The following is a 57,671-nucleotide window of genomic DNA, read 5'->3' on the forward strand; positions in this document are numbered from 1 at the left end:
TGGAGCAACAGGCGGAACTGGAGCAACCGGAGGTACAGGGGCTACTGGAGCAACTGGCAGTGGAGGATTAATTCCATTTTCAACGGGTATCATTCTTAGTGGTGCTACAGTAGTTTCAGCTGCTCCAATTTTAATGGGTTTTGGTAATCACACGGTTGAAGTTATTGACGGTGCTGGAGAATCAACTAGTCCACCTGAAGCAGGTGGTTTTGCTTTCCCCATTCCCTTTGCAGGTACCGTTCAAAATTTACAAATTAGTGTAGATCTATTGGTTGCTTCTGTGGTTTCAATAAATACTGTTGGTCTTCAATATGATTTTACAGTATTCCGCGCACCGTCAGTTCCTAATAGTGGGATTGATCATATTTCTTCTGCTTATGTGACAACGCCTCTAACTAGTTCGGTTAGATTCGGAGCTCCAAATACGGTCATTACAGCTGGTACTTTCCGTACCGCAACGAATAGTAATATTGCGATATCACTAACAGTTGCTGCCGGTGATCGTATAGGTATTCGTGTAAGGACGCAAGCATCGACTAATGCCTCAGCAGCTGATGTCACACAACTCTCGTTCAGCGCCAGTCTATCTTATACTCCTGCTTAATAAGCCTCCTTAGCTATATCAGCCAACATGCTTTAAGTGAGAAAATCCATCTTGATCTGAGCAACATTCAGACCGGTTTTAATATTCCATATTAATATTTGGATAGAGTATATCATCAGACACAAATGAATCTAAAGCTGGTTGTGAATTATGCAACCGGCTTTAGATTCTGCAATGTGTTTTCGTTTTTAAGTTTTTCGAGATTAATCCTTTACATAAAACACTTCAGTAGAGACGACCATAAGTTCTACAATCTGCTTCGCCATATATTCTGGTGAATCCCGGAAATCTTCTTAAATCCAAGGATAATCAAGCTGCGATTCCTTGGGTTCTATAAATGTATAGCCACTTTGAACTAAGCTCCGTTTTATTAATGAGCACATATTCGTACTCCGTAATAAATAATTGTTCAATAGCTTTAGCCATTCGATATCTAAAATCGACATGGATATGATTGCTTAATAACAATTTATATAGAGCTTCATGCTCCTTGAAATATAAGAACAACGTAATATCTTCCGTTTGCAACCACAAGAAATCGCTCAGGCAAGCCTCTGGCTGGCTTCGGTTGCGTCTTCTTATGTAACAGGAACGACCATCCATGCTGAAGCAGGTTATACTTCACGCTAATACTCAAATAAAAGATAGAACCGGAGAAGCGCTCTCCCGTCTTGTTGATTTACAATTTTCGATAAGATTCGACTTGCCATATGAGAAGCATTGTGTTATTTTATATGTGTAACCGGTTCCACATTAAGGAGAGAAGATGATATGGCAACCATTAAAGATGTGGCAAAGCATGCTGGTGTTTCGGTAGCGACTGTTTCACGGGTGCTCAATGAGATAGGGTATGTACATGAAGATACCCGCAAGAAGGTTGAAGCTGCTATCGGTGAGCTGCAATATACTCCCAATGAGGTCGCAAGATCTTTATACAAACGAAAATCAAGGCTTATCGGCTTGCTTCTTCCAGATATCACCAACCCATTCTTTCCCGAGCTTGCTCGTGGGGTGGAAGATGAAATGCATGAGAATGATTTTCGAATTATTATAGGCAATAGTGACGAGAATATAAAGAAGGAAAAAGAATATATCCAAACGTTTGTTCAGAACAACGTGGTTGGCGCTATCGCCTCGACCAATCATCCGGATACGGATACATACCGGAAGCTCAATATTCCGGTTGTGTTTCTAGACAGGACGGCGGATAACCGCCCATCTGTATACTCGGATGGACGAGAGGGCGGAAGAATAGCAGCTCATGAGATGGTTGCCCGTGGCAGCCGAGAGATAACGATTATACAAGGTCCTAAGCATGTCCGTCCTGCACAGGATCGTTATCAGGGCGCAGCTGACATATTGAGTGATCAGGGAATTTTATTTAACGTTGTCCAAACCTCGTCTTACTCATTTACAGAGGCAGGCACATGGGCTAAAGAACTGTTTGAGCAGTATCCTAATACAGACGGGGTTATCGCCAGTAATGATATTGTGGCGACAGCGGTTCTGCATGAAGCGCTCCGGTTAGGCAAAAAGGTTCCAGATGACGTGCAAATCATAGGTTTTGATGATATTCTGCTCAGCAGCCTGCTGACACCGTCACTTACGACGATACGTCAGCCTGCATACGATATGGGAAGAGCGGCGGCAAGCTTACTCATTCAATTAATCGAAAATCAAAATATAGATCATAAAACCATACAGATGCCCGTTACGTTCACGGAGCGGGATACGACTAGAAAGGTGGAGCAGCATGGCTAAAATTATTGTGGTAGGAAGCTCATCAATCGATCTTGTTGTGACATCATCGAAGCGTCCGGGAGCCGGTGAAACGGTTCTCGGCGAAAGCTTCAAAACGGTCCCAGGCGGTAAAGGTGCTAATCAGGCGGTTGCCGCAGCACGCCTAGGTGCTGATGTTACAATGATTGGGCGAGTGGGGGATGATCATTTCGGTGAAGAAATTTTAAATAATTTTAAACTCAACCGTGTTAATATCGACTATGTGGAACCGGTTACACATATGGAGAGTGGAACAGCGCATATCATACTAGCTGAAGGCGATAATAGTATTGTTGTCATTAAAGCTGCAAATAATGAGGTAACACCTAATTATATCGATCGGTCTATGGATGCTTTCAGAGGAGCGGATATGGCGATGATTCAACAGGAGATTCCGGTGGAAACCGTAAATCATGTTAGCAAGGTCTGCAAAAAACTTGGAATTCCATTGCTCTTGAATCCCGCACCTGCTCGTCCATTAGACAAAGAGGTCATCGGGAATGCTGCTTATATAACGCCAAATGAGCATGAAGCGAAAATTCTATTTGCAGACTTAACCGTTTCTGAAGCGTTGCGCCAATATCCGAACAAATTGTTTATTACCGAAGGCAGCAGAGGTGTACGCTACTTTGACGGTGAAAAGGAAGTTCTCGTTCCTTCTTATAAGGTTGAAACGGTAGATACCACAGGTGCGGGGGATACATTTAATGCCGCTTTTGCTGTTGCATTGGCCGAAGGAAAACCGATTTTCGATAGTGTACGTTTTGCCAACCGTGCTGCTTCCTTATCCGTGACGAAGTTCGGGGCGCAAGGCGGTATGCCGAATCGTCAAGAAGTGGAGGCGCAAATGTAAATGAAGAAGCTAGGAATTTTGAACAGTCACATATCCAAAGTTCTGGCCGACCTAGGCCATACCGATACGATTGTGGTAGCAGATATCGGCCTCCCTATACCGGAGGGAGTAATGAAAATTGATCTGGCGCTAACTCATGGCTCGCCCAGTTTTGAAGAAACTGTCAATGCGATTGCATTGGACATGGAAATTGAAAAGGTTGTTATTGCAGAAGAGATGAAACCGAACAATCAAGTAGCATTTGATTATATAGAACATAAATTCGATGGGGTGGCTATCAAGCTTTGTCCTCACGAAGAGTTCAAGCAGCTGACCCAAAAGGCTAAAGCCGTGATTCGTACAGGTGAAGCCCAACCGTTTGCAAACATCATTTTGCAAGCAGGCGTCTATTTTGGTAAATAAGGAGGAGCCTTTATGCAGATTCGAATGAATGGAATCCACAAAGCCTTTGGCAGCAACCAAGTATTGTCCGGTGTTGACTTTGACCTGCACGAAGGAGAGGTTCACGCCCTGATGGGCGAGAATGGTGCGGGCAAGTCCACATTAATGAACATTCTTACTGGGATGCATGCTAGGGATGAAGGGACGATCCTCATCGACGGTAAGGAAACATATTTTGCAAATCCTAAAGAAGCAGAGCGTCAAGGTATCGCTTTTATCCATCAGGAGCTCAATGTATGGCCTGATATGACGGTGCTGGAGAACTTGTTTATCGGTCGGGAGATTTCGTCCCCTTGGGGGCTTCTTAGAGGAAACGAAATGAAGGCGCTCGCAAAGGAACAGTTCAGAAAGCTCTCTGTCGACATTCCGTTGAATATAGAAGCAGGCCAATGCTCGGTAGGTCAGCAGCAGATGATTGAAATTGCTAAGGCGCTGCTAACGGATACCAAAGTAATTATCATGGACGAACCGACGTCAGCACTTACGGAGAGAGAGATCCAGAAGCTGTTCGAAGTCATAGAGTCCCTGAAAAAAGAGGGCGTATCCATCGTATATATTTCGCATCGGATGGAAGAAATATTCGCCATTTGCGATCGGATCACCGTCATGCGGGATGGGCGGACCGTGGATACGAAGGAAATTCCGAATACCAGTTTTGACGAGGTCGTCAGGAAAATGGTAGGTAGAGAGCTGACAGAACGCTATCCGGCGAGAAATCCGAACCCGGGTGAAGTCGTTCTTGAGGTAAAGAATGCATCGCGAAAGGGATTATTTCAAGATGTTAGCTTCCAGGTTCGTGAGGGTGAAATCGTTGGTTTTTCAGGACTTATGGGATCGGGACGCACGGAGATTATGAGAGCCTTATTCGGTTTGGATCATCTGGACAGCGGTGATGTTCACTTATTCGGCAAGAAAGCCGTAATCAGAAAACCGGTTGACGCGGTTAAACTGGGGATCGGCTTCATCACGGAGGACAGAAAAGATGAAGGACTGGTTCTGGACTTCTCCGTACGAGACAATATGGTACTACCTAGTCTTAGCAGTTTTACTTCCAATGGCTTGATCTCATCTCAAAAAGAAAAGACCTTTGTGGACGCTCTGATCAAACGTCTACAAATCAAAACCCATTCATCCGAAACGGCAGCAGGTAATCTGTCAGGTGGTAATCAGCAGAAGGTCGTTATTGCTAAGTGGATAGGTATTGGTCCCAAGCTTCTGATTTTGGATGAACCCACCCGTGGAGTCGACGTCGGTGCCAAGCGCGAAATATACCAGCTAATGAATGAACTCACAGGCCATGGCGTTGCCATTATCATGGTCTCCTCTGAACTGCCGGAAGTGCTTGGCATGAGTGACCGCATCGTTGTGGTTCATGAAGGCCATATAACAGGAGAACTGAGTAAAGAAGAAGCAACGCAGGAAAAAATAATGACGCTGGCTACAGGGGGACAGTAACATGACAACTATGAATGACTCAAAAACATCCAATGGCTTTCAGCTATCTCAAATTACACAAAAATTAGGTCCGTTGCTAGGCCTAGTTATTCTTATCATTATTGTATCGGTTCTGAATCCGAGCTTTTTGGAACCACTTAATATTCTGAATCTGCTGCGGCAGGTTTCCATTAATGCCTTGATTGCTTTTGGTATGACCTTTGTTATTTTAACAGGTGGCATCGACTTGTCCGTCGGTTCTATATTGGCCCTATCTAGTGCATTTGTCGCTAATATGATGGTAGCCGGCTTTGATCCAATTCTGGCCATCATTATTGGCTGCTTACTTGGTGGCGTAATGGGAATGGTTAACGGCTTCATGATTACCAAAGGGAAGATGGCGCCGTTTATTGCAACTTTGGCAACGATGACGATTTTTAGAGGCTTGACACTCGTTTACACCAACGGTAATCCGATTACTGGACTGGGAGACAGCTTAACGTTCCAGTTGTTCGGCCGCGGCTATTTACTCGGTATTCCGGTACCTGCGATTACGATGATCATTACCTTTGCTATTCTGTGGGTGATTTTGCACAAAGCTTCCTTTGGACGTAAAACTTATGCTATAGGCGGCAACGAAAAAGCATCCATCGTTTCCGGTATTAAAGTGTCCCGTGTGAAAATCATGATTTACTCTCTGGCAGGCATGCTGTCCGCATTGGCAGGTGCGATCCTGACATCTCGTCTGAATTCGGCACAGCCAACTGCTGGTACATCCTATGAACTAGACGCGATTGCAGCGGTTGTCCTTGGTGGTACAAGTCTTTCTGGTGGCCGTGGTCGTATCGTAGGTACATTGATCGGTGCTCTGATAATCGGTACCTTGAACAATGGACTCAACTTGCTCGGCGTATCTTCCTTCTACCAAATGGTTGTGAAAGGTATTGTCATTCTAATCGCCGTACTCATTGACCGGAAGAAATCCGCATAAGGGAGAAATAGATATGAAAAAGCTAACGATTGTAATGGCCGTACTGTTGCTCATCTTAACTACAGGTTGTTCCCTGGAACCGCCAAGCTGGGCTAAGCCTCAAACAGGCGGGGATTTAAAAAATATCAAAATTGGCTTGTCCATCTCAACCCTTAACAATCCATTTTTCGTTTCATTAAAAGATGGCGTGGTTGCAGAAGCTAAAAAGCATAACATCGAAACGATTGTTGTTGACGCACAAAACGATTCGGCGAAACAAAGCAACGACGTGGACGATTTAATGCAAAAAGGCGTAAACGCATTGCTCATTAATCCTACTGATTCAGCGGCGATCTCTACCGTTGTGCAATCGGCGAACAATCTGGGTATCCCAGTCATAACACTTGACCGTTCCTCGGATAAAGGAGATGTTAAAGCGCTGGTCGCTTCGGACAACGTAAAAGGCGGCAAAATGGCGGCAGAATATATCGAAAAACTGCTTGGAAAAGGTGCGAAGGTGATTGAGCTTGAGGGCGTTGCTGGTGCATCAGCTACTCGTGAACGGGGTAAAGGCTTCCATGAACTTGCAGACACTGACTTGAAAGTAATAGCTAAGCAAACCGCGGATTTTGACCGTACTAAAGGTCTGAACGTGATGGAAAACCTGCTTCAGGCGAACCCTGATGTACAAGCCGTGTTTGCCCACAATGACGAAATGGCGCTTGGTGCTATCGAAGCGATTCAAAGCTCAGGTAAATCCATTCCAGTCATTGGCTTCGATGGTAATGAAGATGCACTGAAGTCCATCACTGCAGGCAAACTCACTGCAACTGTAGCGCAGCAGCCGGAATTGATCGGACAAATGTCCGTTCAAGCAGCATTGGATGTCTTGCAGGGCAAGACCGTAGAAAAAACGATTCCTGCTCCACTGAAGCTGGTAACGAAGGAATAGAATAGATGGAGCAAGCTCCAACATAGAATATAAAAGTGTACCCCTTAGAAGCAATTGGAATAAACCTATGTTTGGTTTATCCGATGAAGTTTCTGGGGGGTGCTTTTGCATATTTAAGGTGATTGGTTTGAGGTATCCGTATGTATTTGCGAGAAAGATTAAAAACATAGAGAGAAGGGTATTTACTTGAGAACTTTAATTCTTTTAATGAATTGTCGATATGATAAATAGAGGAATGCCTTTTTCTGATGAGTATTTATTCTGTAGAACGCAAATGGAGGAATACAATGAGCATATCAAATGAAATAAGTAGATTTGAAGAAAGATTTTCAGATAATATTATTGAAGTAGCAGCAGTCACGGGGGCTTCAGGTATTGGAGCAGGAAGAGCAGGCGGAAACATTATGTGGAATGCATCAATCAATTTGATTGCATGGAATGATTTATCTACTAATGAGCCAGTCAAAAAAGAAGAGTTGCGACTTGAATGGTTAGTTGATGACGAAGAATGGCAAAAAACAAAGCATATCATGGAAAAGAATACCATTGTAAGATTGCAAGTGCGTAGATCAGAAAAATCCATGATGCTTGTTAAGATTATGCAAACAGGATATAGAGATAATGATCTGGAAATCATATTGCAGGAATCGATGAAACCCATATTTTTTCATGATGAGGTATTGGGTGAGTTTGAACTTGATAAGCGTGTCAAATCTTTTGAAAAGAAAATTTCGTGGGCTGGGGAAGAAGGGAATTTGTATTTTGACTGGGACGAAGATAAGCATATAATGATGTCTGCTTTAGAAACAGCCAATATACTTTTCAAAGACCAGGATAAGTGGAACATGAAAATTAGAGTTTATGCTGCAGGAGAATTGGTTGAGTTAGCAAATGAATGGCTACAAGATAATGAAGAGGCAGAAATAGATGAGATTACAAAAGAAATGTTTATTGACTTGATGAAATTAGACAGCATCAGTGTATATCCAGATGGCGAATTTGAGATATTCTTTTGGGATGGAGATATGTTTTGGGGACATTCTATCATTGTAAATGGAAATATTAATGGGGATTTAACATCGGCTGAGATTGCAGGATAATAATCAATTAGAGTTATTTTATGGAATTACAGAATGGTTTACAACTAGACTGGAAACGAAAGTGTTTGGGGGTTGCAAAGCCATTTAGGCTTTGTGGGCCTCCTTTTTCAATTACCAGCATTTACAATAAATTATATAATGGGTGGCGTGACGCACAAGTAAAACGATATTAACACAAAAGCACACCCTGTACGTGAGTGATTGGGGGGCGCTTTTGTGTCAAATTAATCTGCCATGGCATATGTGGGATTTTCCTACCAGTTGTTAGCAAAATAAGTGATATCCTCTTTATCGAGTTCATTTCCTAACAGCACTTCCATCAACTCTAGATTAGTACTAGCCTTGATTCCATGTTTAACACCAGCTGGAATTTGCAAAACATCACCAGCCAGAAGCATGTACAGCTTATCATCCATCAGAATCTCGGCATTTCCAGATAGAATAGTCACGACTTCTTGCCGATTAAAATGTAGATGATAGCTCGTATTGGTTCCTTTTGTCATTTGCACTTTCTTTATCATGGTTTCGTTCCCTTGTTCATCTTTCCAATAATCCAAGACCCGATATGACCCCCAGCTTTTCTCTCCGTACATCGGCATCCGAGGCACTTGGGCAAGGCTTTCCTTGATAAGATTGGCTTTTTCTTTTTTAGCGATTAATATGCCGTCAGTGCTTGCCGCTACAATGATATCGGGGACGCAAATAACTTCAATAGGGTAGGGAAGTTCGTTGACGAGATGGGTATTGACAGAATCGTCCGATATTCGACCTGATCCAATGACTTTATCCTCAAATTGATCGATTAGCGCCGGCCAACTACCCAGATCGTTCCATAAACCTTCATATCCTAAGACAACAACAGATTGCGTATGCTCGGCGACTTCGCGGTCGAAGCTAGTTTCTGCAAGTTGTTTATAGCTGGTTAGCCAAGCCTCAACCTGGGTAGGATGCCCCTTGTCCTTCAAATACTGCAGCATGAACTTCAGAGGGAAAGCAAATACACCGCAGTTCCAAAAAGCTTGTTGATCCATTAACCGACTTGCCATTTGTTTATCAGGTTTTTCAACAAACTGACGAACGAAAGCATAGTCCTCATTTTCCTGAGGCAGAATCGGAACAATATAGCCAAATTGATTTGAAGGATGATCAGGTTGGGTTCCTAGAAGAGCAAGATCTGCCTTAGAACGCAAGAGAACATCTGGAAAGCGGCATAGCATCTGGAAAAACAAGGGATCCGCATAAGTGTCAACCGGGAGGATAACAACGGTTTCGTTTGAGTCTACTTGTAGCTTTTCGTGAAGATAAGTGGCAGCTAGAGCAACTGCGGTGAAAGTCCCTCTTTTGAAGGGTTCTTCAATAATCGGAATGTGTTCACCAACATGGTTGCGTGTAATCTCCACTTGGCTGTGATGCGTGACAATACATGTATGGGGGAGGAGACCCACCTCATCCAATTGCCTGCATATTCGTTGTATCATCGATTCTCGGGTCCCATCACCGGATTGCAAAAGCTTTAGAAACACCTTAGAGCGAACCTCATTGGATAGAGGCCAAAGCCTTTTTCCTGATCCACCGCACAATAGAATAATACGCAAGTCTAATGCTCCTTCCTTGGGGAGCAACCCCCTTCATCTTTATTTGTTGGAATGTACAGCATGTTCAATGGCTTGCTTCATGAGTACACCTGACCGTTGCCACGAGAAATGAAGCATATCCTGTCGGCCTTGGCGTCCTTTACGTTTACACAGCTCAGGGTTCTCATACGCTTTCCTCATCATTTTTCTCAAGCTATACAGATTGGGCTCTGCCCATTGTTGTCCCTTTTGCGCAAACAGACTGCTGAACTTACGAGAGATAGAATGCTTACTATACATGCTAACCGACGGGTTCTGTAAACGGTAAGGGAGTAAAAACGAGTTATTGTGAGTCAGGAAATCCATTTGTCCGCCCCAACCTGTAGCGATGACCGGTACCCCGCTTGCTAAAGATTCTAAAAAAGGCAAGCCGACACCCTCGCCACGAGTAGGGAGGACGAAGGCATTTCCAAGCGTATATAAGCCTTTCAATTGGTTCTCATTGAGACGACGGCCGATGATGACAACTGGAGCTGTACTCTTGTTAATGCCCAGTCTTTTTTTGTACTGCGATATTTTGTTCTGAATCCATTTCTCATTCTCATAAGCCGCATATCCATTTGTTTTAATCACTAGAATGACGTTATCTTTAGAAGAAAATTCTTCCCAGTATGCTCTTAACAAGCCTTCTGGATTTTTGCGGTGTTGAAAACCAAATACAGACACAAAAGTAAACTTCCCTGCTGCACGTGGCAGAGACAACTTCTTATTATTCGGATGAAATGCTTTGGTATCTACCCCATGAGGTACAATGAAAATCGGGACTTTTACGCCGCTGTGCCTCAATGCTGTTTTATTATGCTGAGAGGGGACACAAATGGCATCAAATTTGTTCATAGAGGAGAGCCAGGCGGCTGGAGTCTTACTTGTTTCCCACACGGTATTTAAAATAATTGGATTGTATAAACTACGTTTTTTCTTCCACGGAAAGTGACTCGGTAAATAGTGATAAATGAGGACCTTCCTCGAAGCTGAGTTTGTACCAGGGATTGGAGTACGTACTCTGACGGGGACACCTTGCTTTACGAGTGCGCGCACATAAGCTCTGCTTGCACGTCCGAGCCCACTTGTTTTGTGAACAGGTCCCTCCCAGACAACATAATAGGGCTTCATTTGGGAACCACCTTGACCGATTTACGATAACCTTTGCGTTTATGGAGGGAAATGGATCTATATTTCTTCGCCAGTGAAGTCAACTTTGATTGGGAAATTTGATTAAGACTCCAGTTAAAGCTCCTGTTCATTGCAGGTTTCAAGATCAACTTATCAGGTGTAGTTGAATGAATGAAATTCCCATAGGTTTCGAATTCAGAAAAAGCAAATCGTTTAGATTTGTTCATGCTTCTCATAATAGCGGAGTACCAGCTTCTGTTATGCTTGGACTCAATCACTTGTTTCAGCTGTTTTACTTTGGACCTCTCGAACAGCATATAGTGAGTAACGAAGGACAAGCGGGACTTTCGGCTTTTTCCCATCAGTTTTTTATACGTTTTAAAATACTCATTCTGACTCCACTTGCGGCAATAAAACACGGTCTTGCCACCCACCTTAAAGACATGCGGACGAATGAGCATCGTATCGGCATCAATAACTAAATAGTGCTTAGAGGCAGACAAAGTATCACCGCTCAGCTTCAGCAGCTGCTGGTAAAGCCAGCCGGAGAGATCCCACGTTTTGGATTGATAATTGATGTTTTTCTTCGTTATGGGGAGGACCGTGTCTTCGTGAACGAACCTGCACCGCTTTTTCCTACATAGCTCAAGAATTCTTGGTTTCCTCGGAGCTACAATAATGATCTCATTTATAGGATGCTTAACATATTTTCTCACGGAATCAATAACAAGGGGGAGGGTCCCCAAATCCTTCTCAATCGCAGGAATTAGCACATCAATCGGGGTTGTGCTGTAAGACTTCGCTTTTATAGACATTCGCTCATCTCCGTTTATTCGTTGTATGAGATAGCATATGTTGGGAGAATGAAATGGAATGGGTTTAAGGGATTGGAATATAAACAAAACTAAGAGTTCAGTGAAGATGTTTTGCTGATTTGGGGATTTATCTAGCTATTATCCGATATCTTAATTTTAGATAACCGATCTTAAAAATGGATTACAGCGAATATTAACCTCGGTTTATCTTAATAAAACCTAATTATTTCCATTTTGCAAAAGCTCTGTAAAATAAAGGGATAGCGGAATCGACCAGCGTTCCTAATACTCAGCGTCCTTAACCTTCAAAAGAAAAAGATTTTTGCGTAGACTTCGCTGGTTGCTGGAATTGGCCATTTCGCTGTCGTGCAGTCCCATTTAAAGGAGGTAAAAGGGGTATGAACAATGTCAGGCGGAAAAGATGGTTAGCTGTAGGGACTACGGCAATGCTGTCCCTCTCCATCGCAGGGTGTAATTCAAATACGGGGGTACAACCGCAATCTCCAGATAAGCAGAAAGCTGGAGAACCTCCGAAATTGCAATCGCTTACTTATTGGGTGGGCTTGGCGAGCAATGTCGCAGCAACGTTAAAAAGCTTTGGGGATATGACGGTTTATCAGGAATTACAGAAACGAACCGGTGTGAACGTTGCATTTCAGCATCCTCCGGTAGGACAAGAAAAAGACCAATTCAATCTGATGATTACGGGCGGCAAATTGCCGGATGTCATTGAATATGGTTGGACGGGTTATCCCGGAGGTCCAGAGAAAGCGATCAAGGACGGAAAAATTATTAAGCTGAACGATATTATTGCCAATCATGCACCGAATTTGAAGAAAATATTGGATGCCAACCCGGATTGGAAAAAGCAAATCGTAACTGACGAAGGCAGTATTTACGGCTTTCCGTTCCTGCGCGGCGATGATTATTTGCTGGTCAGCAACGGGATTGCTCTTCGCAAAGACTGGCTGGATAAGCTTAACCTGAAAATGCCGGAAACTCTTAACGATTGGCATACCGTGCTGACAGCAGCCAAAAATAGCGACTTTAACGGAAATGGTAAACCGGATGAAATTCCGCTCCTTATTGCCAAAGGCGATATGGGAGGAGCGATTCCGTTTCTGGGCACGTTCGGTGTCAATTATGATTTTTACCAAATCAACGGAAAAGTAAGCTTCGGGCCAACCCAGCCGGAGTACAAGCAATTTCTGACTCTGATGAACCAATGGTACAAGGAAGGGTTGTTAGATCCGGATTTCGCCGTTACGGACAGCAAGTTAAAGGATGCTAAGGTGACGGGAAATCAGCTATTTGCTACAGTGATGAGCACAGGTTCGGGCATCGGCAATTATACGTCGCTAGTAAATAATAAAATTCCAGGCTTCAAACTTGTTGCCGCTCCGTTTCCAGTGATCAACAAGGGAGATAAAAAGCTATGGAGCGCGAAGTCATATAACTATTCAGGGGGGATAGCCGCAGCGATTTCTACATCGAATGCCAACCCTGAAGCAACGGCTAAATGGCTCGATTATGCCTACAGTGATGAAGGTAAGATGCTGTTTAATTTCGGGGTGGAGGGTGTGTCCTATAAGATGGAGAAAGGAAATCCAATCTATATGGACAACATTATGAATCCGAAGGATACGTCGATGGCGTATGCGATGGCCCGCCATGTTCGCGCCAACTTCAACGGTCCTTTCGTACAAGACAAGCGATATATGGAGCAATATGCTGCCCTGCCTGAGCAGAAAGAATCGATTATGATTTGGTCGGAGCCGACCAACGAAAGGAAGCTCCCTCAAGTTACACCGACTTCGAGTGAGAGCAGCAAGTTCGCTTCGATCATGAACGATGTTAACACGTACAAAGACGAGATGTTCAACAAATTTATTATGGGGGCAGAGCCTCTGGATAACTTCGATAAGTACGCCAAGACGATTGAAAGTATGGGAATCCAAGAAGCCATAAAAATTCAACAAGCCGCTTTGGAAAGATATAACAAAAGATAACAATTAATAAAGATAGTCAGGGGACTCCACATTTCAGGGAGATGATCCGTTCATCTCCCTGTTCACTTCAACTCGAAGGAGGGAACACCATTTGGATACGATCAAAACCACCGCAAGGAACAGGGTTAAACCGGCCCGTTCCACGCAGAGCCTATGGGTAACGATTGGCCGAGATTTAAGGCGCAACAAGCTTTTATATTTGATGGTTTTGCCGGTCATTGCTTACTATGTAATCTTCGATTATGGTCCGATGTATGGATTGCAAATTGCATTTAAAGATTACAGTCCCGGTACCGGCATCTGGGGCAGCCCATGGGTCGGATTGGATCATTTCGTCCAATTTTTCGATAGTTATTATTTTTGGAGAATCATTCGCAATACCTTGTTAATCAATGTTTACGAACTTATTTTCGGCTTCCCTGCACCGATCATCCTCGCTTTGTTATTGAATGAATTGCGTCGGCAGGCGTTCAAGAGGATTGTCCAAACGATCACCTATTTGCCTCATTTTATATCTATAGTCGTCGTTGTTGGGATGCTCGTCGATTTTTTGGCCAGAGACGGAGTCGTGAACCAATTGTTATTGTCATTGGGCATCAATTCCAAGTCTTATTTGTCCGAGCCAGAGTGGTTTCGTTTTATTTATGTTTCCTCCGGTATTTGGCAGCAAGTCGGATGGGGGTCCATTATCTATTTGGCTGCGCTGTCGGGTATCGATCCTACACTATATGAAGCTGCCAGAGTCGATGGGGCGGGCCGCTGGAAACAAATGCTCCACATTACCATTCCGGGGATTATGCCCACGGTCATTATTTTGCTTATATTGAAAATGGGATCGATGATGTCTGTCGGCAGCGAGAAAATTTTGCTTATGTATAATCCGCTGACCTACGATACGGCTGACGTCATATCTACCTTCGTATACCGCAAAGGGATTTTAGAGGCCAGCTACAGCTACACAACAGCCGTAGGTTTATTTAACGCCGTGATTGCGTTCTCCCTTCTAATTATTTCCAACAATATAAGCAAGCGGGTAAGCGAGACCAAATTATGGTGATAGGGGAGGAGAAGCTGTATGGACAAACCTACGTTTGGCGAAAAAACGTTTAACGTTTTGAACGTCTCTGTAATGATCGTTCTTTGTTTCGTAACGTTGTATCCATTTTTGTACGTAGCCTTATCATCCTTAAGCGATCCTGGCTTGCTTGCACAGCATCGCGGCTTGTTATGGAAGCCGTATGGTTTCAGTCTGAACGCTTACAAATCCGTTTTTGCCAATCCAAATATTTTAAGTGGTTACGGCAATACACTATTTTATGTGATCGTAGGAACCATCCTTAATCTGATTATGACTTCACTCGGGGCATACTTTCTTTCTCGGAGAAATGTATTTTTTAAGAATGCGGTCATGTTTATGATTGTCATCACGATGTTTTTTCAGGGAGGGCTTATCCCTACTTATCTTCTTGTCAGCAATCTGGGGCTAGTGGATACGGTATGGGCGATGATAATCCCTGGAGCCATTAATACATGGAATTTGATCATTATGCGGACTTCGTTTCAATCCGTGCCAATCAGTTTGGAAGAATCGGCGAAAATGGATGGAGCGAGCGAGTGGACTGTCATGTGGCGGATCATTATTCCTTTGTCTATCCCGGTCATGGCTGTTATGGTCCTGTTTTACGCCGTAGGTCATTGGAATGCATGGTTCAATGCCATGATCTATTTGCGTGATCGCAACTTGTACCCGCTGCAGCTCATCCTGCGGGAGATACTCATTACGAATAGCACGGACAGCATGACGACGAATGCCTCCGGTGTAGATAAAATGCCGATCGGTGAAACAATCAAATTTGCAACGATTATGGTCGCTACGCTTCCAATCCTTGTACTGTATCCTTTCCTGCAAAAATATTTTGTTAAGGGGGTCATGATCGGGGCGCTGAAAGAATAAAGAAGTAAAGCAGGAAAATGACAGAATTTTTAGAATATAAATAAGTAAGACAATTTGAAGAGGTGGTTCTGGTGCGAATCAATAGCATTCTTAGTGGTAGCGCTTTCATTACTCTCTTATTGTCTTACTTGGCCGTGTTCCTGCTTCCTCTCGCTCTAGGAACGATTCTGTACACGAAGACTAGTAATATTATGGTGGATAATGCGAATCGAGCGAACCTTGCGATGCTGGAACAGCTTCGTCAAGTAATGGACATCAAGCTCAAGGATGTAGAGCAGATGTCTCAGCAAATCGCTTTAAATTCCCGCCTGCAGTGGTTGATAAATAACGCGGACACCGCTGAAATATCGGATGCGTACAAATATGTAGAGTTTGTGTCGGAACACATGTCGCGCTATCAAAATACAAGCAATTTCATTTATGACTACTACGTCTATCTTGGGGCGAACGATACGGTTTTGTTGCCTACAGCCAAGACAACGGCAGATACGTTATACCATCGTTTGTATCGTCCGCTCGACTTAAGCTTCAACACATGGCGCAGCGGGCTATTAGACAGTCCTCACTATCAGGATTATATTCCGTATACATATGAGACGCCAAATGGCAAGCTGGATACCATTACCTTCGTTCAGACGCTGCCGATGGGCGAACTAAGCGCGATTCGCGGAGCGTTAGTCATTATGCTTGATATGAATAAAGTTCGCAGTATGCTGACCCAAATCGAATCCGCCTACCAAAGCTCCGTCTTCATTCTTGATCGTCAGGACCGCCTTATTGTCGGGAAAGAGGACCAGTCGCTTCTCTGGAACCAGATCCGGGGTGAAGTGAAGAACGGAGCGCCATACGAATATAAGGATCAAGATGGCGATAAAATGCTTTTGCATACCGTATCTGAGCGAAACGGGTGGAACTACATTCTGATCATGCCCAAGGAAGTCTATCTTGAAAAGGTCCATACGCTGAAAAATTGGATGGTGACCCTTCTACTGATCTGCTTGGCAGGAGGGGCAGCGGCAATCGGCTTCTGGCTGCACCGAAATTATACCCCTCTACGGGATGTTGTGCGCGTCCTGCAGAAGGAGAGACCGGGACGAACGGCACAGTTGGCCAACGAATACGAATTTATCCGGGAAACGATCCGGATGACAATACATGAAGAGCGGGAGCTCCGGCATATTTTGTCACGCCAGACTCCAGTCATTCAGGCAAGCTTTCTCTCACGCTTCATACGAGGGCATGTGGACGTTTCCCGAATGACCGATGAGTCGCTACGGTTTATGGATATTCGATTGATCTCCGAATATTTTGCAGTTATCTTGATTGATATTGCTGATTTCAGCCGTTTCAGCACCGATCAATCGGAACGGCAATGGGCGCTCATTCGATTTATAATTTCCAATATCAGCAATGATTTGATTCGTGAACGAGCATGGGGGTATTCGGTAGAGCTGGATCAGAACCGGCTCGCGCTGTTGGTGAACTTTTACAAGGAAGGGATGGCCGACGTATCTGAGGAGCTGGACGTTATCGCGGATCATCTCATGCAGGTTATCGAGAAGAAGTTCAAGACGTATATTACGATCGCAATCGGAGACATGCACGAAGGTATGGAAGGGGTCGGCGAATCCTACTTCGAAGCCCTAAGCGCTCTAGATTATAAAATGTATAGAGGCCATAGTGCGATCATTCGTTACAGGGAAATTGCAGCAGCAGACCGGCATTACTATTACCCGATAGAAACAGAGATCCAATTGATCAATTTCACCAAAAGCGGAGATGCGGAAAATGTTGACAAGTTAATCAATAACCTGTTTCATGCACATTTCAGCTCACGGCGGATAACACCTGAATTAGGACGAAGCCTGTTCAATAACATGGTTAGTACACTATGGAAAATGATTAACCCTATGGACCCATACTACTGTGAAGTATACGGCGAAGGGTTCGAGCCTCTAAAAGAGCTATCCGCCTGTTCGACGGTCGAGGAGATGAAGGTCAAAATTCGAGAGTGGTTCCTCGCCCTATGCCACTATTTGAACGTTAGCCGCAGCCGCAATAGCCGGCAGCTTTCAGAAAAGATTGCTCAATACATAGAACAGCACTACGGCGATGAAATGCTCAGCCTGACAATGATTGCCGAGCATTTTCAATTAACACCGCAGTATTTGTCAGCGCTCTTTAAGAAACAGACGGGAACGAACCTGAATGATTACTTAACGAGAGTCCGTATTGATGAAGCTAAGAAGCTGATGAAGGATAAGAAGATGACCTTCACACAAATTGCGAACAAAGTTGGTTACGCGAGTGATATCGGGTTTATTCGTGTGTTTAAAAAGTACGAAGGAACGACTCCGGGTAAATACCGCGAATCGTTATAATCCACAGGTCAGAGTGTTACCGTTAAGTTGATTATATATATTTATTGGAATGAAGAAGTCTGAGAAATCAGGCTTTTATTTTTTTATGTTGGAACATTAATATCAAGGATGCAAATGGCTTTTGTGTAAAAAATGGGATATCAAATAACTGGAAAATGTTATAAAATCGAATTAGATAATCATCTAATTATATTATGTCATTTTTTATCATATCAGTATCATTTAAAATAAAGGAGTTGGTGCAATGAGCACAGATTTTTACCTTGTTAGACATGCTAAAAAGGAAAAAGGGATAGGGGATGTCGCCCTATCTCTTGAGGGCATGTTGGAGGCAAAGATGACTGCAAGCCACTTTCGTAAAATGCCGATAAAGAAAATCATCAGTAGTCCACTTAGAAGGGCCCAACAAACAGCTCAGGTTATTGCAGAAACAACAATGAATACAATTTTTGAGGATATACGGTTACGGGAACGTGCTAATTGGGGAGACTTGCCTGAGCAAACATTTGAGGAGTTTGTTGAGATGTGGGAACGGTGCACGAAGGAAAGAGACTTTTCCCCACCGATAGGAGACTCAGCAAGGAAGGCAGGTGATCGGTTGTCTACGTGCTTATTAGAACTATCAGTTGAACATCCAGAGGATAGTATGATTATTGTTACCCACGGTGGTCTGATAACAGATTTCCTGGTAAATGTATTTTCCGAGGAGGAATTGAGTCTGAGACACCCTAATTTTATTACAGAACAAAGCAATCTGGTCGCGGAGTGCTCAATAACCAAGGTAAGTTGTAAGAATGGGATTTATAGATTAGTTGACTTTGCTAATGGCGCTCATTTACTATAATGAGCATGCCTGAGCAGATAGGAAACACTGGAAGTACAAATATCACGATATGGAGAGAATAACGAATGAGCAAGAAGCGCTTTCGCGATTACGGCTTCGCTGTTGGGAAACTTCCAACTGGTAAGTATAATAGTATAACTGATGTCCGAGGGGTAGCGGTTGGCCACGTCACGCTGAATATGAACCTCTCAGGCACAAGCGTTCGGACAGGGGTTACAGCGATTTTGCCGCATCCTGGGAATCCTTTTCGGGAAAAAGTAGTAGCAGCGGCGCATATCATCAATGGTTTCGGCAAAACGACCGGGCTTGTACAGTTGAACGAGCTTGGAACACTAGAGTCACCGATTATGCTGACCAATACGTTCAGCGTTCCCGCAGTGACGGAAGGCACACTTCAGTACATGATGGCGATGGATGAAGGGATCGGCGACCAGGATGGCTCATTGAATGTCGTTACCGGGGAATGCAACGACAAGCTGTTGAATGATATGAGAGGACTTCATGTACGACCGGAGCATGCCGTCGAAGCGATCCGACAAGCACGGTCTAATCAGCCTGTCGCGGAAGGTGCTGTAGGAGCAGGTACCGGTATGGTGTGCTTCGGTTATAAAGGGGGAATCGGCACTTCCTCCAGACGGGTGACGGTGGAGGGTAACGACTACCATATTGGGGTACTGGTGCTTACGAATTACGGGAAAGATGAAGACCTGACTATCCTTGGGCGGCCAGTAGGGACTTACCTTCGTCAGAAATCGCTGGAGCGGGGGAATAACGACGGCTCAATCATTATAGTCATTAGTACGGACCTACCGCTCGATGCCCGTCAACTGCAAAGAATTGCAAAAAGAGCCGGCTTCGGCCTCGCGAGAACGGGCTCCATCGCTCATCACGGAAGCGGGGATATAGTGATCGCATTCAGCAACGGCAACCGTATTCCGCACACACCAGAAACCGGGTTCTTGACATTGAAATGCATTCGTGAGGATGGACCGCTTATGTCTGAATGTTTTCGCGCGGCCGCTGACGCAACCGAGGAAGCTATCTATAACTCCTTATTTATGGCTGAGACGACATTGGGGCGAGGCGGAAGTGAGGTTCACTCCTTCCCTGTAGAGGAAGTACTGTCTATTCTCCGTTCACCGTGAATGGGGGAGCAGCTTGGTGATGCTGAAGCAGCGGCAGCTGTGCTGACAGGGAATGGACATGAGAATACAATCTATGAGTTAGTTCAAGAGGAAATATTTGAGTAGAGAATAACCTGAACCAAAACAAGATGAAGGAAGCACCTTCTTTCAGTTAATGGGCAGTTTAAATTTATATTAACACTATCGGAATTATATGATATTATTATGTTAAATTAATACATACTAGAGGAGTGAGTATCATAGCTATTACAACATTCAAAGCGACTGCACATTTGCAAGAGGGCGTAGTCGTCAAAGTTCGTTCAAGAAATTTCGAGTTTACGATTGATGAGCCCAAAAGCTTAGGAGGCACAGATACTGGAATGAATCCAGTAGAAGCCTTACTTGGTTCATTGGGTGCTTGCCAATCCATTGTAGCCAGAGTATATGCTAAAAAATTTAATATTCGTCTAGATGATTTTTGGGTTGAAGTAGAGGGGGATCTCGACTTAGATGGATTCTTTAAAAAGTCGGATGTTCGTCCTGGATATTCTGATATCCGATATACTTTCCATATCAAAACAGATGCAGCCAGAGAACAAGTCGAGGAATTTGTCAAGTTTTTGGAAGAAACATGCCCGGTCGGAGATACAGTAGCTAATTTAGTAAATCTTAAATTAAGCGGTATTATCATCGAAAATTAATCATTCACTAACAGGAAACAATAGCTCAATAACCATCAATTTAAGGCTGCCGCGAAAATGTACGGCAGCCTTGTTCTGCTATCGGGCTTCATTCCTATTATGAAGAAATACGAGGTTTGAGAATGTCATCTCATAACTAGTCAAAGACGGGAGGGGCCAAAATCAGAGAAACGTGAGGATCTGAGAATAAAGCGATTTTCAAAAGAGGGGGAATAGTTACAAATAAAGTAAAGGAAATATCTCCTTAGGGACGAATATTATGTATGACTAGCAGTTCATATATAAAGAGCAATAGTGTAATTAAATTAAAAAAGGAGTCGAATTCGATGATTCGTGAAGCTGAAAAGACCGATAAAGGTCAATTATTCGAACTCTATAGAATGTTAGTACCGACCGACGCCAACCATTTTTTACTTGCGTCAGAGACCGCATGAGTTCTTTGAAAGGGAAGGATATAACGGATCAATAAGTAAAGGTTTCAAAAAATATCTATAAACTAAAAAGTAGGTGAAACGTGATGAAAATCAAATCGCTGGAATTGTTTAAAGTTCCGCCACGCTGGCTTTTTCTAAAAATAACTACGGATGACGGTTTGGTCGGGTGGGGAGAGCCAGTCGTAGAAGGGCGAGCGGATACCGTAAAAACAGCAGTAGAGGAACTAAGCACGTATCTCATTGGTCAAAATCCGCTGCGGATTGAAGATCTTTGGCAAGTAATGTACCGTGGAGGGTTCTATCGCGGAGGTCCCATTTTAACGAGTGCGATGTCCGGAATCGAGCAAGCTCTTTGGGATATTAAAGGCAAATATTATAATGCTCCTGTATATGAGTTGTTGGGAGGAGCTTGTCGCGATCGTATACGTGTCTATAACTGGATCGGTGGCGACCGTCCGAACGATGTGAAAGAAGCTGCTCGTAAACAGATCGAGGCCGGGTTTACGGCTGTAAAGATGAATGCTACAGAAGAGCTGCACTATATTGATTCTTTCGACAAAGTCCAAGAGGTGCTAGATCGGTTCGCTGCAGTTCGTGAAGTGGGAGGAGCCCAATTCGGCATCGGCATTGATTTCCACGGGCGGGTACACAAGGCAATGGCTAAAATATTGGTCAAGGAACTCGATCCTTTTCGGCCGATGTTTATTGAAGAACCAGTCCTTCCAGAGAATAATGAGGCGCTAAAAGAAATTGCAAAATACACTTCTGCACCTATAGCTACCGGTGAGCGGATGTATACGCGCTGGGGCTTCAAGGAATTACTGCAGCAGGGGATCGTCGATATAATACAACCGGATGTTTCGCATGCCGGAGGGATCCTAGAAACACGTAAAATTGCAGCCATGGCTGAAGCTTACGATATTGCTTTGGCACCACACTGTCCGCTCGGCCCGATTGCTTTGGCAGCGTGCCTTCAAGTTGATGCATGCTCACCTAATGCTTTTATCCAAGAACAGAGCCTCGGAATCCATTACAATCAAGGCAGCGATTTGCTCGACTATCTCATAGACCCCAAGACATTCGATTACAAAGAAGGATTCGTCACCATTCCCCAAGGCCCGGGTCTTGGTATTGAAGTGAATGAAGAGAAAGTTCGTGAAATGACTCAAATCGGGCACGATTGGAAAAATCCAGTCTGGCGTCATGCGGATGGCACGGTTGCTGAATGGTAGAACGCTTAAGAACTGCACATTTCGTAAGCGATTACAAAGGAATGATCAATGCACCTTAATCAATAAGGAGTTGAGTATTGGATGAAGCAGTATGAGATCGCAGTTATTCCTGGTGATGGTATAGGAAAAGAAGTAGTGCCCTCAGCAACGGAAGTGCTGGACGCAGTTGCAGAAGTACACGGAGGAATTTCATTCAAGTACACAAACTTTTCATGGAGCTGTGATTATTTTGAGCAGCATGGAAAAATGATGCCGGATGATGGGATGCAGATATTACAAAATTTTGAAGCCATATTTCTTGGTGCTGTAGGCGATCCTCAGCGTGTACCGGATCATGTTTCGTTATGGGGGCTGTTAATCAAAATTCGGCGTGAATTTGAACAGGTCATTAACATTCGTCCAGCGAAATATTTCCGCGGGCTCGCTTCTCCACTCTCAACTCCGAAAGATTTTGACCTCTTGGTTGTCAGAGAGAATAGCGAGGGAGAGTACAGCGAAATCGGTGGGCGCATACATAAGGGTGATGATGAAATCGCGATTCAAAATGCGGTGTTCACGCGAAAAGGAACGGAACGAGCCATCCGGTATGCGTTTGAATTAGCCCAAAAACGGAGAGGGCACGTCACCAGTGCTACCAAGTCCAATGGAATTGTGTACTCTATGCCGTTTTGGGACCAAGTGTTTAAGGATGTGAGTCGAGCGTATCCTGAAGTGCAGACGACATCCGTTCACATTGATGCGCTGTCTGCCTTCTTTGTCACTAAGCCTCACGTGTTTGACGTAGTTGTCGCAAGCAATTTGTTCGGAGATATTTTAACCGATATTGGAGCCGCTATCATGGGCAGTATCGGAATTGCTCCGGCTGCCAATATCAACATAAATGGCAAATATCCATCTATGTTTGAGCCAGTTCATGGCTCAGCACCAGACATAGCCGGACAAGGCATTGCCAATCCGATTGGGCAAATATGGACGGCGAAGATGATGTTGGACCACCTGGGGCATCAGGAGATGGGACAGCATCTTTTGAAGGTAGTGGAGGACGTGACCCAATCTGGAGTGAAGACGAAAGATATAGGCGGCATGTTAACAACGAAACAAGTGACCGAAGAGATCATATCGAGATTGAAACGGTGACGATGAGCTTATGATCACAAGCCCAAGTGGATATATCGAACTAGGACGCAAACAAAGGAAAATAGTTGGAATTCAATAAAAGCAAAAGTGCATTAAATAAGTCTTAAAAAATATTGGAATCACCTCAGGTGGTTCCTTTTTGCTTTGAATATATCTAAGCATAGTTGAGAGTCCATAAGTTTATTTTCTAGATCTTTAATGATTAGTAAACTATGAGAAACAAAGTTGAAAGCGAATTTCCAGCTTGATATAATATGTTTACTAAATATCGGTATAAAAGGAGTAACCATGTGGTAACTATAAAGCAAATATCTGAGATTGCAAAGGTTTCTCAAGCCACTGTTTCCAGAGTATTGAATGATGATCGTACGCTGATCGTGACGGAAGAAACGAGAAGAAACATTATAAATATTGCTAGAGAATATAATTATGTGAAGAAAGAAAGAAAACGCTCGAAACAAAACAAGAAGATAATGGCTACAGACAAGGTAGCAGTACTTATATGTCATATAGAGGATGAAGGGAATAATCTGTATTTTACTTCGATTAAACAGGGGATTGAGAAGGAGTGCAAGGAGCAAGGCTTAATGCCTGTTATCTATAGCATTAACACGCTAAATCAGCAAGAAATAGATGAGCAGTTCCAAGGGATCATAGTAGTAGGGAAAGTCCATCCCAAAGCAGTCGAAAATGTTAACAAAGGATCTAAAAATATTGTATATGTCGGTTATTCGCCAAATGAACAAGCCTATGACTCGGTAATAGTGGATTTAGAAAAAGCTATGGAATCGGTGTTGGATCATTTAATTAACCATAGCTATAAGAAAATTGGCTTCATTGGCGGATATTCAAGGGAATACCTGAACATAAACGACACCATTGAAACGGATGACAAGCGGTTTATATCTTATAAGCGAAAGATGAATGATTTGGAACGGTTCCAGGAAGAGCATGTGTATTTGGGTGAATATACGATGTCTGAAGGATATCGATTAATGAAAAGCGCGATTGATTCCGGAAATATGCCCGAAGCCTTTATAGTCGCTTGCGATCCTATGGCAGTAGGTGCGCTCAAAGCTCTCCAGGATCAAGGGATTAGTGTGCCAAATCAGGTAGCCTTAGTATCTTTTGATGATACAGAGATGGCTCAATATGCAAGCTGTCCGCTGAGCTCGGTGAAAATTTATTCGGAGGAAATGGGTCGGGCTGGAGTGCAGCTGTTAATGAGCAGAGACAAGGGGAGGGAAATCCCCTACAAAATAATGATTCCTACTGAATTGACCATACGAAATAGCTGTGGAACGAAAAAAGAAAGATGATTTCCTGATCATAAAAATGCATGCAGTTCTATACGATGACTCGCAAGATGGACGTTTTAAGGAAGCGGCCCCTAGCGGGTCATTTGTGTTTTCATTAGTAAATTTACCGAAATTTAATAAATATTTTACACATTATTTATTGATTATTTTACTAAATAGTAGTTAAATTATGATGAGTAAAGAAACCAATATTAGGAGGCTGATCAATGAACAGAAACGATATTACTAAAAAATTGTACGAGAGAAAATTAGCTAAGGAAGTATTAATTGCAGTCCACCGGGGATGCGGAGGGGGGAACATCATTGAGAATACAATCCCCGCTTTCGAAATCGCCTTGAAGTATGGTGGGGATATCATTGAGGTGGATGTTGCAAAATCAACGGATGGCAAACTGTATACCATCCATGAAGGCCAAGAGGAGCGTTTGTTTTTTAGTAAAGATAATGTTCAAACACTGTCATCTCAAGAGATCGAGAATTTAAGTTATAGAAACGGGAACTCATTCAAGGTCAAACAAAAGGTGGAAGAGCTAGAAGAGGTACTGAAGCACTTTCGAGGGGATACTTTGATCAATTTGGATCGAGCGTGGGAATTTTGGGATGACGTCTTCGAATTAGTAAAAAAATGGTCGATGTTTGATCAAATCATAGTGAAAAGTCCGGTGACAGAAAAGTATTTGGACTTTATGGAGCAATATGAGATACCAGTCATGTACATTCCGATTGTAAAAAACGAACGGGAATTAGCCCAAGTGCTGGAAAGAAACATTAACACCGTTGGGGTTGAAGTAATAATAAGCTCGGAAAAAAGCGATTTTTATAACTTGGAAATCATTAAGGAGCTAAAGAAGAGGAACTTGCTCGTATGGCTGAACGCCATTCGCTTGAATGACTCTACTATTCTCACACTAGGCAGTGATGACGATAAAGCGTTACTACTCAGCGAAGATGATGGATGGGGGAGAATTCTGGATATTGGCGCCGACATCATCCAGACCGACTGGCCACTACACTTAGCTTGTTATTTACAAAAGAGAAGAATGTTTACTAACCTTAATTCATAAATTCTGTACATATCGGTCTATAATTTAGTAAAATTATATGTGGAGAAGGAGACACTGATATGCGAAAATTAGGGATCATTCTGCTTTCTAACATTATAACATTATCTATGATTGCTGGATGCAGCCAAGGGGAGCAAGCTGCTCAGAGCAAAAACGATACCGGTACAGTAGAATCAGGTAAGAAAGAAACAGCGAAGGTTAATGAAGAGCCCGTGACTCTAAATCTATTTGCAGGTCAAGACCTTTCCGACGATCTATGGAACCTGCTGCTGCACGAGCCATTGAAGAAAAAGTATCCATATATTACGGTTAATATAGTAAAAAAAGGAAAAGGGATTCAAGATTTGGTCGCTGGCGGTGCTAACTTTGATCTTTACACCGAGTTTCAAGGCTATCTCGGAAACCTGATACAAGTAGGCTTACTTGAAGACATTACACCATACGCGAAGAAAAATAATATAGATCTGAATCGTTTCGATCCGATCTATATAAATGCATTAAAAGAATATTCCGATAAGGGAGAAGTTTATGGATTGCCCTATTACAGGCAAGCGAATGCTTTATATTACAATAAGGATATTTTCGATAAATTCGGTGTACCTTACCCCACAGACGGAATGACATGGGAAGATACGATTGAATTGGCAAGGAAAGTAACCAGGCAGGATGGCGGGATACAATACTACGGTCTGGATCCGGAGCATGCCACTCGCTTAGCGTTTCCATTATCACTCGTCATATTAAACGGTAAGACGAATAAAGCGGAAATCAATAATGATCAATGGCGCAAAGTATTTCAAGTCGCGCAAAGCATGTATTCGATACCAGGAAATATCCCTAAAAAAACAACGGATCTGAATGGCGGCGGCATCGTCCGTTTCATGACTGATCGGAACATTGCTATGCTGGCAACGATTAACATTATTGACCGGTTGAAGGATGCTTCGACTAACGGACTCAATTGGGACATGGTGCAGTACCCTAGCTACAGCGGAATGCCGAATGTTTATGGTATGGTCGATTTCGCAGTTATCGGTGCGACCAAAACAAGTAAAAATAAAGATGCTGCAATGAAAGTCATAGAGGTGTTTACCTCCGATGAGGTTCAACTGCTTGCTTCCCGAAAAAGACCTGTCCCAAGTCCCCTCGTGAATCCGGAAATGAAGACGCAGTTCGCTGCAGATATACCCTATGCCCAAGGGAAAAATATTCCGGCATTTTTCAAAAGTACGCCTGCTCCCGCCCCACGATTCAGCGATTACTACACCAACGGGCGAGATATTCTGAACAAGTATTATGATGACTTCGTACTTGGTAAGAAGGACATGAACACAGCGCTTAGGGAAGCGGAAGAAGAACTCAACCAGAAAATAGGGGAGCTTTCTAAAAAATAAGACAAAGCTATCCATGATACTGCAGGAACAAGACTTCAAGAAGCGGGAATTTTCCGGTAACGATGAAAGCGGTTTGTTGTGCTTAGTAGGATATTTTGGGTTAAAGGAGAAGGTCTGCATGTTAGATAATGATCAAACGAAGAAAAATCTGATCAGCCGAAGAAAGTTGCTCTCCTCTATCGGTGCGTTTGGGGCGATCGGCGTTGCCATGACCCTAGGCGGAAAATCTATCTATTCAAGCTCACCTGACGTATCAGCCTCAGTTACACAATCCGTTTATGGAAGTGGTAATGGAGGTGTCACGGATAACGATAATTTTTATAACGTGGCTTATTATGGGGCGACAGGAGATGGCATCCATGATGATACGACTGCATTCGAGACTGTACTTCAGGAAATAAGGGTCAAAGGCTTCGGCACATGCTTTGTTCCAGCAGGTTCGTATATTATTACCCGCCCCCTTCAACTCTACAAGAATACCACCATACTAATGGACGACAACGCCGTACTTAAGAAAATGGGCATTCCGAATAGTAACTTGAAGCTGTTCTCCAATGGGCAACTGGGCAATTCCAATTATGCTTCAGGTTATAATGGAGAGGGCAACATCACCGTTATCGGCGGAACGATTGATTTGTGCGCTAACGTGAATTTGCCATCCGACCCAAGCAGAGGATTCATGGCATTTGCCATCGGCCATGCTGATGGGATTCACATCGAACGGGTCCGTTTTGTTAACGGACACAATGGTCATATCATAGAGTTTAACTCCAGTAAAAATGTTAAATTGATTCATTGCAAGTTCGAAAATCAAATCATTACAACATCTGGCATGTTTGAAATGGTCCAGATCGATTTCGCTTCCAAGGAATCTTTCCCGAGTTTCGGAGCCTATGATGATACTCCTTGCCAAAATGTTTTGATTGAAGGATGCACTTTTGCTAACGGACACCGCGGTGTTGGTGCGCACGGCTCTAAATATAACAGTGAAGGAAAGCAAGTTTTTCATGAAAATATCCGAATCGTCAATAATCACTTTGTCGATCTCGCGGATGTGGCCATTAGACCTGAAAGTTTTTTCAACTCTGTCATATCGGGTAATACGATTTCAAATGTTGGGGGACACGGAATACCCATCTATTCATGCAGGAACACGATCATTTCTAACAATGTATTGCGCGGAACAGGATTTCATGGAATCGTTGTTACGAAAGCAGGCGATATTAATGATCCGTCCGTTTACATCACCGTAACCAATAATGTGATTTCGGATGTTATGAACACTGCTCTCCGCGTCATCAATGGACAGGATATCCTGCTTACGGATAATACTGTATATAATGTGAAGAGGGAAGGTATTTATGCTAGTGCAGCAACCCGCTTGATCGCCAAAAATAATCATTTACGCGGAATCTCCCAGGAAAAGAGTGGGCTTTACAGCGGTATTCATCTGGATGGATGTACAGGTTCGAATATTTCAGCCAACATTATCAATAATGATGATTTTAACAGCAAATATAGCTATATTGTACTAATCGCATCTAATAATCATCATACGGTTGTTAACGGAAATTTCGGTCTATCCGGACTAAGCGGTCTCATTAAGGATGATGCGTCCGGAACGCTGGTAACTACCAATCCTACAGAACAGTTTTTAACAGGAGTCATCAACATAAGCAGTGGAACCATTGATCTGAACGATGATATACGAAATTACAAATCGATCCTAGTTGCCACTGGCGCTGTTGCGAACGGGAATTTAAGGCATGAATCGGCACGCGGTTGGTCCACATCCGGATTTCGGCCTGGAACAGATTTTATTAATGTCTCCACGGCAAACGGGACCTTAGTAGCATCCATACTAACTGAAACAAAGCTACAACTAATAAGCTCAAGCGATCCCGTAAGGTATATCATAGGCATCAAGGGGTAGATAAGAAGGTACTATCCCGAACGTACTATCCCCTTCAAGTAGACACTCTAAAAAAAACCATGGGCTTATCATGGAGAAGAAGAGTGAACTTGAAGGGGATTTTTCTATGTCGGTGTGTTCATAGCGATATTGCCCTATAAAAGAGGACAAATCCCCCCATAAATGTATTGCGACCTGAATTTAAGATTTATTAGTGAATGCCATGATGAAAAATTATCAATGGACAATTGATTGAAGCACCATAGGATTGTGTTTGGAAGCGTTTACTGAATGGTGTTTCGTGATCAAATGCTCTCTGAAATCAGGCTTTCATTAAATCGTCTATGTGTGGGGGTGCTATTGTGTGTAAGAGGTTGCTACGAGCTACAACAATGTTCACAATCTGGATGGTTCTTCTAGCAGTAGTTGTGGGTAGCTTGCCCATTGAGAAACGGATTCAAGCGGCTGAAAACCAAGCTGACTGGAATGTCCTGATCGACGATTCGTTCGAGGGTTACAGTATGGGAACGAAGGCGGATACGGTCGGTTACAGTGTGTATAGGCCGATGATCGAACCAGGCAACGCGGGTGTTCTTAAAGGGGATGCCACGGTGGTGGAGCTGCCAGGGAAATCGGAAAAGGGCTTATATGTCTATGATAACTATAATTCAGTTAATGAAGCAGTTTATAGGAATTATACGAGTGTTGTAAGGACTTTTGATAAGCAGGAAGGGATAGTGAAAGCAGAAATCTCTTTTATGCAGCCGGGACCAAAACGGGAACGAACGAAGGTGCTTAATCTGTTAAGCAGCGATGGCGATTATATAGCCAGAATTACGGCGGACCCGGGGCAGGAGCAATTTGTGTTCGATTCGAAGACAGGACCGGACAATATGTATCCGTATGAGCTGAATCGCTGGTACGATATTACGCTCATTGTCGATATTGTGAATGATCAGGTGCTTGTCTATGTGGATGGCAACCTGTGCTTCTCCAAAGCCCCGACGGTTGAAGTGCGGAGTGACGGTACAACGACCAGCGAGAAAATCAGGCAAAATATCGCCATGCTCGAAATGGTAACAGCTGGAGGTTCACCCAATCCGGTCAATGCATTTTACGTAGACCATATCAAAGTATCCTCTAAGCCTCCTGCGGTTAAAGCACTGGCTCCAACTGATGTGAGGGCATACCCGAGGGATAAGGAGATTTATGTTGAGTGGCCTCCACTTGCCAGCGCCCGGAGCAATAACGTATATGTCGCCACGAAGCCTGATGCGAAGGATGAAGAATATGTGAAAGCCGTTAGCAAATATAACAAACGGAATATGCCTAATGACTATGTATCCATTAACAAAATCGGATCCGATTCGATACAAAATGGGAAGACGTATTACGTCAAAGTGACTCAAAACACAAGGTTGCTAGCCAACAATAGTGACACAGAAGTAGAAAGCGCACTGCGTGAGTCCAAGGCGGTTGCCGTCACTCCTGTTGCAAGAATTGGGCTGAATTCTCCAGCATCTAGTGTCATTGACACCGTCTATGTTAACGACACCAAAAATATAGCAAGCTGGTCCATACAAAGCAATTTGATTCAAGGAAGTCATCCTTTCGGCGATACTTCGAACGTTATAACCAAATTGCCTGAAGGGTATGTCGGGTTAGATTGGGTACAGACGGCAAGCGCCTCCAATGCCTATTCATCGACGGAAGAGTTAGCCTCATTCGTCTTGGTGGATGACGCCGACGTCTTCGTGGCCGTAAATCGTAAGACATTGGCTGCGAGTCTTGCTTGGTTTTCCGCCTGGAAATTAACGGGGGATGTAATTGAATTGGATGGCGGAGCAGAGGTACTTGATATATACCAGCAAACCTACGCGGCCCAATCAGAGGTTAGTTTGGGGAAAATCGGGCAGAAGAACGGCACCGGTTATTTCATCCTTGTGAAGGGGCGCTCCATCCGGCTGGATATCCTAGAAGAAGTGGTGGATTCAGCAAGTTACACCGTATCGGGAACCATCTTCAGCAACATCAATCTGAGTATCCGATTGAATGGCAAGGTGGTCATGGAATCAGCGCCATATCAGGCCCATTCTACCTTCGCGCAGGACATGGAGCTGCAGCCCGGCCTCAATGAGATCGAATTAAAGGGCAAGCTGGACTCCGGATCTATCTGGACAAGAAAGCTGCAGGTCCAATATGAAGTCATCTCCGGCAGAATAAGCTTTACGGATTCGAAGGGAAACGAGCTTTCCGGTTTGGTTCCTGGTTCGACTAACATGGTCAAAACGGAATTAGTCAATCAGTCGTCCAGCAATCAATCTTTTATCGTCATCTTTGCTCTTTACAACGACAAAAGCAGTATGATGAGTTACTCTACGGTGTCGGTCCAGTTGGCGGCAGGAGAAGCCAAAACCGTATCCACCGGATTACAAGTTCCGTCTGTTGGGTCCGGGTACAAAGTAAAAGCTTACGTATGGGACAGCATACGAGGCATGAAAACACTTGGCAGCAGCAGCTTGCTGAAATAACTAGGCGTAAGCTTGTATAACGATTTTTTGGAGGCTCGCGATGAAAATAATAATATCGATGATTCTGTGCCTGTTTATTGCTGCTGGTGCAGTTCCAATGACTTACGGTGCGCCGGAACCTCTCACGGCCTTTCCCGGTGCGGAAGGGGCCGCCATGTATATAACCGGGGGACGGGGCGGTCAAGTCTACGAAGTGACCAGCCTGGAAGATTACAAGTCCAACGAAACCCCGATTCCAGGGACGCTTCGTTACGGTTTGTACAAAGTGGCCAATATCAATAGCGATTTGAAGGCAACAACTATCGTGTTCCGTGTCTCGGGAACGATTCATTTGAAAGAGAAAATAAAAACGAACGTATACAATTTAACAATTGCTGGCCAATCTGCACCGGGAGATGGTATCACGATTGGAGATTATTCCGTTTCCTTGGGCGGCTCTAACATCATTATTCGATATCTCCGTTTCCGCGGGGGCTTTGCAGAGCTGGATGATACGTTTTCTCCGAACGCTCCCAAAATGATGATTGATCATTGTTCGTTTAGCTGGAGTACGGATGAAGTATTGTCAACCAAGGATAAAAGCAGTATCACAGTGCAGTGGTCTATAATCAGCAATGCGTTGAATATGTCCATACATGATAAAGGTGCTCATGGCTACGGCGGTATATGGGGCGGAACGAATATGACCTTCCACCATAATTTAATTGCCAGCAACAACAGCAGAAATCCGCGGTTGGACCGGGATTTTCGATTGGAGAAAGATGCTCCGCTGTTATTTGATCTTCGTAATAACGTCTTCTATAACTGGGGAGCCAACAGCGGTTATGGCGGTGAGAATGCGACCGGCGTCAATATCGTCAACAACTACTATAAACCTGGGCCTGCGACGTTCAATAACGTGAAGAACCGAATTTTCAACCCTTCATCCGAGCAGCCGGGAAATTATTATGTGGATGGGAACTATATGGACGGTTATCCGGAAATAAGCGCGGATAATTGGGCGGGAGGCATTCAGCCTGATTATGGAATCAGTTCTGTGCAGCGGCTGACCAATCCGGTTCCTATAACTTATAAACTGAAGGACAATACGGTTGTGGATACATCAGTTCATACGGATTCCACTGCAGACGTGTATGAGAAAGTGCTGAATGGGGCTGGGACCGTGCTGCCCAAACGGGATTCTCTTGACGCCCGGATTGTCAATGATGTAAGAAACGGAACTGGCAAATTTGCCAATACCCCGGATGGAGACGGCGGATTTCCAACACTGAAGGAGATGGTTTTTCCAGGCGATTATGATCAGGATCATGACGGCATTCCAAGCGAGTGGGAGAGGGAGAACGGTCTCAATCCTCTTGATGCTGCTGACGGCAATGCAGTTAGCGGGAACGGCTATACGAACTTGGAAAATTATTTAAACAGTATCCAAAGCAATGGTTCGAACAACCCTACAGTGGCTATTACAAGTCCTATTCATAATGCGATGCTTCAATCAGGTCAAGATATCGTCATTGAAGCTGCTGCATCAGATAGCGATGGAACTATCGACAAAATGGAATGGTTCTACTACGATACGCAAGCTATGAAGCTTAATTCGCTTGGTACATCGACATCCGCACCCTATTCCTTCACCTGGAAGAATGCTCGGGAGGGCACCTATTATTTGTATGCCAAAGCAACGGACGATAGTGGCACGCAGACCCTATCCAGCATGACTATTATTCATGTTAATGGAACAGGTGATATAGCTCCTTGGCAAGCTACGGATATCGGAGTCGTCCAGATCCCGGGAACAGCAAGTGCTTCCGGCTCTACGATTACTGTTAAAGGATCGGGAGAAATCGGGGCAAGCGAGGACGGCATTCATTCGTCCGATGCCTTTACTTTTGTTCATGAAGAGCTGAAAGGAGACGCAGAATTCATTTCTTCGTTAAACTTTCAGAATCCTTCCGAATATGACAACGATGTAAAGGCCGGACTCATGCTAAGGCAAGATCTGAACACAGATTCGCCCTTCGTGATGATCGCCATCATGAAAGAAGAATATTATGGGACGCGAGTTCACTTCATGACGCGGTCTGCAAAAGGCGAGCTGATGACTTCGACCGTCAAGCCTGACATTCAACTTCCGGCGTTGTTGAAATTGACAAAGTACGGGGACGAAATCAAAGGCTTCATCTCTACGGACGGGGGTTCCTATTGGGAGAATGTCGGTACGACCACTCTGAAGCTGCCTGAGACGGCATCTATAGGGCTAGCCTTGGACGCAACCAAAAGTACGAATAATTTTGACTACTACAATACGACAGCATTTGAGAATACTAGCCTGCTTAAAGTCCCGAAGCTCTCTCTCAATAACCCATCGTCCGAGACCGTGAACACACCGGAATATACCCTTTCCGGGCATATAAGTGCGGCTACAAGCTTGATTATTAAACGAAACGGAGAATTGCTGACTCAGCCTCCTCTTAAATATGATGCGGAATCGGATTTCCAGCATTCCATAACCCTTATTGAAGGGGCTAATGAGCTGGAGATAGTCGTGAGCAACACTAGCGGACTTACCCGCACCATTCCCATCCGCGTCTTTTACGACAAGTCAGGGGAAGGCAACGTGTTTAATATAAGCGATGTGCAATTGAAAGGATGGGAGGGGCAGCCTGTTGATACGTGGAGCCCGCTGCAAGATGTTCAGGTTAGCGCGAACCTGACAAGTATTTCGGATACGGCCAAGGATGCCGTGTTTGTCATAATGCTTCAGGATGCCTCCAATCAAACCATCAGCTTCTCATACACTCTGGAATCGATACAGGCCAGAAAAACTCAAGAAGTGACGGCCACATTCAAGCTGCCGCAAGCCATAGCAGATTATAAGCTATCAATTGTAGCTTGGGACGATCTTCAAAACGCAATGCCTATCTCTAACATGGTTACACTACCTTCATTCTAGGAAGGAGGGGAGGGGCGACAAGTTCTACGGGATCTGACGCTTCCGTTTCCCCTTAAGATAACAGGAGGAAAGTTCTTGAAGAAAATAATCGTCTTCATACTCATGTTCATGTTTTTGGCCGTATCTCATCTGCAAGAAGCATTCGCTGACGCAGCTCAGCCTGAAATTATCGTCAACAAGCAGACGGGGGAAGTAACCATAGCCGGTATTGCGTCTGCAAAAGGGCAAACCATTAATTTGCTTGTAGAGAACCCTTCCCATTCGGTGGAGTATATTTCCGATATGAAGTCGGACGAAGGCGGAAATTATCGGTTTACCTTTACATTACTAAAGAGTATACCCGGGATCTACAAGGTCGAGCTGGGCGGCGCCTTGTCCGTAACGACGCAATTTACATTTGCAAAGGAAAAGGCTTCTCCCAACTGGTCTGCGGGAAGCACCATATCGGCCAGCGGGATCGGATTGGACCGTGTGACTTTGACATGGACGCCTGCGACAGATGATAAAAGCATTCGTAATTACACCATCTATAGCGGAGGCTCGGAAATTGCGACGATACCCGGTAATGTAACCTCATACCAGGTTACGGACCTCTATCCTTATACGAGCTATATTTTTAAAGTGGAAGCGGCGGATGACGAAGATAGCCGCACAAACGATGGTCCTAGCGTTCAGGTGAGGACATTGGGCCGGGGGAGCGGTGGTTCAGGTGGAGGAGGCAGCTCTAATACCGGTTCAGGGTCGGGATCAGGCAGTATAGAGCCTGGCAGCTCTAATGGTGACACTCTATCCGTCAAAACGGAATTTAATGATGCCGACAACTCGGCAGTAGTCAAGGTCGGAGCCGAAGCCATTGCTCAATTTCTGGCGAGCACGAAACCGGACGCAAATGGTGTTCGAATCGTAACTATTCCTGTTTCTTCCAAACAAGGATTAGTCAGGGCTGGAGTAGAGCTGCCCGCAAGTGTACTTAAGGAGTCACGGAACACGCGGTTCATAGTGCAGACTTTATTTGGCGATGCCGAAATTCGGGGGGATATGATGTTGAATCGCAGCGATGTCCCCGCGGATGCCTCCATCGGAATTTACCTTTCGAATGCAGATAAAGCTCAAGGTTCAGGGATCGTTCAATCCAGGCTCGTTATTGAGCTTATCGTCACCGTGAACGGTTCTGCTATTAGCTGGAGCAATAAGGAAGCGCCGATCAAGCTGAGGCTTCGATATACACCTAATGAAGAAGAAGCAAAACAGTCTGAGCATATTACCGTGCTGGATGTCGGAAAAGTCTCCGGTGAGCCGCTCTCCGTTCCAAGCGCGCGCTTTGCAGCTTCTTCCAAGTCCGGTGAAGCCGGGACTATCAGCTTTAACGCGACGAGCAGCAGCCGATTTGCAGTGACGCTGGTATTCAAAACATTCACAGATTTAACCTCCTATCCATGGGCTGTAAAGCCAATCGAAATCTTGACGGCCAAGGGGATCATTCAAGGTACATCGGAACACACATTCGAACCAGGAGTTCGCATAAAAAGAGCCGATTTCGTCGTGTTGCTGGTGAGAGCACTTGGACTATCCGCACAGCCTAAGACGGCATTCACCGATGTGAATAAGTCGGACTACTATTACGAATCGGTAGGTATTGCCAGGGAGCTTGGGATTACCGATGGAACCGGAGACAACCGGTTTGATCCCAACGCTTATATTACGAGACAAGATATGATGACTCTGACAGCCAGAGCCATGAGTGAACAGCAAATATCCGCCACGGCTGTAGGCCGATCGGATTTAAGCCACTTCATGGATGAGGATAAGGTCGCCTCCTATGCTGTAGATGCTATTGCAGCAATGGTCAAGGAAGGGGTCATTGAGGGGGATGGTCAGCAGCTTTATCCGCTTCAATTTGCATCTAGAGCTGAGACGGCTGTAATGATGTACCGCATTTATAATATGCAGCCATAAAATTAATAAAAGCCGAAATAAATCCCTACCAGCATATGCTGGTAGGGATTTTTCACTTTTAACTTGTTTAGGACTGAACTGCGTCCTTCTCCGACTTTCTTAGTCCTTTAAAAACAAGCTCGTATGAATGATCTATCATACTACATAATTCCGTCTCTGGAATTGAACCGTCGAGGATAATGGTATTCCAATGACTTTTATTTAAATGGTAACCGGGAGTCACGGATGCGTGCTGTTGTCTTAGATTTTCTGCTATGAACGGATCACATTTTAAGCTAATGTTCGGCTGATTATTTCTCTCTGAAATGAAAGCAAATATTTTGGAGGATACTTTGATTACTAACACATCGTCGCCGAAAGGATATTCCTTCTTGCTTCCTTTTTTGGATAAGCAGTACTGGGTTAATGATTGGATATTCATTCTTATTCCTCCACATTATACCGCTGATGCCTATAAGGCATCGGCTATTTTTCTTTATGGGTAATACAACCTATGATAAGGACATTATGACGGAATTTCAATTGAATCTTATCAGTTACGATGCGAGTGACTCTCGCTAAAGTCTCTGAGGTCTGCAACCAAAATGTAAACGCATCCATAATATGAATAGAATTATGATATTTTTGTATAGCAATGTGTTATCTGCGCTCCATTAAGATAAGAATGTGCGATAAAAGATAAGGAGTGTGGTAAGGTCCAGTTGCATGTTTAGTGCACAAAATTGTCCGTAAGCGAAAGACAGATGATACCAGATAAAGTTATGGGGGGCCTATACAATGACAAAAAGAAAACGCTTAATAATTTCCTCGATCCTAGCAGCATCTTTGTTGACAGTAACGGCATGTGGCAGTGGCGGAGGGTCCAAGGAGTCTACACCGGCTAAAGTTCAAGACAACGCCAAACGAGACCCTGTCGAAATTACTTTTTATCGTCCTAATAATGGGACAACAGAAGAGCAGTTTATGGATTTGATGGGTACTGCAATAAAAGAGAAATTCCCATTTGTTACACCGAAGTTTATCCCTTGGGGAACAGGCACCAAGATGGAAGAGGTTATCTCTGCTGGGGTAGATATGGACATTGTACTCCTTTCCATCGGTTACTACCCACAATTCCAGAACTTGAATTTGTCAACCGATTTGACAGAGCTCATCAAGAAGACCAATTACGATACGAATCGTCTGGAATCGACGACATTTGATTTTATTAAACAGTTTGGCAACGGCAAGATTGATTCACTCCCGATCTTTACTACCGCCGAAGTACTGATGTATAACAAGGATATTTTTGATAAATTTGGCGTTTCGTATCCCAAGGAAGGAATGACCTGGGATGACTTGTACGAGCTGTCGAAGCAGGTTTCCCGATCTGACGGAGGTGTTCAATACTACGGTTTCTTGACCTCGATCAGCCATATGCTTAATACAAACCAGCTATCGCTACCATTTGTCGATGGGAAGACGAATCAACCGACGATTAATACGGAGAAGTACAGGCAAATGGCCGAAAATTACGCGCGTTTTTACAATATTCCAGGTGCTGAATTACCGAAAGAAAAGTACGGCAAAGAAGCGGAAATGTTTACAAAAGATAAAAACCTCGCGATGTACGCTTATTTCAATAGCACCATGGTCAACGCTGCAAAGGATATGAATATGGATGCAGTACCACTCCCGTCATTTAAGGAAGCCCCAGGGGTCGGTTCACAAATGTATTCGACTTTTGCAAGTGTATACAGTAATAGTAAGCATAAAGATGTTGCATTCGAAATATTGGCGTACTTGACTTCAGATGAAATGCAGGTGAAGTTTGCTAAGGATGGCACGGGTATGCCTATCGTTAAAAATACAAAGCTGCTCGAATCTTTCGGTCAAGACTTACCACAGTTAAAAGGCAAAAATATCAAGGCGTTCTACCCGGCTAAACCGGCACCGGTGTCACCAAGAACGATTTACGATGACCTGTCGTCAAAATATGCTGTGACGGCAGTAAGGGAAGTGGCTCAGAAGGTCAGCGATGCGAATACCGCATTCCGGAAGGCCGAAGAGCAAGCTGCGAAGGATATCCAAGCGGCCATGAAAAAGTGACGAACTCCTATTAATTGAGGATTCGTTAGCATATAGCATAATAGGAATAACCAGCTGCCATAGCAGCTGGTTTTCCTTATTTTTCTGGGTTTTCCTTATTTATATTCTTTTTTTGCTAAATTCAAATGATGTTCCAAAAGTCTTCACATGATGTTAACTGTAATAGCCCATTTGGGTGATAGAAATCAGAGAGATAACTAGTAAAATAAAACAAGAATCTATCGAGAGGGTGGAATGAATGAAAATAAGCAAAACCAAACTGGCCTTAATGTCAGCCGGATTAAGCATACTTTGCCTATGTGCAATCGTCTTTTTTTATTATCAAGGCAAATCAGATGCCGTTGATCCCCTGATTGCTGAACAATCAGCAGGGTACCAAGTCGCCACTGTTCGTGTTACCGCAGATGGCTTTGAGCCTGAGCATATTGAATTGCTCCCTGGTGTACCTACCAAAATTAACTTCAAAAAATCAACAAGCTTCACCTGCATAAAAAACATGATTTCCAAAGAATTGGGGATGGATATCCCTCTGAACAAAGGAGACAATATCGTTACTCTGGAAGCAATGCAACCAGGAACCCTTGAATATCATTGTGGAATGTACATGTATTATGGAACGATTTCTGTAAAGGATATCAAATCTATGTCATAATTCAATAGCATTGCTATACTATAGTTTAAGGAAACTGCGAGAACTAGAGGGGGGATGAAATGTCCACTTGGGATTTATCGGAAACGAAACATCATGTTTTGATTTGTAATGGGGGAAGCTGCTTACGTAACCAAGGGGATGAAGTCACACTTGCCATACGGGCAGAGATCGCTTTACATGGGGCTGAGGATTATTTTCATACAACAAGAACGAAATGTAATGGCCGCTGTGAGGATGCTTGTGTTGTTATGGTGTATCCGGAAGGTATTTGGTACAAGGAAATGACTCCCGAAACAGTAAGAACTCTTGTAAGGGAGCACTTACTTCAAGGTAATCCGCTCTATGAGCATATGTCTTACTACTTTCACAACAACCGTTTTTCCCCTACTGGAAATGGGACTAGAGGAGTTCTTCGAAGCGCGGCAGTTAAAAAGGAAGCGAAAAAGGGGAGTCTGTGAAAAACTGTCGCGACCCAATTGAGTGATTGATTTCCAATTCAGTAACTCTTGAAGCTTGCCCAAAATGGAATATTAGTATATGATCAGTCATGGTTCATCTTAATTGAATAACTCGAGGGAACAAGGTGCTCTAGCAATTGCTAAAGCTTAATAGGGAAGTTCGGTGCAATGCCGACGCGGTCCCGCCACTGTAATGGAGGAGTCTCAGCAATAATGTCACTGGTCTACATTTGACCGGGAAGGCTGCTGACGACAATGAATCCAGAGCCAGGAGACCTGCCTGTTCTGACACACTGATTTTACCTACGGAAGATAGGGAAGTGTTAAAGACGGCCGGTTCTTGTTTCTTAACCATTATGGCATCTTTACCTTCCTTCACGTTCAGGTAAAGATGTCTTTTTTGTTTTTTATTTTAAGTGGAAAGAAGGAATCCAGGTCATGTATCAATCATTTTCACGAACAAAAGTAAAGCTCCAACTTGTATTATTCTCCCTTTGTATGCTACTCGTCCTGGTTGGGTGCAATTCTGCTCCGCAACCTCAAGCTAATCAGAATGCTTCCTCCAGCAGCACACATCCGGACGAAGTCGTTCTGGCTGCACCTCGCGATCTCGCTCCTGGTCCCCAGGATGCTTATTACACAAGTACAATTCTTTATGTCTGGGAGCCTCTAATCACAGCATCGGAAGATGGACAGCCTGCTCCTAAACTGGCCAAGTCATGGAAGATGTCGGAAGACGGTAAAGAATGGACCTTTCAGCTGAACGAGAATGTTAAATTCCATGACGGTGAGCAATTAAATGCCGTCGCAGTGATTGCTAACTTTAATCGTTACAAGCAGGTGAGTCCCAAGAGCTCACCATTCTATACTTTGGATATTAAAAGCTCTTATCCGGGATTAAAAGATGTCGTCAAAATCGACGAGATATCCTTCAAGCTCGTATTCGAGAATCCGCAGCCAACCTTGCTGTATTCTATGGTGAATTTCTCAAGCCCTATCTACAGTCCCAAGAATTTCAATGAAAAAGGGGATTTCAACGGTCTTCCTCAAGGAACAGGACCTTTTAAACTGATCGAGCATCAAAAAGACCAATTTGCGCTTCTCGAAGCTTTCGATGGTTACTACGGAGAGAAGGCTGCAAGCAAACGCATTCGTGTTCGCGTCATTCCAGATCCGGATACAAGACTTTCCGCATTAAAATCGGGCGAGATTATGGGGGTTATGGACCTCGGTGCTATCCCGCCAACCTTTGCCAAAGAGCTTCTGAAGGATCCGCAATTCGAGATTTCTGCGACCAAATCAACGATTTCTCATTATATTCATCCTAATGGGAAGAAAGCGCCTTTCGATAATCCTAAAATGCGACAAGCGCTAAGCTTCATCATAGACCGTCAACAATTGGTTAAGGAGCTTTACTTGGGATACCCGACAGCTACCGTCAACATCCTCAATAATACGTCACCTTTTTACAAGGAAATCAAGTCTGAGTATCGGGTGGATGAAGCCAAGAAATTGGCTGCAGAAGTTTTAGGTAATCAAAGAAAGGCAATCGATTTGATCGTACCGACCTATGGCTTGGATCGCTATCCATATAAAGCCCAAGCGGAGCTGTTCCAATCCGTACTAAAAGAACTGCAGTTGGACGTTAATATTCGGATTCTGGATGGAGCTGCCTTTAAAGAAGCACAGTCCAAAGGAGATTATGATTTGGCCTTGGCCACTCAAGGGCTGCCGAACGGTGATCCGTATACAATCTTCACCAACTATTTGTCCAGCTCTGGCTCCAGTAATAAAAGCTACAGCCTCGGATACAAAAACGACGGGGTAGATCAATTGCTGAATCAAGCTAAAACAACCTTAAGCATGGACGAACGCAAAAACATCTATAACGAGATTCAAATGATAGCTGCATCCGATTTGCCTACAATTCCTTTGTTTAACGATGCGAGCTTGATTGCTTATAACAAAAAAATAGCAGGCTATAAAGCAACGATCTACGGAACCACGCTCCCGCAGCTTAAATGGGCGCAGTAAGATGACGTATTTCTTCAGACGGTTAGCTGCAGCTATCCCCGTTCTTATAGGCATTTCTTTTATTGCATTTGCCTTAAGTGTGGCTTCGCCCGGAGATCCTGCGGTAGAATCTTTAAGCTTGAACGGAATCAAGGAGCCGACGGAGCAAGAGGTTGCCGCCAAAAGGGAAGAGCTGGGGTTGAATGATCCATTGACTGTCCAATATGCGCATTGGTTGTGGAAAGCCAGCCACGGAGACCTTGGAATTTCGTATATGACTAAGGAATCCGTCAGCGGAGAATTGCTGCGCCGGTTGCCTGTGACGTTGAGTGTTTCGGGATTGGCGTTACTCATTGCCGTGGGAACAGGAATCCCCTTAGGGATGCTCATGGCACTGAAGAAAAATAAACCGCTTGATCATGCAGCACGAATATTGGCACTGACCTTGGTCTCGATTCCTGGCTTCTGGCTGGCTATTCTGCTGATTACGGTATTCTCAGAGAAGCTCCATTGGCTGCCGACGAGTGGTTATGGAACATTTAAGCATCTCATTATGCCGGCCATTGTGCTTGCAGCAGGAACGAGTGCTGTTCTTATGCGCTTAACCAGAGCGGCTCTGCTTGAAGTGTGGAATCAGGCCTATATAGTAACGGCTAAAGCTAAAGGCTTGCGAGATATCCACACACTATTCATACACGCCCTACGCAATGCTATGATCCCTCTCATTACCGTCATAGGTTCTTATTTTGGCACGATTTTGGGAGGTTCTGTCATAGTAGAAGTTATTTTTGCCATACCAGGCATCGGGAGATTTGCTATGGACGGCATTTTTCGCAGAGATTATCCCGTAATCCAGGGGTACGTCGTATTTACGGGTTTCGTCTATGTGTCCTTTAATTTGCTGGTTGATCTGTCTTATCTTGTGATTCATCCGCAGATGAGATTGGGGGGAAAGCTTCAATGAAGCTGAGACTTGCCACTAAGATATCTACGAGTAACGTCATGATGCTGCAAGGAGTTACAGGTCTAGCCTTCCTTGTACTCATTATCGTATTACTCTGCAGCTTCCTTGCGCCCTGGATTGCACCGTATGATCCCAATCAGATAAACATGTCTGAAAGATTGGCTCCTCTGTCATCAAACCATATTTTGGGGACCGATACCTTAGGAAGAGATGTGTTCAGCCGCCTTATTTATGGGGGAAGAGTTTCCATTGTCCTGGCATTAGCGGTTACTTTGGTCACCATGGTGATGGGGCTTGTCATCGGTACTTTAGGGGGATATTGGGGGGGCTGGATTGATGATATCATCCAAGGCATCGTCAGCATTTTTCAAGGCTTGCCGGGACTTGCCTTTATGCTCGCTATTGCCGGCACTCTTGGGCCAGGTATTAAAAGCTTGTTTATTGCCCTTATTGTTACATCCTGGCCTGATTTTTCTCGTGTTGTCCGTGGGGAAGTGATGAAGATCCGAGAGGAGTCCTTTGTTGAGGGCATACGGGCCTTAGGAGCAGGACATACCTACATCATCATTCGTCACATAGTTCCTAATATGATCGGGCCATTAATCGTTTTATTTACGATACGTATAGGCCGAGTTATCTTATCTATTGCTTCGCTCAGCTTTCTAGGACTAGGGCTGCAGCCGCCTGCAGCAGATTGGGGAGTCATGGTTAATGATGCAAGGCCATATTTCCGAAGTTATGCTCATCTCATGGTGGCACCTGGGCTCTGCATCGCAGTCGTTTCTTTATGCATCAATTGGATAGGAGATAACCTAAGAGATAAGCTGGATGCGAGGTCCTCTCAGGAAAAATCGTTACTTTAAAATTGAAAAGGGAGTGGATAAGCTATGGACCCGCTTCTTCAAATCCAAAATGTGAAAGCTTCCTTTCATACCAAAGAAGGGATTGTTCATGCGGTGAACGGAGTTTCCCTTGACTTGCATCAGGGGAAAATATTCGGTTTGATCGGTGAAACCGGCAGCGGCAAATCTGTTCTTGGCCTAACCATTCCTGGTCTTCTGCCTAATACCGCTCAGGTAACGGGTTCTATCCTGTTTAGAGGAGAGGATCTATTACAGCTGGATCAAAAAAGCTTACGCAAATGGAGAGGCGGAGAGATCGCTCTCATCCCGCAAAATCCGGCAACTTCCTTGAATCCCGTACTTACTATCGGCTATCAGCTTATAGAAGCCATAGCCAGACACCGAAACGACAAGACTCGAAAACAGCTTAGAGAGCAGGCGGTGCAGCTTCTAACTAGCTTGAATATGCCTGAACCTCAGCAGAAGATGAGAAGTTACCCTTTTCAGCTTAGTGGAGGAATGAAGCAGCGGGTTTTAGCGGCTATTGGAATGTGTGGAAATCCATCCCTAATCATAGCGGACGAGCCGACCAAGGGTTTGGACGCCATGATTCGGTATCAGACAGTGGAAATGATGCGCAACGTTGCTCACCAAACAGGAGCAGGGATGCTCGTTATTACTCACGATCTGCATGTAGCAGAATCCTTATGTGACACGATAGGTGTGATGTATGCGGGCCAGATCGTAGAGCAAGGCAATGCCGATGAACTGTTCCAGAACCCTAAGCATCCCTATACCCAAGGACTGCTTGATTCCATTCCAGGTCGGGGAATGGTACCTATCCCAGGTGCAGCCAACAGCCTAATAGAACAAAGTACAGGATGCTCGTTTTATTCTAGATGCAAGCATAGACAGGCCGAATGCAGCTTGAACATACCTGAACTATATTCCTGTTCCATTACAACGAATCAAGGCAGCACAGCCGGTTCTGAAGCAGCTGAGGGAAGTAAAGCGAGGTGTTTTCTATATGATCCAAGTCGCCAACCTGAACAAAACCTTTTACAACGGCTGGCTAAATAAGCGAAGCTTCCCGGCTGTACAAAACATTACATTCGATATTGCGCAAGGGGAGACCTTAGGGTTAGTAGGTGAGAGTGGCTGCGGAAAATCGACGCTGTCTAGATTAATGCTTAAGCTTATTCCAGCGGATCCAGGGGGAACGATTGTTTTTAACGGTGTTGACATATCCAACTACAGCATGAAGCAAATGAGACCTCTCCGCAAGCAGATGCAGATCTTATTTCAGCATCCAGACTCAGCGTTAAATCCGCGCCAAACGATTATCAACAGTCTGTTAGAACCGATTACTTTGCACCGATTGATGCGCAGAGAAGAAGGTATTGCTAAGGTCTTGGAACTACTGGAGCTGGTGGGGCTTCAACGTGATCTTCTATACAGGTTTCCTCATCAGATCAGCGGAGGGCAGGTTCAGCGTGTAGTTATTGCCAGCGCCTTAACTTTAGAGCCTAGGCTCCTTGTTCTCGATGAGCCTACTTCAATGCTGGATGTTTCTGTTCAGGCACAAGTTGTTGAGGTATTGCAAAACATTCAAAAGCAATATCAAATGGCTTACTTGTTTATTTCTCATGATTTGGATCTTGTACGCCACACTTGCAGTCGGATGGCTGTTATGCACCAGGGGAGAATCGTGGAGCTTCGAGATAGTCGAACCATTATGGAACAGCCGGAGCACCCTTATACTCAGCAATTAACGAGGGCATTTATGGCCTATACATCGGCTAAATAAGCATCTTAACATAAAGGAGAAAAGGAAATGAAACACGAATATAACTCTGCCTTAAAGTCTCCCACTGAGTTTTGGATTCAGGCTTGGGAACAGGCTGCAGCAGAAGACCTTCGAGTGGGGAGTGACACCGAAGAAGAAAAGTATTGGGTGGAAAACGCTGCTGCTTATGATGATCGAAATCCTTTAGCTCAATATACGGAGCCGATCATGAATAGGATTTATGAGCATCTGAATCCGAATGACCATTTACTTGAAATTGGACCTGGAACAGGTGGCTTTACTCAGTTGCTTGCTCCGCATGTTGGAGAGATTGCCCTCATTGAACCCTCAGCCGCCATGTACAAAGAGCTTTGCGCTAACTGGATAAATGTAAGGACCTCGCTACCTACAGCGATTCTAACCAAATGGGAAGAGTCCCCCAAGGTGGAGGCTGACATTGTGTTTGGAGCAAATGCGTTTTACCGAATAAAGGACATGAAATCAAGCTTGATGAAGATGCATGAAACAGCAAGGCGTCATGTATTTCTAATTCAATCTATCGGGAGGCCTTTTGCAGGACCGCTTCGTGTTACAGAGAACGATAGGTCGATAGAGAAGGAACGTGCCGATGTGTTATCGGGCATATTGCATGAAATGAATATAACTCATCAATATGAAAAATTTCCGACTCCACGGAAAAATGGAATGATTCATGATGTAGCCTTAATTCATTGGAGCCGGTAAAGTTTTTTAAAAAGAAGCCAGAACGAAAGTTTCGGTTTCTTTTTTTTGGGGGAGGGAACAGGGGGTAATAATACTTAATACACTAAAAGTCGACCATCATCATTCCATTGCCCATATATTTTATTTATACGGGTATGTTCAATAAATTTTGTCAATCGTTTACGATACAAAATGGCATCGTTCTGTACTGACTGGATATTGTCGATCTTGATTCTAACATATAGTTCTGGCAAAGCTTGAAAATTGTGATAAAGAGCTTCATCCTGACGCAATTCCATCAAGATTGCTTCATGAATGATAAACGAATCAGCGCCCATATCTGGCAATACTTTCTTTCCTGATTCTGTCATTAAGCCTAATTTATCTAATCGTCGAACTCGTTCTTTATTGAGCTCAGACCAGTTACTGTTTCTTTTCCTGGGTGAGAATCGCTGCGCGGTTTGAGTGTCATCCATTTTTTTTCGTGTGCTATCAATCCAGCCAAAACACAGAGCTTCTTCAACGAGGTCTAAGTAACTTACTGAATGATTTTTAGTTGATATTAACCAACAATAATCTCCAGTACTGTGATTGTCTCGTAGCCACTCTCGCCATTCTTGACGAGTGTGGGGCTGCACTATTCTATCTATTACCATTACTCTGGTCATCCTTCCTGGAACTCAATATCTCCAGATAGTGCGGATTGTACATAATACCCAGCACGTTACCGAATGGATCAATGACCGGGGCCAGCCGTTGAACGTGCAGGAGCGAAACGGCGATCGATTAGACCCAGTTCGTGCTGGTAGTCTCCAAGGCGAAACTCGGCATAGTCTAGTTTACCATCAATTCCCGAGCGTTCGAAGTAAGGCGTAATGCCCAGCAGCTCCGAGTACCATGCCTTTGCCGCGTCCATATCATCTGCCCAATAACTGATGGTCGCAAATCCTCGTAATGTTATTTTTGTGCTCATACTCAATGCCTCCTAGGAAAATTATTATTGGTTTTATTGCTATTATAGGCAACCATTACTGACATCAGTATGTCAGTGCTTCAGTTTTTATCTAAAATTATTATTCATTCACTTATAATTTATTTTCAAGAGCCTGGCACATAAGGCTATATTCAATTAATAACATTAAATATTAATAACATAAATAATAATCACACAAAAAACCACAATATTATCAGCAGCGAGAAATATAATAAGCACCCTGCTAGGGTGCTTAACTTCATTGATTTAACGTGAAGGGTATTTTGCCTTCAACGAGGCCGTACATATGATTACTTCTCTGCGAGCTCATCATTTACTTCGAACGATTCCACGGATCGTTCTTTCCCATATAACTCGTTCAAATGCTCCACATGAGCCATTCCCCAATCATTCATCGCCTGCAATACAGGGGTCATCCTTTTACCGTATTCAGTAATGGAATATTCAACTTTTGGAGGGACTTGGAGATAGATCTCTCTATGAACGATATCATGATATTCTAATTCCCTTAATTGTGAGGTAAGCATTTTTTTGGTTATATCCGGCATCGCTTTTTGAAGTTCGCTAAATCTCATCGTACCGTTTGAAAACAGCTGAAACAGAATAACAGGTTTCCATTTACCCACCAGGATCTCTAATGCAGTTTCAACTCTACAATCATCAGGCATTCGAAGTCCTCCTATTGAAATAATATAAGCAAATGGCTAGGTTTCTTTTTGTATACTATGTTTAATTTAAGTGCCTACTTCCGATATTCTATCCTTGGCATTATTATAACTCTATAAATAAGGCGTATACAAGGAGGAATTTTAGAAATGAGATGGGTAGTTAGGATATTGCAAGGGTTGGTTGGAGTTATGTTCTTATTAACCGGCTTTATGAAATTAAGCGGGGATCCAGCTCAGGCAGAAGCATTTAATGGAATTTACGGCTATGGCACTGGTTTCATGTATGTTGTGGGGGGGATAGAAGTTGTATCTGCAGTGGGATTACTGCTAGGGTTTTGGAGGAATAAGCTAATCTCTGTATTTAGCGGTGTGTTGATTATTGTTATGGGAGGAGCTGTATTTACGCATCTCAAAGCTGGTCAAGGTTTTGGCGTCGCCACTATGCCGTTGGTGCTATTGGTGTTGTGTTTAATTGTATTTCTAGGACACAGTAAAATCTCGAAAACCAGAAAGGCCCAATGAAGTGGCTTTGAAGGTTGAATTGGATTTGTCCCACTGGCCTTACTTGTCTTTGGGTATGATAATTGATTAAAATAAGATAGCAGCGTTATGTTGGATATTGCTTATCGCATGCGAGTTCAATAGCTGTTATCTGAACTTTAGGGAGTGTAAAACATGATCAATCAAATCGGTCAAATTATGCTGTACGTGAACGATCAAGACCAAGCATCACGGTTTTGGACGGAAAAAGTCGGGTTTAGTGTCGTTTCGGAAGAGGACAACGGCCAAGGGATGCGATGGATCGAAATTGCCCCGGTGCAAGGTGCTCAAACAACCTTTGTTCTTCACAACAAGCAACTCATTGCCCAGATGCAGCCGGAGCTTAACTTAGGTACGCCTTCAATCATGTTTTACACCGACAATCTTGACGGGCTGTACAAGACTTTTAAGGAAAAAGACATTACAGTCGGGGAATTGGTGGACATGCCTTCGGGTCGGGTGTTCAACTTTGCCGACGATGAGAACAACTACTTTGCGGTTTTGGAAAAGAAGTAACTTGGCGTTCGTTGGATTACAACGGCGTGTAAGTGTTTACGTTAAACACTTGTGAACAGGTTGACGATAGGATTGATATATATAAAACATCGCCATTGATGGTGATGTTTTTTTATGTTTATCTAACTTGCCCTCTAACACCAGCACATAGAAAAATGAAACAAAATGCATCCCATATGAAATAATACTGCATGTGCAGGCTTCCCCCTCCTTTGTATAATGAAATAGATCTGAGAAAAAATATCGTGGGCTGGCCGCTTCAGGTTTTAAACAGTCTCGTATACATCCTTATTTGCCCAGCTTACAGTTCATAAAAAGAAGGAAGAGGGTACGATATGGAAACGCGTTCAGAAAGACAAGTAATGAAAACGCAAGTGCTTGTTCTTGGTGGTGGTGCCGGGGGAGTTGGTGCAGCAATTTCAGCAGCGCGTGAGGGAGCTGAGACCATTTTAGTGGATCGCCAAGGCTTTTTAGGCGGAAATATGACTATAGGCTTACCTCTACTAGCATTTTTGGATGCCCAAGGTCGTCAGGTAACAAGAGGTTTACCTCAAGAGATTGTGGATCGTTTGATTGAATTGGGTGGTTCATTCGGACATAGAGAATGCCCGTTACATAATTCAACTACAGTGATTGACCCTAATTTAATGAAAATCGTAATCTTTGAAAAAATTAAGCAATATGGAGTACGTCCTTTATTGCATTGTGAGATTATTGGAACTAATGTTGAAAACGGTGAACTAAAATCAGTTATTTTAAAAGGGAAAGGGAAGGAAATAGAAATATTCGCCGATGTGTTTGTTGATGCGACAGGGGATGGTGATGTTGCATTTATGGCGGGAGCCGAGTATGAAAAGGGGCAATATGCGAATGGAGAAACTCAACCGCCTACGTTAATGTTTACTGTAGGAGGCTTTAATTTAGAGAGATTTATGGATTTCTTAGAAGAGCATCCTGAAGAATTAAAACACGGAACATCCATGAAAATTCGTCCTGGCTATACAGCTGATTTTTTGCGTGCAAGTGAAAATCATGTTTTTGTTGGATTAAAAAATACGATTACTAAGCTTAGAAAAGAAGGAAAGTGCCCTATTGATCGAGACACCATTATTTATATCAACTTGCCTAGAGAAGGGTATATTGCTTTAAATTGTATTCGCATACTGAACTTTGATGGTACAAAAATTGAAGAGTTAAGTAGAGGCGAAATCGAATCAAACTTACAAATTATACCTCTAATTAATATGTTAAAAGAAAATATACCCGGTTTTGAACATATTTATTTATCCTCTATAGCGCCATTCTTGGGTATTCGTGAAACACGCCGAATTTTAGGCAAGCAAATGATACGCGAGGAAGCAGCAGTAAATGGAGTTATTCCTGAAGACACTATCGCATTAGGATCCTATATTATTGATATTCATAGTGGTTCAGGAGATTCAACCCTTATTAGATCACTTACGGGTCCTTATGGTATAACGTACGGAGCAACCATTTCTAAAGATGTTAAACGACTAATGTTAAGCGGACGTTGTATAAGTGTGGATCCCGTAGTATTTGGTTCTTCTCGAGTTATGCCTACTTGTATGGCTGTTGGTGAAGGTGTGGGTATTGGTGCTGCTTTAGCTGTACAGCAAAATAGGGCTCCCGAAGATGTAGATGTCCAGTCTATAAGGCAAAAATTACGAGAGTATGGAGCCATACTTTCATTAGAAGATGATAATGTTGTGAAGGCGTAATTAGAAACTATTATAAATTGGGGAGGCGGTCATTTTGCAGGAAGGTCAATTGAGTTTTTGGGGCGGCGTAGGCAAGTCTGGGGGGGTGCAGGTACTTTACGGCAAAGGGAAGCAGGCTGTATTATTCGATTTCGGAGTCGAGCACAGCAGTCTTCTCTTTCCTAAACAGCTGACGTTATATGAACCGGTAGGTGCGACACCTGGCCGCGAGCTTCGTCAATTTTTGCTCGGTGGAATGACCGCGCCGATGCTTGAGCTGTACGATCCCGAGCACATTAAAGGACTGGATGCGGCAAAGGTACGGAGTGCTTGGGGAGACATCGAATTGCCCCAATATGAGAGGATTGCTCTGTTTATCGGACATATGCACACGGATCATATGGCGGTACTTCCTTATGTTCACCCAGATATCCCAGTATACATGAACTTTGACGCTCATTCCTTGTTCCGGGGCATGGTTGCAGGCGGCCATAGTTTGGATACCAAAGCTCGGATAAAAGCATGCGACGATTTGAGCGTCATCGATTTCGGTGAATTTACGATGCAAATTGTCGAGATGGATCATAATGCGACAGGAGCGGCGGGGATTATTATTGATGACGGCACCCACAAAATCGCTTATACGGGAGATTGGCGCCGTCAAGGCAAGCATCCCGAACGGATTGACCGGTTCATCGAGTTGTGCCGCGACAAGCAGATTGATTTGTTGATTACCGAAGGAACACGTCTTGCATCCGATCCGTCTGTCGTACCTTCCTACCAGATGACCGAAGATGAATTATTGTCCCGCTTCTCGGAAATTGTAGACAATGCGGACGGGCTCGTGTACTTGCAGATGTCACCGCGGGACCTGGAGAGGATGGCAAATATGATTGCTATTGCTGCAGAGAAAGGACGCAAGGTCGCCATGGAGGCTTCTCATGCTGTCATTTGGTATACTGCGAATCGCGAAGGCCTGCGTATTCTCGAAGGCCATCCCTCCCATAACGCGGTGATCCGAATCGTCGACGCCACGGTGACGGATGGCATGGCGGTTCCTTATGAAACGATCTCTCTGGAAGAAATGGCTGAAAGTAAGAACGAGTATGTGTACTTCTTCAAATTTCCCGACCTTGCCCATATGATTGAATTGGAAACACTCGGCGATTTACAGGAACGGTCACATTTCATTCAATCGGATTACAGCGTTAAGCTTGATCATGTCGATGTAGCTAAATATTTGAAGAAGTTCGGTATCACCGGATATTCCTTGTCCAATGGGGGGCACGCCCATCCCGAGGCGATATCCGACATGATCGAACAGATTGCGCCCAAAGCGGTTATTACGCTTCACACCCGTTATCCGGACTCGCAAAACACGAGAGGGATTAAAGCCTATTATCCAAAAAAAGGGGAGACCATCTCGGTGTCTTCCATCATTACAGCCACTGTCGCTGTCGGAAACGAATGATACGGCAGTGGGTTGCACTATAAATGACTAAGGGAGAAGAATTTGATGACCACGATTACTTTCGTTAGACATGGCATTACCGATCATAATATAGAGCAGAGAGCTCAGGGACACACTCAAAATCCGCTGAATGAGACAGGGAGAGTACAAGCAGCACTAGTTGCGAAGAGACTCTCTGATGAGCAGTGGGATGTATTTATTTCCAGCGATTTAAAGCGAGCGCGTGAAACCGCCGAAATCATTTCCGACGAGATAGGTAAACCTGTCGACTTCTTCGATGAACGTCTGAGGGAAATGGATAGAGGCAAGATTGCTGATACGATTGAATCAGAGCGGATCGAGAGGTGGGGGGCCAATTGGAGATTACTCGATATGGGCCAAGAAACCAATGAGTCGATGAGGTCCCGTGGCATGAGCTTCATTGAGGATATCGCTTCGCAGTTTGTAGGCAAGAAGGTTCTTGTCGTTACTCATGGTTATTTTCTGGGTCAAACCTTAAAGGAGCTGATGAAGGACGAGTCTACCGGAAACGACATGAGCAATACTTCCGTAACGACTATTGAGCATAACGGTAAGCAGTGGGAGTTTTTGCTATATGATTGCATCAAACACCTCCCTGAGAAATAATGTTGGAAAAAGAGTAAAAGAGCCGACCACCTATTGCCAAGACGGCCGGCTCTTTTTAGTCAGGTATAATCGCTCGCTGCACGGCAATATGAAGAGAACCTATACCCGATTCTGTTCGCGATATTTCGTTGGGCTCATGCCCATGTTTTGAGCAAACACGCGGCTTAAATAGAAGCCGTTCTCATAACCGCAGCTGGTGGCGATTTGATTCAGCGTCAAATCCGTATCGAGCAGCAATCCAGCTGCTTTACGGATTCGTAATGATTTAACGAAATCCGATGGGGTCATGCGGAACGATTTACGGAAGCGACGTGTAAACTGGACGTGGCTAAGTCCAAGCAAACTGGAAAGCTCGCTCATCCCGAATGGGATATGAGCATGCTGGTATAGCCATTCTGCTGCCCGGTTCATAAGCGTATCCTCCGAATCCGCTAGTCGTGCCAGCTCATCTTGCTGATGCTCACCCTCCCAAACCTCGCAAGTGAGCTGCCATATATCATTTAGAATCATTTGTTTACGCAGGGCTCTTCGCGGATCGACCGCGAGATGTAGCTTGCGTAAATAGGCGAAGTTTGAAGCCAGCCGTTTGCGGTCCGTCGGGTGCGATTTGACAGATGGCAGCAATGGCGCGAGCTCCGTCTGTTGTTTGCCGGTAAACTCGAAGCCGATAAGATGAAGTTCCAATGGCGACACCATTTCACGATGAAACATGTACCCCGGCGGACAGTAAATAAGCTCCCCAGCGCCTATTTCACCGCTTTCCGCTCCTATCCGAAACCGGAATTTGCCCGATTCAACTATAAACAGCATCCAAATGGGATAGGAATCCGCGTTCATTTCAAACTTCTCTTTGCGTTCGAAATATGTATGTGAAAACATAATTAGCGACTGTTCCCACAATGCTGGAGCATCCATAGATGCATCGGCTCCTTTATCGAAATAAAGTATATTGTACTTGAACTAACACTGCATGTTCAATAAATTTTTTATGCAGCACGAAAAGGAAGCTAATTAATGGACGAAATATTAGAAAGCGATTACATTTCTTGCGCGTGGACCAAATTATCAAGATTCAGTAAGAATAATGATCAAGAGAAGGGAAGGGTTAACGTTGAAAACTTGGAAAACGTTTATAGCACTATCCTTGATGATTATTGCAGCAGGCTGCGGGGAGGATGAAGCAGCGCAAAAGATAGCGAGCGAACAAACACAAGCCCCCCCGGCAAAAGTCGTGGATACTACGCCTGTTACGCTTAAGTTTGCCGTTCATTTGCCCATAACCGAAGAATTTAAGCGGCTCTATATCGAGCCGGTCGCCAAGAAATACCCCCATATTACGCTCGAACTTGTGACTGCCAACTCATTTAAGACATACGATACGTTGATTGCGGCTGGTGAGCTTCCAGACCTCTATATCTCTTTTAACGGTAACATGCCGGGGTTAAAAGAGCGTGGGCTTAACATGGACATGAAAGCACTTTTTCAACAAAATAAAGTGGACTTGAGCCGATTCGCACAAAACTATCTGGACGATATTCAATATGCCGCAACCGAAAAAGGCGAATTATATGGCTTGCCGATAGAAGCGGGATTTCATGCACTGTATTATAACAAGGAAATTTTCGATAAATTCGGCGTCCCTTATCCTAAGGATGGAATGACCATGGAGGATGCCTTGGAGCTTGCCAAGAAGCTGACAAGGATCGATAACGGTGTTCAGTATCGCGGTTGGGATTTGGGGAGCATCGTGAGAATGGCTCAACCTCTTGGACTGGAATATTTGGACCATAAAACGGAGAAAGCGATAACGTCAAGTGAAGGCTGGAAACGCGTGTTCGAATTGGGGAAGCAAATTTATTCGATCCCGGGCAACGAACCATCCAAAGATCCGAATAAGAACAGAGTAAATGGATTCATCAAGGACCGCACGATTGCTATGCTGAATGAAACCAACTTGTTCTCACGGCTTAAAGAGGCGGAGCAAGAGGGACTCAACTGGGATGTCGTGCAGCATCCATTCTACAAGGATGTGCCGAATGTATACGGAAATTCAACCGTTTATATGGTAGGAGCGGTTCCGACAACCAAACACATGGACCAAGTGCTTCAGGTTATCGAGGTGTTAACCTCCGATGAAGTCCAGATGAACGTCTCCAAAGCAGGCAGCGTTTCTCCACTTAAGAACGAGGCCATACAGAAAGCGTTCGGTCAGAACGATCCTTCCCTGAAAAATAAAAATGTGACCGGTATTGTAAAAAGCAAACCTGTGAAATACCCAATCTACTTATATAGGGAAATCGCCGAACCTCTTACTACGAAAAAGTTTGATGTTTTCCTGAAAGACTCAGGGGATGTGAACACGGTGTTGAGAGAGCTTGACGAGGAGATTAATAAAGCAGTCCAAATTGAAATGAAATAAAGGGTAGAATAAATATAATATTTTGTGAAATACGCACTTTCGCTTAATCCGCAGGATGATACCTGTGGATTTTTTTTCATTTAATAATAAGTGATGAAGGGATCTGCAAAAGAATAAGTTTACATAATTAATTATATGTCAACTTTATGGGGCGGACTTTATGCGAACACCCATTATCGACCGTATGCCAGAACACAAGGCTTCAACAAGGTTGTAGAGGTATATCTTTGTTCAAGCCTTTTTCTTAAATCAGGTTTTGCTTGATTTTTATCGATATAATCCATCGAGAATTGAGACCAACGCCTTTTGCCACATTTTATAAGAATGTCTATAATACTAATATTCCATCCCGGCTTTCAAAGAAAGCGACCGTGTGACTTCGATCTGGTCCATTCGAACCGGAATGCGGACTGCCTACTCTCCGTGGACATCCACTGAACCAAACTCTATCACTTTGTTAGAGTGAAGCGTTAAAGTGTATGGTGGATCCAAAACCAATGGAGTTAAAGAGAGGTGATGATATGAGAAAGAAAAGAAAAAGATTAGTCACTCATTTTATCTGCAGCACTTGTCACATCGGAGGTGAATTGATGATTCGAAGGTCTATCTTACTAATTGTAATGTTTATCATATTCCTTGTTGGTTGTGGTGATGAACCAGTAAAGAATGCCTCAAAAAAACAGGACACATCAGATTCAAGTCAAAGCAAAGCAACCCTAGAAATTCAGACCCCGACAGATTCAGTTCAAAGTGAACCCAACCCGGAAATTCAGAGCCCAGTGGAATCAAAGCAAATTGAAACTCAGACTTCCTTAACAGATGAACAAATATTAATGAAACCTCCGGGACGGTTTGCTGGTTCAAATTATAATGAACAGAATGTTCAGGAGGCACTGGATCAATTACCAAGTAATTTGACAGCTGATCAATATAAGGAAGAACTCCTCCTCCTATTGGCTGAAGACTATCGCACTTATGTGACCACTTTCATTAATTTTGAAACCGAAGTTAAAGTGGATAATCAACGACCTGATGATAAGATTACATTACCGACAAGTAAGAAGTTACACATTTCAATCTTACTTGATGCCAGTGGCAGCATGAAAGCAGAGATCAGTGGCAAATCAAAAATGGATTCTGCAAAAGAAGCTATTCAGAGCTTTGCAGACAAATTACCCCAAAATGCAGAGGTATCATTACGGGTATATGGACATAAAGGAACAGGAGATCAGAAAGATAAACAATTATCATGTAACAGTACAGAAGAAATCTTTCATGGTCAAGGCGAGCAGACAAATCAAATAAAAGAGGCACTTCAAGGTGTAAACGCAGCAGGATGGACACCTATTGCGAATGCTCTGAAATCTGTAAAACAAGATATTAATCCTGAGACAACCGATTCGATTGTATATGTGGTAAGTGATGGAATTGAAACATGTGAAGGTAATCCAGTACAGATTGCAAAAGAACTTAATCAATCAAAAGTTAAGACAGTTGTGAATATTATTGGTTTTGATGTGGATAATGAAGGACAAAAACTGCTTCGGCAGGTTGCTACATCTGGTGGTGGAGAATTTACTTCCGTTGATAATGACGAAGCGCTAAAAAAATATCTGAATAAAACGTATGATAAATTACGAGGCGAGTGGACGATATGGAAAGAAAAAGGAGCAGGAGAGGCCAATATACAAAAAGAACAGAAACAGGGAACAATCAATAAAACACAAGAAGCGATGCAAGGTTTAGTGAACAAAGAACATTCTAATCTGCTAGCAGCCCTTAAGTATTTAGAAACTAAAAACTTAAATGCTTTCCCACGTAGCGAGCTCTTTAAAAAGATTACTGAACGCCAGAATTTCGCATGGAAATATGCTCGCGATACCGGGAAGCATTTATATGACGAAGTATCTAAAAGTGGAAATAAGGTTTATAGCGATATAGTGGATGAAGGAAAAAAGAATGTCGATGATTTGACTAATAAAAAAATTAATTAACAGCTGCGGCGGAATGGCCTATGCTTAAACCACTAACAGGTTGACTATATAAACTCTATATTTAAACAATCACACCGCCACCAAAAGGCGGTGTTTTTTTATATTTTGGGGATTTAGCATCTCCTGCCGCGTTTTGCAAAAAATTTTCTCATTAAATTCTCATTTTACTGAATTATACTAAACCCACGGAGGAGGGAGGCACAAAATGAACGATTTCCTGCTGGTTCAGATTCAGCACTATGGCTATGCAGCATGTTCTGTTGTCCACCGCTTTAGGCATTATAGGACTGCCAACTCCGATTGAAATCTTGCTGTTGATCGCAGGTTTCATCACTGCTCAATCTCATCTGCCAGTTCAGAGTATCATAGCTCGCTGAATTTAGCTCATCATCATCTTCCGACAGCCTTGTTATTGCTGGTTATTGGTGCCGTTGTGCTCTTTTTAAGAACTCCGGGGTTCAAGATGAGGCCAGTTGGGAATAAAAGAGCTTATAACAAGTGAAATGAAAGCTAAACGATCGCACCGATATATGATGAAACAAAGGAAGAACTAGAAGA

48 protein-coding genes, 2 pseudogenes and 1 riboswitch (1 of these 51 running past the window's edge) are annotated in these 57,671 nt (G+C 43.8%); of the genes and pseudogenes, 42 read left to right on the forward strand and 8 right to left on the reverse strand.

Annotation, left to right across the window (positions count from 1 at the left end; all coding sequences use genetic code 11):
* The 9 genes and pseudogenes from BP97_RS40755 to BP97_RS0125035 form a co-directional block, all read left to right on the forward strand.
* A pseudogene (locus tag BP97_RS40755) lies at positions 1-604 on the forward strand (hypothetical protein); the annotation flags it as partial.
* A gap of 522 nt (positions 605-1,126) precedes the next feature.
* Positions 1,127-1,234, forward strand: a complete 108-nt coding sequence (locus tag BP97_RS39825) for an SDR family oxidoreductase (RefSeq protein ID WP_231506402.1) — start codon at positions 1,127-1,129, stop codon at positions 1,232-1,234.
* Positions 1,235-1,375: 141 nt separating this feature from the next.
* Positions 1,376-2,365: a LacI family DNA-binding transcriptional regulator gene (locus BP97_RS0125005; protein WP_028551580.1), complete on the forward strand. Its 990-nt coding sequence runs from the start codon at positions 1,376-1,378 to the stop codon at positions 2,363-2,365.
* Positions 2,358-3,236: a ribokinase gene (gene rbsK / locus BP97_RS0125010; RefSeq protein ID WP_028551581.1), complete on the forward strand. Its 879-nt coding sequence runs from the start codon at positions 2,358-2,360 to the stop codon at positions 3,234-3,236. Before BP97_RS0125005 ends, rbsK begins: the two co-directional genes overlap by 8 nt.
* A complete protein-coding gene (rbsD, locus tag BP97_RS0125015; protein WP_028551582.1) occupies positions 3,237-3,638 on the forward strand; it encodes a D-ribose pyranase in 402 nt (133 codons plus the stop codon). It abuts the gene before it with no gap.
* A gap of 12 nt (positions 3,639-3,650) precedes the next feature.
* Positions 3,651-5,132, forward strand: a complete 1,482-nt coding sequence (locus BP97_RS0125020; protein WP_028551583.1) for a sugar ABC transporter ATP-binding protein — start codon at positions 3,651-3,653, stop codon at positions 5,130-5,132.
* A 1-nt stretch (position 5,133) separates the two neighbouring features.
* Positions 5,134-6,102, forward strand: coding sequence for a ribose ABC transporter permease RbsC (rbsC, locus tag BP97_RS0125025; protein ID WP_028551584.1), 969 nt, complete (start codon positions 5,134-5,136; stop codon positions 6,100-6,102).
* A 13-nt stretch (positions 6,103-6,115) separates the two neighbouring features.
* Positions 6,116-7,033 carry a ribose ABC transporter substrate-binding protein RbsB gene (gene rbsB / locus BP97_RS0125030; RefSeq protein WP_028551585.1) on the forward strand — a complete coding sequence of 306 codons (918 nt, stop codon included), beginning with the start codon at positions 6,116-6,118 and terminating at the stop codon, positions 7,031-7,033.
* Between the two features lie 287 nt (positions 7,034-7,320).
* Positions 7,321-8,133, forward strand: coding sequence for a DUF2262 domain-containing protein (locus BP97_RS0125035; RefSeq protein ID WP_028551586.1), 813 nt, complete (start codon positions 7,321-7,323; stop codon positions 8,131-8,133).
* A 254-nt stretch (positions 8,134-8,387) separates the two neighbouring features.
* On the opposite strand, the gene BP97_RS0125040 is transcribed toward BP97_RS0125035, so the two are convergent.
* The 3 genes from BP97_RS0125040 to BP97_RS0125050 are packed head-to-tail and all read right to left on the reverse strand — an operon-like array spanning position 8,388 to position 11,695.
* A complete protein-coding gene (locus tag BP97_RS0125040) occupies positions 8,388-9,755 on the reverse strand; it encodes a sugar phosphate nucleotidyltransferase (protein ID WP_081824354.1) in 1,368 nt (455 codons plus the stop codon).
* 12 nt (positions 9,756-9,767) lie between these two features.
* Positions 9,768-10,880: a glycosyltransferase family 4 protein gene (locus tag BP97_RS0125045; RefSeq protein ID WP_028551588.1), complete on the reverse strand. Its 1,113-nt coding sequence runs from the start codon at positions 10,878-10,880 to the stop codon at positions 9,768-9,770.
* Positions 10,877-11,695: a DUF6492 family protein gene (locus tag BP97_RS0125050; RefSeq protein WP_028551589.1), complete on the reverse strand. Its 819-nt coding sequence runs from the start codon at positions 11,693-11,695 to the stop codon at positions 10,877-10,879. Before BP97_RS0125050 ends, BP97_RS0125045 begins: the two co-directional genes overlap by 4 nt.
* Positions 11,696-12,093: 398 nt before the next feature.
* Between BP97_RS0125050 and BP97_RS0125055 the strand changes: the two genes are divergently transcribed.
* The 16 genes from BP97_RS0125055 to BP97_RS39090 all read left to right on the forward strand — a co-directional run bounded on the left by BP97_RS0125055 (position 12,094) and on the right by BP97_RS39090 (position 36,640).
* The gene (locus BP97_RS0125055; RefSeq protein WP_028551590.1) at positions 12,094-13,704 is read left to right on the forward strand and encodes an extracellular solute-binding protein; all 1,611 of its coding nucleotides are present in this window, start codon (positions 12,094-12,096) and stop codon (positions 13,702-13,704) included.
* A gap of 100 nt (positions 13,705-13,804) precedes the next feature.
* Positions 13,805-14,761: an ABC transporter permease gene (locus BP97_RS0125060; RefSeq protein WP_028551591.1), complete on the forward strand. Its 957-nt coding sequence runs from the start codon at positions 13,805-13,807 to the stop codon at positions 14,759-14,761.
* A gap of 18 nt (positions 14,762-14,779) precedes the next feature.
* On the forward strand, positions 14,780-15,658 hold the full coding sequence (locus tag BP97_RS0125065; RefSeq protein ID WP_028551592.1) for a carbohydrate ABC transporter permease: 879 nt from the start codon (positions 14,780-14,782) through the stop codon (positions 15,656-15,658).
* A 71-nt stretch (positions 15,659-15,729) separates the two neighbouring features.
* The gene (locus BP97_RS37345; RefSeq protein WP_051620952.1) at positions 15,730-18,039 is read left to right on the forward strand and encodes a helix-turn-helix domain-containing protein; all 2,310 of its coding nucleotides are present in this window, start codon (positions 15,730-15,732) and stop codon (positions 18,037-18,039) included.
* Between the two features lie 244 nt (positions 18,040-18,283).
* Positions 18,284-18,883: a histidine phosphatase family protein gene (locus tag BP97_RS0125075; protein WP_028551593.1), complete on the forward strand. Its 600-nt coding sequence runs from the start codon at positions 18,284-18,286 to the stop codon at positions 18,881-18,883.
* Between the two features lie 65 nt (positions 18,884-18,948).
* Positions 18,949-20,028 (forward strand): P1 family peptidase, encoded by a 1,080-nt coding sequence (locus BP97_RS0125080; protein WP_028551594.1) that lies wholly within the window; start codon positions 18,949-18,951, stop codon positions 20,026-20,028.
* Positions 20,029-20,267: 239 nt separating this feature from the next.
* The gene (locus BP97_RS0125090) at positions 20,268-20,711 is read left to right on the forward strand and encodes an OsmC family protein (protein WP_028551595.1); all 444 of its coding nucleotides are present in this window, start codon (positions 20,268-20,270) and stop codon (positions 20,709-20,711) included.
* Between the two features lie 517 nt (positions 20,712-21,228).
* Complete coding sequence (gene dgoD, locus BP97_RS0125100; protein WP_028551596.1) at positions 21,229-22,377, forward strand: galactonate dehydratase; 1,149 nt, start codon at positions 21,229-21,231, stop codon at positions 22,375-22,377.
* Between the two features lie 81 nt (positions 22,378-22,458).
* Positions 22,459-23,514 (forward strand): tartrate dehydrogenase, encoded by a 1,056-nt coding sequence (locus tag BP97_RS0125105; RefSeq protein WP_028551597.1) that lies wholly within the window; start codon positions 22,459-22,461, stop codon positions 23,512-23,514.
* A gap of 290 nt (positions 23,515-23,804) precedes the next feature.
* The gene (locus tag BP97_RS0125110; RefSeq protein ID WP_028551598.1) at positions 23,805-24,833 is read left to right on the forward strand and encodes a LacI family DNA-binding transcriptional regulator; all 1,029 of its coding nucleotides are present in this window, start codon (positions 23,805-23,807) and stop codon (positions 24,831-24,833) included.
* Between the two features lie 206 nt (positions 24,834-25,039).
* Positions 25,040-25,897 carry a glycerophosphodiester phosphodiesterase family protein gene (locus BP97_RS0125115; RefSeq protein WP_028551599.1) on the forward strand — a complete coding sequence of 286 codons (858 nt, stop codon included), beginning with the start codon at positions 25,040-25,042 and terminating at the stop codon, positions 25,895-25,897.
* A gap of 59 nt (positions 25,898-25,956) precedes the next feature.
* The gene (locus BP97_RS0125120; RefSeq protein ID WP_028551600.1) at positions 25,957-27,291 is read left to right on the forward strand and encodes an ABC transporter substrate-binding protein; all 1,335 of its coding nucleotides are present in this window, start codon (positions 25,957-25,959) and stop codon (positions 27,289-27,291) included.
* Positions 27,292-27,409: 118 nt separating this feature from the next.
* Positions 27,410-29,224 carry a right-handed parallel beta-helix repeat-containing protein gene (locus BP97_RS0125125; protein ID WP_036746506.1) on the forward strand — a complete coding sequence of 605 codons (1,815 nt, stop codon included), beginning with the start codon at positions 27,410-27,412 and terminating at the stop codon, positions 29,222-29,224.
* Between the two features lie 371 nt (positions 29,225-29,595).
* Positions 29,596-31,734, forward strand: a complete 2,139-nt coding sequence (locus tag BP97_RS0125130) for a hypothetical protein (RefSeq protein WP_156043310.1) — start codon at positions 29,596-29,598, stop codon at positions 31,732-31,734.
* A gap of 40 nt (positions 31,735-31,774) precedes the next feature.
* Positions 31,775-34,684: an Ig-like domain-containing protein gene (locus BP97_RS37350; protein WP_051620953.1), complete on the forward strand. Its 2,910-nt coding sequence runs from the start codon at positions 31,775-31,777 to the stop codon at positions 34,682-34,684.
* A gap of 75 nt (positions 34,685-34,759) precedes the next feature.
* The gene (locus tag BP97_RS39090) at positions 34,760-36,640 is read left to right on the forward strand and encodes an S-layer homology domain-containing protein (protein WP_028551603.1); all 1,881 of its coding nucleotides are present in this window, start codon (positions 34,760-34,762) and stop codon (positions 36,638-36,640) included.
* 67 nt (positions 36,641-36,707) lie between these two features.
* On the opposite strand, the gene BP97_RS0125145 is transcribed toward BP97_RS39090, so the two are convergent.
* A complete protein-coding gene (locus BP97_RS0125145; protein ID WP_028551604.1) occupies positions 36,708-37,061 on the reverse strand; it encodes an MmcQ/YjbR family DNA-binding protein in 354 nt (117 codons plus the stop codon).
* A 356-nt stretch (positions 37,062-37,417) separates the two neighbouring features.
* On the opposite strand from BP97_RS0125145, the gene BP97_RS0125150 reads away from it, so the two are divergent.
* From BP97_RS0125150 to BP97_RS0125190, 9 genes are all read left to right on the forward strand, one after another.
* Positions 37,418-38,728 (forward strand): ABC transporter substrate-binding protein, encoded by a 1,311-nt coding sequence (locus BP97_RS0125150; protein ID WP_028551605.1) that lies wholly within the window; start codon positions 37,418-37,420, stop codon positions 38,726-38,728.
* Positions 38,729-38,966: 238 nt separating this feature from the next.
* Entirely contained in the window at positions 38,967-39,380 is a 414-nt protein-coding gene (locus BP97_RS0125155) for a cupredoxin domain-containing protein (protein WP_028551606.1), read from the forward strand.
* 59 nt (positions 39,381-39,439) lie between these two features.
* Positions 39,440-39,838: a (2Fe-2S) ferredoxin domain-containing protein gene (locus tag BP97_RS0125160; RefSeq protein WP_028551607.1), complete on the forward strand. Its 399-nt coding sequence runs from the start codon at positions 39,440-39,442 to the stop codon at positions 39,836-39,838.
* 105 nt (positions 39,839-39,943) lie between these two features.
* Positions 39,944-40,136: riboswitch (cobalamin riboswitch) on the forward strand.
* A gap of 140 nt (positions 40,137-40,276) precedes the next feature.
* Positions 40,277-41,872, forward strand: coding sequence for an ABC transporter substrate-binding protein (locus tag BP97_RS0125165; protein ID WP_028551608.1), 1,596 nt, complete (start codon positions 40,277-40,279; stop codon positions 41,870-41,872).
* A 1-nt stretch (position 41,873) separates the two neighbouring features.
* On the forward strand, positions 41,874-42,815 hold the full coding sequence (gene nikB / locus BP97_RS0125170; RefSeq protein WP_028551609.1) for a nickel ABC transporter permease: 942 nt from the start codon (positions 41,874-41,876) through the stop codon (positions 42,813-42,815).
* Positions 42,812-43,678: an ABC transporter permease gene (locus tag BP97_RS0125175; protein WP_231506405.1), complete on the forward strand. Its 867-nt coding sequence runs from the start codon at positions 42,812-42,814 to the stop codon at positions 43,676-43,678. The genes nikB and BP97_RS0125175 overlap by 4 nt, the downstream gene beginning before the upstream one ends.
* A 24-nt stretch (positions 43,679-43,702) precedes the next feature.
* Positions 43,703-44,737, forward strand: a complete 1,035-nt coding sequence (locus BP97_RS37360) for an ABC transporter ATP-binding protein (RefSeq protein WP_036746509.1) — start codon at positions 43,703-43,705, stop codon at positions 44,735-44,737.
* Entirely contained in the window at positions 44,685-45,464 is a 780-nt protein-coding gene (locus BP97_RS0125185; protein ID WP_028551611.1) for an ABC transporter ATP-binding protein, read from the forward strand. Before BP97_RS37360 ends, BP97_RS0125185 begins: the two co-directional genes overlap by 53 nt.
* Positions 45,465-45,491: 27 nt before the next feature.
* Positions 45,492-46,187, forward strand: coding sequence for a class I SAM-dependent methyltransferase (locus tag BP97_RS0125190; protein WP_028551612.1), 696 nt, complete (start codon positions 45,492-45,494; stop codon positions 46,185-46,187).
* 74 nt (positions 46,188-46,261) lie between these two features.
* On the opposite strand, the gene BP97_RS0125195 is transcribed toward BP97_RS0125190, so the two are convergent.
* The 3 genes and pseudogenes from BP97_RS0125195 to BP97_RS0125205 form a co-directional block, all read right to left on the reverse strand.
* A complete protein-coding gene (locus tag BP97_RS0125195; RefSeq protein ID WP_028551613.1) occupies positions 46,262-46,822 on the reverse strand; it encodes a YdeI/OmpD-associated family protein in 561 nt (186 codons plus the stop codon).
* Positions 46,809-47,139: pseudogene (locus BP97_RS37365) on the reverse strand (VOC family protein). The gene BP97_RS0125195 and the pseudogene BP97_RS37365 overlap by 14 nt, the downstream one beginning before the upstream one ends.
* A gap of 311 nt (positions 47,140-47,450) precedes the next feature.
* Positions 47,451-47,828 carry a winged helix-turn-helix transcriptional regulator gene (locus tag BP97_RS0125205; RefSeq protein WP_028551614.1) on the reverse strand — a complete coding sequence of 126 codons (378 nt, stop codon included), beginning with the start codon at positions 47,826-47,828 and terminating at the stop codon, positions 47,451-47,453.
* A 147-nt stretch (positions 47,829-47,975) separates the two neighbouring features.
* Between BP97_RS0125205 and BP97_RS37370 the strand changes: the two genes are divergently transcribed.
* The 5 genes from BP97_RS37370 (at position 47,976) to BP97_RS0125230 (ending at position 52,700) form a co-directional block, all read left to right on the forward strand.
* Positions 47,976-48,350, forward strand: coding sequence for a DoxX family protein (locus tag BP97_RS37370; RefSeq protein ID WP_051620954.1), 375 nt, complete (start codon positions 47,976-47,978; stop codon positions 48,348-48,350).
* Positions 48,351-48,503: 153 nt separating this feature from the next.
* Positions 48,504-48,884: a VOC family protein gene (locus tag BP97_RS0125215; RefSeq protein ID WP_028551615.1), complete on the forward strand. Its 381-nt coding sequence runs from the start codon at positions 48,504-48,506 to the stop codon at positions 48,882-48,884.
* Positions 48,885-49,219: 335 nt separating this feature from the next.
* Complete coding sequence (locus BP97_RS0125220) at positions 49,220-50,623, forward strand: FAD-dependent oxidoreductase (RefSeq protein WP_051620955.1); 1,404 nt, start codon at positions 49,220-49,222, stop codon at positions 50,621-50,623.
* 34 nt (positions 50,624-50,657) lie between these two features.
* Positions 50,658-52,073, forward strand: coding sequence for an MBL fold metallo-hydrolase (locus BP97_RS0125225; RefSeq protein ID WP_028551617.1), 1,416 nt, complete (start codon positions 50,658-50,660; stop codon positions 52,071-52,073).
* A gap of 45 nt (positions 52,074-52,118) precedes the next feature.
* Entirely contained in the window at positions 52,119-52,700 is a 582-nt protein-coding gene (locus BP97_RS0125230; RefSeq protein ID WP_028551618.1) for a histidine phosphatase family protein, read from the forward strand.
* A gap of 99 nt (positions 52,701-52,799) precedes the next feature.
* Here the strand turns inward: BP97_RS0125230 and BP97_RS0125235 are convergent, their stop codons facing one another.
* Positions 52,800-53,615, reverse strand: coding sequence for a helix-turn-helix domain-containing protein (locus BP97_RS0125235; RefSeq protein ID WP_028551619.1), 816 nt, complete (start codon positions 53,613-53,615; stop codon positions 52,800-52,802).
* A 196-nt stretch (positions 53,616-53,811) separates the two neighbouring features.
* Here BP97_RS0125235 and BP97_RS0125240 point away from each other — a divergent pair, with 196 nt between their 5' ends.
* The 3 genes from BP97_RS0125240 to BP97_RS0125255 all read left to right on the forward strand — a co-directional run.
* Entirely contained in the window at positions 53,812-55,119 is a 1,308-nt protein-coding gene (locus BP97_RS0125240) for an ABC transporter substrate-binding protein (protein WP_028551620.1), read from the forward strand.
* Positions 55,120-55,640: 521 nt separating this feature from the next.
* Positions 55,641-57,113: a vWA domain-containing protein gene (locus BP97_RS0125245; RefSeq protein WP_231506407.1), complete on the forward strand. Its 1,473-nt coding sequence runs from the start codon at positions 55,641-55,643 to the stop codon at positions 57,111-57,113.
* Between the two features lie 557 nt (positions 57,114-57,670).
* Position 57,671: a 1-nt sliver of a response regulator transcription factor gene (locus tag BP97_RS0125255; protein WP_028551622.1), read on the forward strand. It continues 677 nt past the right edge of the window; a 1-nt sliver of its 678-nt coding sequence is all that appears in the window; the start codon is cut by the window's right edge — 1 of its three bases falls inside, at position 57,671; its stop codon lies off the right edge, out of view.

The organism is Paenibacillus sp. UNC451MF (assembly GCF_000686845.1).
Lineage (GTDB): Bacteria > Bacillota > Bacilli > Paenibacillales > NBRC-103111 > Paenibacillus_S.

Excerpts from the sequence above, each read along its gene's own strand:
- BP97_RS0125005 (WP_028551580.1), top strand. The coding sequence starts at position 1,376 with ATGGCAACCATTAAAGATGTGGCAAAGCATGCTGGTGTTTCGGTAGCG.
- rbsK (WP_028551581.1), top strand. The coding sequence starts at position 2,358 with ATGGCTAAAATTATTGTGGTAGGAAGCTCATCAATCGATCTTGTTGTG.
- rbsD (WP_028551582.1), top strand. The coding sequence starts at position 3,237 with ATGAAGAAGCTAGGAATTTTGAACAGTCACATATCCAAAGTTCTGGCC.
- BP97_RS0125020 (WP_028551583.1), top strand. The coding sequence starts at position 3,651 with ATGCAGATTCGAATGAATGGAATCCACAAAGCCTTTGGCAGCAACCAA.
- rbsC (WP_028551584.1), top strand. The coding sequence starts at position 5,134 with ATGACAACTATGAATGACTCAAAAACATCCAATGGCTTTCAGCTATCT.
- rbsB (WP_028551585.1), top strand. The coding sequence starts at position 6,116 with ATGAAAAAGCTAACGATTGTAATGGCCGTACTGTTGCTCATCTTAACT.
- BP97_RS0125035 (WP_028551586.1), top strand. The coding sequence starts at position 7,321 with ATGAGCATATCAAATGAAATAAGTAGATTTGAAGAAAGATTTTCAGAT.
- BP97_RS0125045 (WP_028551588.1), bottom strand. The coding sequence starts at position 10,880 with ATGAAGCCCTATTATGTTGTCTGGGAGGGACCTGTTCACAAAACAAGT.
- BP97_RS0125050 (WP_028551589.1), bottom strand. The coding sequence starts at position 11,695 with ATGTCTATAAAAGCGAAGTCTTACAGCACAACCCCGATTGATGTGCTA.
- BP97_RS0125055 (WP_028551590.1), top strand. The coding sequence starts at position 12,094 with ATGAACAATGTCAGGCGGAAAAGATGGTTAGCTGTAGGGACTACGGCA.
- BP97_RS0125065 (WP_028551592.1), top strand. The coding sequence starts at position 14,780 with ATGGACAAACCTACGTTTGGCGAAAAAACGTTTAACGTTTTGAACGTC.
- BP97_RS0125075 (WP_028551593.1), top strand. The coding sequence starts at position 18,284 with ATGAGCACAGATTTTTACCTTGTTAGACATGCTAAAAAGGAAAAAGGG.
- BP97_RS0125080 (WP_028551594.1), top strand. The coding sequence starts at position 18,949 with ATGAGCAAGAAGCGCTTTCGCGATTACGGCTTCGCTGTTGGGAAACTT.
- dgoD (WP_028551596.1), top strand. The coding sequence starts at position 21,229 with ATGAAAATCAAATCGCTGGAATTGTTTAAAGTTCCGCCACGCTGGCTT.
- BP97_RS0125105 (WP_028551597.1), top strand. The coding sequence starts at position 22,459 with ATGAAGCAGTATGAGATCGCAGTTATTCCTGGTGATGGTATAGGAAAA.
- BP97_RS0125115 (WP_028551599.1), top strand. The coding sequence starts at position 25,040 with ATGAACAGAAACGATATTACTAAAAAATTGTACGAGAGAAAATTAGCT.
- BP97_RS0125120 (WP_028551600.1), top strand. The coding sequence starts at position 25,957 with ATGCGAAAATTAGGGATCATTCTGCTTTCTAACATTATAACATTATCT.
- BP97_RS0125125 (WP_036746506.1), top strand. The coding sequence starts at position 27,410 with ATGTTAGATAATGATCAAACGAAGAAAAATCTGATCAGCCGAAGAAAG.
- BP97_RS0125130 (WP_156043310.1), top strand. The coding sequence starts at position 29,596 with ATGTTCACAATCTGGATGGTTCTTCTAGCAGTAGTTGTGGGTAGCTTG.
- BP97_RS37350 (WP_051620953.1), top strand. The coding sequence starts at position 31,775 with ATGAAAATAATAATATCGATGATTCTGTGCCTGTTTATTGCTGCTGGT.
- BP97_RS0125145 (WP_028551604.1), bottom strand. The coding sequence starts at position 37,061 with ATGAATATCCAATCATTAACCCAGTACTGCTTATCCAAAAAAGGAAGC.
- BP97_RS0125150 (WP_028551605.1), top strand. The coding sequence starts at position 37,418 with ATGACAAAAAGAAAACGCTTAATAATTTCCTCGATCCTAGCAGCATCT.
- BP97_RS0125155 (WP_028551606.1), top strand. The coding sequence starts at position 38,967 with ATGAAAATAAGCAAAACCAAACTGGCCTTAATGTCAGCCGGATTAAGC.
- BP97_RS0125160 (WP_028551607.1), top strand. The coding sequence starts at position 39,440 with ATGTCCACTTGGGATTTATCGGAAACGAAACATCATGTTTTGATTTGT.
- BP97_RS0125165 (WP_028551608.1), top strand. The coding sequence starts at position 40,277 with ATGTATCAATCATTTTCACGAACAAAAGTAAAGCTCCAACTTGTATTA.
- nikB (WP_028551609.1), top strand. The coding sequence starts at position 41,874 with ATGACGTATTTCTTCAGACGGTTAGCTGCAGCTATCCCCGTTCTTATA.
- BP97_RS0125175 (WP_231506405.1), top strand. The coding sequence starts at position 42,812 with ATGAAGCTGAGACTTGCCACTAAGATATCTACGAGTAACGTCATGATG.
- BP97_RS37360 (WP_036746509.1), top strand. The coding sequence starts at position 43,703 with ATGGACCCGCTTCTTCAAATCCAAAATGTGAAAGCTTCCTTTCATACC.
- BP97_RS0125185 (WP_028551611.1), top strand. The coding sequence starts at position 44,685 with ATGATCCAAGTCGCCAACCTGAACAAAACCTTTTACAACGGCTGGCTA.
- BP97_RS0125190 (WP_028551612.1), top strand. The coding sequence starts at position 45,492 with ATGAAACACGAATATAACTCTGCCTTAAAGTCTCCCACTGAGTTTTGG.
- BP97_RS0125195 (WP_028551613.1), bottom strand. The coding sequence starts at position 46,822 with ATGGTAATAGATAGAATAGTGCAGCCCCACACTCGTCAAGAATGGCGA.
- BP97_RS0125205 (WP_028551614.1), bottom strand. The coding sequence starts at position 47,828 with ATGCCTGATGATTGTAGAGTTGAAACTGCATTAGAGATCCTGGTGGGT.
- BP97_RS37370 (WP_051620954.1), top strand. The coding sequence starts at position 47,976 with ATGAGATGGGTAGTTAGGATATTGCAAGGGTTGGTTGGAGTTATGTTC.
- BP97_RS0125215 (WP_028551615.1), top strand. The coding sequence starts at position 48,504 with ATGATCAATCAAATCGGTCAAATTATGCTGTACGTGAACGATCAAGAC.
- BP97_RS0125220 (WP_051620955.1), top strand. The coding sequence starts at position 49,220 with ATGGAAACGCGTTCAGAAAGACAAGTAATGAAAACGCAAGTGCTTGTT.
- BP97_RS0125230 (WP_028551618.1), top strand. The coding sequence starts at position 52,119 with ATGACCACGATTACTTTCGTTAGACATGGCATTACCGATCATAATATA.
- BP97_RS0125235 (WP_028551619.1), bottom strand. The coding sequence starts at position 53,615 with ATGGATGCTCCAGCATTGTGGGAACAGTCGCTAATTATGTTTTCACAT.
- BP97_RS0125245 (WP_231506407.1), top strand. The coding sequence starts at position 55,641 with ATGAGAAAGAAAAGAAAAAGATTAGTCACTCATTTTATCTGCAGCACT.